This window comes from Proteus sp. G2300, from assembly GCF_009915965.1.
In the GTDB taxonomy this organism is placed as follows: domain Bacteria; phylum Pseudomonadota; class Gammaproteobacteria; order Enterobacterales; family Enterobacteriaceae; genus Proteus; species Proteus vulgaris.
Genome location: NZ_JAABNK010000024.1, coordinates 169,002 through 226,672, shown reverse-complemented (window position 1 = coordinate 226,672; position 57,671 = coordinate 169,002). Strand labels below are relative to the sequence as shown.

Here is a 57,671-nt window from a genome sequence, read left to right as displayed (position 1 = left end):
TTTAAGTGAAAAAGGTATTCTTGTGTGTGAAGTGGGCAATAGCATGGTTCATCTTGTCGAACAATTCCCAGAAGTGCCGTTTACATGGCTTGAATTTGACAATGGTGGGATTGGAGTCTTTATGTTGACTCGAGAACAGCTTGTTGAACATTCACACTGTTTTTCTAGTGATAATCGTTGATGTAACAGCAATGAGACGGTAGATTGTTATTCATTACAAATAACATATTGATAACATCACACAGTAAAAAAATAGGAATAAAGGGATGGCAGGAAACAGTATCGGACAATTATTCAGAGTGACGACTTTCGGTGAGTCTCATGGTGTTGCATTAGGTTGCATTGTTGATGGTGTACCTCCTGGATTGTCTTTAACAGAAGCTGATTTACAAGTTGATTTAGATAGACGTAGGCCTGGAACTTCACGTTATACCACGCAACGTCGTGAGCCTGATCAAGTGCGTATTTTATCGGGTGTATTTAATGGCGTGACAACGGGTACAAGTATCGGCTTGTTGATTGAAAATACCGACCAACGTTCTCAAGATTACAGTGAAATTAAAGATGTTTTCCGCCCAGGGCATGCTGATTATACCTATGAACAAAAATATGGTTTGCGTGATTATCGTGGTGGTGGACGTTCTTCGGCTCGTGAAACGGCAATGCGTGTCGCCGCAGGTGCGATTGCTAAAAAATATCTAAAAGAGAAATTAGGCATCGAAGTTCGAGGATATCTTTCTCAGCTAGGACCTATTACATGTGATCTTGTTGATTGGTCTATTGTTGAAAGCAATCCATTTTTCTGTCCTGATCCTTCACGTTTAGATGCGCTTGATGAATACATGCGTGCACTTAAAAAAGAAGGTAATTCTATTGGTGCAAAAGTCACTGTGGTTGCACAGGGTGTACCTGCTGGATTTGGTGAACCTGTCTTTGATCGATTAGATGCTGATTTAGCGCATGCTTTGATGAGTATCAATGCTGTCAAAGGTATAGAAATTGGTGATGGATTTGGTGTTGTAACATTAAAAGGTACAGAAAACCGAGATGAAATCACTAAAAAGGGATTTACCAGTAATCATGCGGGGGGAATTTTAGGTGGCATTAGCAGTGGTCAGCCTATTGTTGCGCATATCGCATTAAAACCGACCTCCAGTATTACTGTTGCAGGTAAAACGATTAATCGTGATGGTGAAGAAGTTGATATGATAACCAAAGGTCGTCATGATCCTTGTGTCGGTATCCGAGCCATTCCTATCGCAGAAGCGATGATGGCAATTGTATTACTCGATCATGCATTGCGTCAGCGTGGTCAATGTGGTGATGTTGTACCACCCTTAATGCAATGGTAATCATTCTACATCAATAACGTGGTTGATAAGCTGTAGTAAGTTTGATGTTAGCTTTAAAGGTGTGAGCGCCTAATTTTATTATGCTCAGATCGTGTTGCTGTTACTCTCTTCAAAATAAATAAACGAAAGAAACAGCAATACGTCCTTTCATTTCTGATAACTCGGATAGATAAATGGATTGGCTCTTTTCAGATGGCATCTACCTTCTTCTCTTCTTTGTTGCTTTAATCGCGGGTTTTATTGATTCCATAGCAGGTGGAGGCGGATTAATTACTATTCCTGCTTTACTTTCAGTTGGTATTTCGCCAGTACAAGCGCTTGCAACTAATAAACTGCAATCTGTTGGTGGCTCATTTTCAGCAACACTCTATTTTATACGCCGTCGGGTTATTGATTTAAAATCACAACGATTTGCGATTTTTATGACATTTATTGGTGCAGTTTCTGGTGCCATGTTGGTGCAATTTATTAATCCTGACATCCTTAAACAAGCACTTCCCATTCTCACTATTGCTATTGGTCTCTATTTTCTTCTTACTCCGTCAATTGGTGCTCAAGATAGTAAGCAACGTATTGGTTACTATACATTCGGTGCAATATTAGGCGGAGGTGTGGGTTTTTATGATGGCATTTTTGGTCCGGGCACAGGCTCTTTCTTCGCTTTAGGTTATGTTACTTGGGTATAACCTATCAAAAGCGACAGCTCACGCTAAATTACTCAACTTCACTTCTAATTTTGGATCACTACTATTTTTTATTATTGGTGGACAAGTTATTTGGACTATTGGTTTAGTGATGCTTTGTGGGCAATTTATTGGTGCTCGCTTAGGTGCAAGTCTCGTTTTAACGAAAGGGCAAAAATTAATAAGACCTATGTTGGTCATTATCTCCTTTTTGATGAGTATCAAACTGATTAATGACAATCATGGCGATACTATTGCACTTTGGTTCTCTGCACTTTTTAATTAGGAATAGATGGTTTTTTAAATGTCAGCACATCATTATCAACAGTTAATTGATATCTTTAATCAATGTTTTAGCGAAAGTTTTCAAACCCGTTTAGTCAAAGGGGATGATGAGCCGATTTATTTACCTGCAAATGAAGAAATACCTTATCACCAAATTATTTTTGCTCATGGCTTTTATGCAAGTGCATTACATGAAATTTCACATTGGTGTATTGCGGGTGAAGCTCGCCGTCAACAAGTTGATTATGGTTACTGGTATTGCCCCGATGGACGGGACGAAACGACACAAGGGCAGTTTGAGAAAGTCGAAATTAAACCTCAAGCGCTAGATTGGTTATTTTGCCAAGCTGCTGGTTATCCTTTCAATGTCAGTTGTGACAATTTAGAAGGTAACTTTGAGCCCGACCGCTATGCGTTTAGAAATAAGGTCAGAGAACAAGTTCTTGCTTATTTACGTGATAAAAACACGCCACTTCGTGCTCAGCTATTTATTAATGCGTTACATTTGTTTTACAATACCCCAGAGCTAACGGAAGAGATGTTTCCTTATCAGGAAAACCCTTTAGTTAATTAAGGATTGCGAGAATAACTATCGCCTATCCACTGTGAAGGTTTTACCCGATAGGGTGGAGTCTGATGTAGTAAGGTTGCTGTATCACACGTTTTTATGTATTGATAATGCAGTGCTGATGGCGAGTACAGCAACATTATATATTGAGGATAAATAATGCTTTCTGAGTATGAAACGTACTTGTTAGATAGAATTGATAGCCGTGTTGAACATGCCACTGACGATGAATTATTTGCAGGTGGATATTTGCAAGGTCATATTACACTGGCTATTGCTGAGCTTGAGCAAGAAAACAACACACAATTAGAAGCACTAAGAACACGTGTGGAAGAGAGCATTCAAAAGGCAATAAAAGCAGGCGAGCTGTCACCACCAGATCAAGCATTAGTATTATCGACGTGGCATGATTTAGTTAACTCAATTAATTAAATTGCATATGCCTATCTAAGAGAACAACCGGTACTAATCGGTTGTTTTTTCTTTTTTAATATTTCATTAAAATAATGACTCTTAAGTTATATTTAGGATATTTGATGTTGAAAAAGGTGAGTTTTTAGACAAAGATTAATCCTCACTATTTATCAATTGTTTTTATTTGATTTTTCAAAGTCGATGTATCTCTCATTGATTAAGCATAATAGTGCTATCTTTTGTAATACCTTGCCATTTCTGTAAAATTACTTTTAAATGTTTTTTAGGAATGTTTCTCGGGATGCAAATGATTTGCATAGAATATTTATGATAAGGATAACGATACGATGAAAAATTTCTTTAAAATAGGCCTATTCACGAGTGCCGTTTTATTTTTATCTGCTTGTGATCAACTTGATTTAGATAATAAAAAAAATAAATTTTATTACAGTAACCCAAGCGAAAAAATGATCAGCTTTAGTGTTGATGGTAAAGAATATCAGGTTGAACCAGGTAAAAATGGTTACATAACGCTATCACCTGGTGAGCATAATTTAAAAGACAGTGCCGGAAATGATGCCAAATTTATGGTTTATGACAATAATAATGGTGGCATATTAAATCCTGATAATTTTATGTATTACACCCTTTCTGAAGTGTATGCCGTAAAGGGAAAAACAGATCAATTTAAACCTGTTGATTACCCTGTGATTATCAATGGCTACGAATTTGAACTTCCCGTACGTAGCACTAATGCCACGTTAATTGATGGTAATAACTTTCAGTGCACTTATGCTTTAGGCGAGCCATTTCCTAATGAAATTCGTACTCGCAACAAAAATAATGATGGTGGCATAAAAAATAAATGCTTTGATAAACCTGAATTTATTAAATATATTTCAGCAGAATACAATAAAGATTTAGAACCATTTACACAAGAAGATGAATATAACGATTCTGTTAATCTTAATTTAGACTATATGTTACCGACAGCAGAATTTACTGATCCTGATATTCAAGCTGAAGCAGAAGAACTTGTATCACTATTAAATCAAATTCAAAAAAGTGAAGATCCAAAGATCCATAATATATTAAAAGATAAGCTTTATAAGGCGACACTTGCTGTTTCACGTGCGAATAGTAACCGAGCTGTGAAAGATTCAGTGGAAGACAATAAATACTATAATCGTTTTATTGAAGAGAGTAGAAAGTTTCAATCTTATGGTATTTTACCGAAAGATTAAAATAGCCGAAAAAGAAGTTATCAATTTAATGTTAATGTAAGCCATCCAATAGGATGGCTTTTTAATAAGTTTAACTATCAAAGTATTAAAGTACAGAACTGGAAATAGATATGACAATCACACAAAATAAAATAAAAAATAACGCTATTACACTTCGTCAAACTCAAATTGATGATGCCATTAAATTACCTGTCATTGAGCAATCAGCAGGGCAACTTTTTAGCACATTAGAAGACTTAAAGTGGATCAGTGAAAGTGATGTCCAAGGGGTTGAAACACATCTAGAATTTATTAACCAACATGATCATTGGGTCGCGGTTAATCATGACAATGAACCTGTGGGATTTATTATGACGCAAACATTGCCTGATAGTTTATTTATTCATGAACTTTCTGTCAGTCAAGATTGGCAAAATAACGGAATTGGTAAATTACTTATTCAGAAAGTAAAAGATGAAGCAAAAGCACGTAAATTTGATGCTGTTACACTGACAACGTTTCGTCATGTTCCTTGGAATGCACCGTATTATCAACGCTTAGGTTTTTCTATTTTACCAGAGAACGAAGTTCCACACTCTTTGCAAGAAATTTTAGATCATGAAGTCGATAAAGGGGGGGTTGTGAAAGAAACTCGCTGTGCAATGAAATGTAAGATTTATTAGGTTATAACATTAAAAATAATAACGTTAAAAAAAGTAAGCTAAGCAACCTAGAATGGTTGCTTAGACGCCAACTGGATATGCTACTTTTTGACTTCAATTGCTTTTCCACGTAGTAATGGCCTTACCCAAAAACGATTAGGGTGTAAGGCATTCAACACACTATCTTCAACCGGAAAGGGTTCATCAAAAATTTGGCTTGCGAGAATTTCGGCTGATAACGGTGCTGAACATAATCCACGAGAGCCTAATGCGCTGAGAATATAAAGTTGATGATAAGCTGGCGCTAAAACGGGTATTTGTCTTCTACGCTTAAACCTATCTAAATGAGTGTACGCTAGTAGCAAGTTTTCAAAGTCAGGAACTTCACCTAATAGTGGCAGATGATCGCGTATCGTACAACGAATACCTACTCGTGCATTGTTTTGGCTAAAATCAACATCAAAGCACCAAGGTGTTTTGGCTAAACAGTGAGTAAGATGGTATTGATTGTCTTCTTGCTCCTCACTGGAAACCGTCAGGTCTAACCTATCTCGGCGAAAGCTTGCGCCAACACAATGCAAATTATCTTGATGATCAACAGGTGTAAAATAGCCATCATAACAAAGTACGGTTTTTAGCTTTGATAATGTCTTTGTTGTTGGTATATGGCTAACTTGGCCTCTGACAGCGCTAATAGGTAACTTAGCACTTTGAGAAAAGTCAGTAATTCGATGCCCATTCGCCAATATAACGCAATCATGTTGTGATTGAACTTGTGTGACTTGATTTTCATTCTGATGAACGATATCTAAGCACCAAAATGCACCTTGTACATTTATTTGTGTGACTTGATGATTAAATTGCAGTATTAACCCTAATTGCTGAGCATATTTTAGTGCTTGAGTGGTTAATTCAGTGGGAGAAAGCCAACCTGCTTGCGGATAAAAAAGCCCCTCGTAATTAATATCTAATCCGCACAGGGTGTTTATCTCATCTTGAGAACAGTAACGAGCTATTTCGTGAAAAGATACAGAATGATTAATGATCCGTTCTGCCTTTTTTCGCACTCTATCATTATAAATAAGCTGAGCAACACCCGACCATTGATGAGAAAACATAATGCCAGCTTGACGTAGATTGTCATAAGTACGTCGAGCAAATAAGAATGCGGTTGTAAAAAATTGCTCTATTTCGTCTGACTTACCATTTAACAAAGGATATAACACCCCTTGTCGATTACCTGATGCATTTGTTGCGGGCTGTTTATCTTCACAATATAAGGTGACTTTAGCGCCTCTTCTTAAGCAAGAAAGTGCGATAAAGGTACTGGCAATACCGCCGCCTATAATAGCGATATCTTGTGCTTGTGTTGCATGAGGCCGTGCATAATAAGGTAGATATTCGGGAGAGGGAGAATGAGGGAATACACCTGTCAGCATCTCTCTTTTTTGCCCAAATCCTTTGATCTTTTTTATTTCAAATCCAACACGTTGCAAGCCTCTCTTTACAATGCCAGCTGCAGTAAATGTCGAAAATGTCCCATTTTCTCTCATTGAATCTGCCATGGATTGAAAGAGCGTTTCACTCCACATTTGTGGATTTTTAGAAGGGGCAAAGCCATCGAGAAACCATGCATCTACTTTATTGTGCAGTGCTTGGCGAGTTTGTGGTAATAATGTATTGATATCACCGAACCATAAGTCTAGTGTAATTGCCCCATCTGCGAGAATAATGCGGTGACAGCCTGCGAGAGGTAACGGCCATTGAGCACAAAGTGCTTTTGAATATTTTTCAAGTTCAGGCCAATTGCAATGTGCGGATTGTAAATCATTTTTTGTGAGAGGGAATTTTTCAAAGCTGACATAGTGAAGACGCTTTAAACGCGCGTTGGGTGATGTTTGCTTAAATTGTTCAAATGCTTGCCACAGGGTTAAAAAATTAAGCCCAGTACCAAACCCTGTTTCTGCAATAACACATTCAGAGCGTACATGTGTACCAAAACGTAATGGAAAGTGATTTCCATGTAAGAATACGTGTCGCGTTTCTTCTAGACCATCTTGGTTTGAAAAGTAAATATCGCCAAATTGTTCTGAGATAGGGGTGCCAAGTTCATTCCAACTTAAAGATGCGGTATTTATTGGGCTATTATTCACGGAACTGCCTGTATTTCTGTAAAAAATTATCTAATATCTTAGCGCTGTTAGGAAGGTTGTGCCAGCCTTTAAGGGGAAAGTGTTTTATCAGCTTATCTGCATTTTTGTAAAAAAGATCCTGATCGGACTTGTTCGGCGTACAACTGTACGCTAAAGTGCTACTCAGAAATCCCGCAGCTACAACAATTATTGTAAAGAGGTATGAATGAAGCGCGCAGTGATCACGGGTCTGGGTATTGTTTCGAGCATTGGTAATAACCAGAAAGAAGTGCTGGATTCTTTAAAGGAAGGCCGTTCCGGGATAACTTTCTCAGAAGAATTTAAAGAGATGGGGCTTCGTAGCCACATTTGGGGCAACGTTAAGCTTGATACTGAAGGTCTTATTGACCGTAAAATCCGCCGTTTTATGAGCGACGCATCGGTTTATGCCTATTTATCTATGCAAGAAGCGATAGCTGATTCAGGTCTGAGTGAAGACCAAGTTTCTAATATTCGTTCTGGTTTAGTCGTAGGATCTGGTGGTGGTTCCCCACGTAATCAGGTTCAAGGTTCTGATGGTATGAGAGCAAAAGGTCTACGTGGTGTAGGTCCTTATATGGTAACTCGAGCAATGGCATCAGGTGTTTCAGCGTGTTTAGCCACACCGTTTAAAATTAAAGGCGTTAACTACTCAATCAGTTCTGCTTGTTCTACATCAGCACACTGTATTGGCCACGCTGTTGAGCTTATCCAATTAGGCAAACAAGACGTTGTATTTGCTGGTGGTGGCGAAGAATTAAGTTGGGAAATGACCTGCGAATTTGACGCAATGGGCGCACTTTCAACGAAATATAACGAAACACCAAGTAAAGCTTCCCGTACTTACGATAAAAACCGTGATGGTTTTGTTATCGCTGGTGGTGGTGGCATTGTGGTTGTTGAAGAATTAGAACATGCATTAGCGCGTGGCGCACATATTTATGCTGAAATTGTGGGCTATGGTGCCACTTCTGATGGTGCAGATATGGTTGCACCTTCCGGTGAAGGGGCTGTGCGTTGTATGCAAATGGCAATGCAAGATGTTGAGAAAGTTGATTACATCAATACACATGGTACTTCAACGCCAGTGGGTGATTTAAAAGAACTTGAAGCTATCACTGAAGTATTTGGCACACACACTCCTGCCATTTCAGCAACGAAGGCCATGACTGGTCACTCATTAGGTGCTGCTGGTGTACATGAAGCAATTTATAGTCTATTAATGCTAGAACACGGTTTTATTGCACCAAGTATTAATATTGAAGAATTAGACGATAAAGCACTGGGTATGAATATTATTACTCAGCCAACAGAACAAAAGTTAAACACAGTTATGTCAAATAGCTTTGGTTTTGGTGGTACGAATGCATCATTAGTAATGAGTAAATATAAAAACTAGTTACTAATACTTATTTTCTTATATAAAAAAGGCAGGCTTCATTTTAATGGAGACTGCTTTTTATTTTAAATCCAATATATAAAATAAATTATTATTCTAATAAAGATATCTTTCGAATAAAAAATATTTAAAAAAGATTATATAAATAATTTTTTAAAATACCTATCTTAATAGTTACTGATTTTATTATTCTAATAAAATAGACGGTTTTTTATAACTAATTGTTTTTATTATAAAGTAAATTCAAGTGTGTTTTATTTCAATCGTTTAATTTAATTGTAACTAAAATCATTAAATGTTTTGTTTTATATAGAGTTAGGTTAATAGAAAGGGCCAATAGGACAAAAAGAGCGGTAAAAAATTGATCTGGATTATTTTATTACAAATAAGTAGGAGCTATTTAATATAAAAGTTGGTAATGTTTGTCACGGATACTTGTATTACTTTATATTTTATACTTTGATTTCTTATGTTAGTTTTATTCATTAAATCTAATATCATGAATGTGACCGGCTAAAAGTTTAGCCGGCATTTTTTTATTATCGTCTTTTGGACATTGACTCACATCTCCTGATGACAATCTGCTTTTTTCGTTGCAGATTGACGTCGGAAATTCAGCGGTGTTCTAAGTTGTTGAACTAAAAGCACACCCAGTAACACAATACCACCACCGACTAAATGATAGCTGTGCATTTCTTCACCAAGAAGTGCGATGGCAATCATTGCGGTAAATAATGGCATCAAGTTCATAAAAATAGAGGTTGTATTCGCACCTAATTTCATCACACCTAAGATCCACAAATAAGGTGCAAGAATAGAAGCGCCAATACCTGCAAAAATGACTAACCCAACATTATCTTTCGATAATGCTACGCTTTCGGCAAGAAAGAAGTTTGGTAATAATAACAGAACACCAAACCCAATTTGAACATAAAGTGATTGCCAATTAGGTAGCGTGATTGACCATCGTTTTGTTAAAACGCCATAGAGTGCGTATGATGCTGATGCAATAAACATCATTAGCTCGCCATAGCCCAATCCTTGAGAGAGTAGATGAGAGGGTTCGCCACGGCTAATTAGCCAGACCAGACCACTAATTGAAAGTACTGTACCTAGCACTATCCCAACAGTAGGCACTACTCGTAAAACAAAAATACTGATAATTACAGTCAGTAATGGGATCAGCGAATTTAAAATACCCATAAATGTGGCGCTAACATAATGTGCAGCATAATAAGCTAGACTTTGGTACATCACCATTCCTAATGCACCAAGAATAAATAATTTCCACCAGTATTGTTTGACGATTTTACGATGATGCCAAACCGGCATGATCAAAAAAGGCGTCATGATTAAAAAGGCGAGAAACCAACGATAAAAAGAGATAGCCGCAGGATCGATAACAGACGCAGCAGCTTTATTGACGACGGCATTAATGGACCAGATCAGTACCGCTAAGAGCGGAAAAATTGCATTCTTCATTGTTCTCATATCTATTTTTAAACCAGATCGCTATTGTAAGCCTGTCTGATTAGATATATATAATGAAAACCAGACAACAGATAGGTCAATAAAGACAACATGACATGAGAACAACATAAAGATGACAATTGAACAACAAAAAATACAAGGGTTATTGTCTGATCCAGATACGGTTCGATTTCGTGATGAGCAATTATTAGCAGAAACGGAGTTTGTTTATCATCAACATGATTTTGGTCAGTTACTTTATGTGATTTCAGGTGTTATGGATTTAGAAGCGGGAGGACAGCGATTCTTAGCACCCCCTGAATTTAGTGTGTGGATCCCTAAAAATGTAGGGCATGCTAGTTATAATAAAAAAACACTTTCTTTTAAAGTCCTAGATATTGCACCTAATTGGTGTGAAGGATTGTTGGATAAACCGTGTTTAATTCAATTAAGTGCTATTTTTTCAACTATATTTTCTGATTTTTTTTATCGCGGTATCTGTAAACCCCAAACAGAAGAAGATTTTCGATTAGCACAAGTGTTAATTGATCAACTTAAAGTGTCGCCGATCCATCACACTTATTTACCTTCATCTAAAGATAAATTATTGGCGCCTATATTATCTATTTTAGAACAAAATCCAGCTGATAATACATCATTAGAGCAATGGGCTAAAAAACGTTATACCTCAGAAAGAACACTATCCCGACGTTGTCAGCAAGAATTAGGTATGTCTTTTAGCGAATGGCGTAAGCGCTTGCGCTTTTTACATGCGATTTCTTTATTAGAACAAGGGAAAAGTGTGAATGAAATTGCCTTCGATGTGGGTTATAGCTCTTCGTCTTCATTTATTGCAATGTTTCAACAATTTGCGGGTACGACGCCAGAGCGTTTTCGTCGATTACCTAGTTGTTAAATCTTCTTTTCATATATTTACTTAAAATCTAGGCAGATTTTACTGTCAATAATAGGCTTTGTTGTTAATAAGTGGCAAAATAGACCGCTTAATTTTATTTTTCGATAGATTGTTGACACACATAAATACCAAATCAGTGAGATAACACAGTGAAAATTCTGGTTGATGAAAACATGCCTTATGCGGAACAGCTTTTCCGCCAATTAGGTGAGGTAAAAGCGGTTTCTGGTCGTCCTTTACCTATTGATGAACTTAATGATTCTGATGCCTTAATGGTGAGATCAATTACTAAAGTCAATGAGTCCTTATTATCAGGCAAGCCAGTGAAATTTGTTGGAACGGCAACGGCAGGTTTTGATCATGTGGATATTGCATGGCTGGAGCAACAACAAATTGGTTTTTCATCAGCGCCAGGTTGTAATGCTATTGCTGTTGTTGAGTATGTTTTTTCTGCACTCATGATGTTTGCAGAGCAAGACGGCTTTCAATTAACTGATAAAGTCGTTGGTATTGTGGGGGTGGGAAATGTAGGCGGGCGGTTAGCAACACGCTTACGTGCATTGGGGGTGGCTGTGTTACTTTGCGATCCACCTAGAGCAGATAATGGTGATAATGAAGAATTCCATTCATTGGAAACGCTACTAGAAAAAGCAGATATTCTGACTTTTCATACACCTCTTAATAAATCAGGTCCATACAAAAGTTATCATTTAATTAACGAGAGCAACCTTAAAGAATTACCAGAAGGGCGTATTTTAATTAATGCAAGCCGTGGTGAAGTGGTTGATAATAAAGCATTATTATCAATTCTTGACAAAGGTAAATCCTTACGTGTGGTTTTAGATGTCTGGGAGCCAGAGCCTGATCTTTCTATTGAATTATTAAATAAAGTCGATATAGGCACTCCACATATTGCGGGTTATACCTTAGAGGGTAAAGCACGTGGTACAACACAAGTATTTGAAGCTTATTGTGGTTTTATTGGACAGCCTCAACAAGTTGAATTATCAACTTTGTTGCCAGCGCCGACTATCTCAACCATTTCAGTGCAAGGTGAGCTAACACAAACGTTATTAAAACAACTCATCCACCTTGTTTATGATGTGCGTCGTGATGATGCATCATTACGAAAAGTGGCAGGCGTAAAAGGAGAGTTTGATAAATTACGCAAACTTTATCCTGTACGCCGAGAATGGTCTTCACTGCATGTGATTTGTGATAACCAAACCACAGCCAATACATTAAATGCGATTGGTTTTAGTGCGACACACAAATAAAGCACAACATTATTTTAAAAATTTTACGGTATTGGAGGATATCTTATGGGAGAAGGTTGGAATATTGCTGTTGTGGGTGCAACAGGCGCTGTTGGTGAGGCAATTTTAGAGCTGTTACAAGAGCGTGAATTTCCCATTGGCGAACTGACGGCAATTGCGAGTGAAGACAGCATTGGAAAATCTGTGCGTGTAAACAGCAAAAGTGTTGCTGTTCAAGGTATTCACAATATCGATTGGGCAGATATTCAATTAGCTTTCTTTGCTGCCCCTACTGAAATTAGTGCGCAATATGCACAACAAGCCGCAGATGCAGGCTGTATTATTATTGATTGTAGTGGCATTTTTGCAATGGATTGGGATGTACCGTTGGTTGTTCCTGGTGTGAACAGCGCAATGCTAGCAGAATATCGCACCCGTAATATTGTCTCCATTGCAGATAGCATGGTCAGCCAATTGTTACGAGCGATTAATCCATTAACAGAAGCTGCTGGTTTGACACGTCTTAGTGTGACTAATTTAATGTCTGTCTCCCGTTTAGGAAAACAAGCTGTTGATGAACTTGCTGGACAAAGTGCTCGTTTGCTTAATGGGATCCCACCTGAATTAGGTCGTTTTAATAAGCAACTGGCTTTTAATATTTTACCTCTCATGGTTGATGACGAAGGTTCAGTACAAGAAGAGCGTCGTATGGTTGACCAAATTCGTAAGATTTTACAAGACGAAGGCCTTCCAATTTCTGTGACAACATTACAGGCGCCTGTTTTCTATGGTAATGCACAATCAGTGCAATTAGAAACATCACGCCCAATGGGCAGTGATGAAGCGCGTGAAACATTACAAGAAAATGAAGATCTGAGCATTAGTGAAGAAAATGATTTCCCAACACAAGTCACCGATGCTTCGGGGAATGTGAACCTAAATTTAGGTTGCTTCCGCAATGATTATGGTATGCCAGAAGCATTACAATTTTGGTCAGTAGCAGATAATGTACGCTTTGGTGGAGCATTAATGGCTGTTGAAGTAGCAGAACAATTAATGCAGGAGCAGTTTTACTAATGAATGCGTCAGTGAGTGCTGAAGTTGCAGAACAATCCTTGACTGAGTCAACGGTTCTTTCTGGAAGCACAACAATCAAAATCGCGTTAGGCGTTGAATATGATGGTAGCCACTATTATGGCTGGCAACGCCAAAATGAAGTACGTAGTGTACAAGAACGATTAGAAAAAGCGCTTTCACAGGTGGCTAATGAACCTATATCGGTTTTTTGTGCAGGAAGAACTGATGCTGGTGTACATGCGACAGGGCAAGTTGTTCATTTTGAAACAACGGCACACCGCAAAGATCCGGCATGGACAATGGGCGTTAATACGCATTTACCTGCGGATATTGCAGTCCGTTGGGTAAAAACGGTGTCTGATGATTTTCATGCGCGTTTTAGTGCAACGGCAAGGCGTTATCGTTATGTGATTTTTAATCATCGTTACCGTCCTGCTATTTTGTCATCTGGAGTGACACATTTTCATTACCCTTTAGATGCTGAACGTATGCATCAAGCCGCGCAATGTTTATTGGGTGAAAATGACTTTACCTCTTTTAGAGCCGTTCAATGTCAATCACGAACGCCATGGCGTAACGTTATGCATGTTAACGTTTCTCGATATGGTGATTATGTTGTGGTGGATATTAAAGCGAATGCTTTTGTACACCATATGGTGCGAAATATTGTCGGTAGCCTTTTAGAAATAGGGTGTGGCAACCAGGATATTACTTGGATGGCTGAACTATTAGCCTTAAAAGACAGAACCAAAGCTGCGGCAACAGCGAAAGCGAATGGTTTGTATTTGGTGTCCGTAGATTATCCTGAACATTTTGAATTACCAAAACCTGCAATGGGCCCACTATTTTTAGCGGATAACCCTATTGAGATATCTCAATCATAAAAACACCCAGTACTCTGAGGATTTATGGAAATATTAACGCAATTTGTTGATTTAATAAAATTTCTAATTGATTTCATTTTACATATTGATGCACATTTAGCAGAGCTTGTTGCTCAATATGGTACGTGGGTCTATGCCATTTTGTTTCTGATTGTTTTTTGTGAAACGGGGCTGGTGGTAACGCCATTTTTACCTGGTGATTCGTTGCTGTTTGTTGCAGGTGCTTTGGCTGCTTTAGATACCAATGATGTGAATGTCCATATTATGGTTTTACTGTTGCTTTGTGCTGCGATTTTAGGTGATGCAGTAAATTATTCTATTGGACGACTTTTTGGCGAAAAGCTATTTAGTAAACCGAATTCACGTATTTTCCGCCGTGAATATCTGGATAAAACCCATGCTTTTTATGAAAAACATGGTGGTAAAGCGATTATTTTGGCAAGATTTGTGCCGATTATCCGAACTTTTGCGCCATTCGTTGCAGGAATGGGAAAAATGTCATATCGTCATTTTGCCTTTTATAATGTAACTGGGGCAATTGCATGGGTACTGCTATTTACTTATGCTGGCTACTTTTTTGGTGACTTAGATATAGTTCAAAAGAACTTAAAATTGCTAATTGTTGCCATTATTGTTATTTCTATTTTACCGGGCGTCATTGAGATCATGCGCCATCGTAGAGCGAGCGCAAAAGCGAAGAAAGAAAGTGATAACAAAGAGGTTTGAGCAGTTATCATCGGTTTTTGCCGTAGAATAGCCATAATAAAGAGATGCGCTGAAATTCAGTAAGCGGTATCATCATAAACTTTGCTAACCACACAGCCAGTGCATTGTGGTTGATACGCTCACAATAATTTTACTGGCGAAGGTCAGATTCAGACGAAAAGGTCCGTTAATGAGCTGGATTGAAAAAATTCTAAATAAAAGCACTATCACAAGTTCACGTAAAGCCAATATCCCAGAAGGGGTTTGGACTAAATGTGATAGCTGTGGACAGGTACTCTATCGCGCAGAATTGGAGCGCAATTTAGAGGTTTGTCCTAAATGTGATCACCATATGCGCATTTCAGCGCGCCGTCGCCTTGAGACGTTCCTTGATTCAGGAAGTACGATAGAATTAGGTAGTGAATTAGAACCTAAAGATATTCTGAAATTCCGCGACTCCAAAAAATATAAAGACAGAATTAGCGCTGCTCAAAAACAAACTCAAGAAAAAGACGCATTAATCGTCATGAAAGGAACATTGAAAAAGATGCCCGTTGTTGCAGCTTCTTTTGAGTTCGCGTTTATGGGCGGTTCTATGGCTTCTGTTGTGGGAGCACGTTTTGTCCGTGCGGTTGAACAAGCGTTAGAAGATAATTGTCCTCTGGTTTGTTTTTCTGCAAGTGGCGGTGCTCGTATGCAAGAAGCGCTGATGTCATTAATGCAAATGGCGAAAACCAGTGCAGCATTAGCAAAAATGCAAGAGCGTGGTTTGCCTTACATTTCAGTCATGACTGACCCTACAATGGGGGGAGTTTCTGCAAGTTTAGCCATGCTAGGTGATATTAACGTTGCGGAGCCTAAAGCACTGATTGGTTTTGCGGGTCCTCGCGTTATTGAGCAAACTGTTCGTGAAAAACTGCCAGCAGGTTTTCAGCGCAGTGAGTTTTTGTTAGAAAAAGGGGCGATTGATATGATTGTACGTCGTCCAGAAATGCGTGATGAGCTGGCTGAATTACTGGCTAAGCTGACTCAATATGATTTAGTCGAAGATGAAGATGAAATCATTAGCGAAGAAATGATTGCTGATGAAATCGAATCTACTGATAACGAGCCAGAAATTAACATCGAAACGAACAAAAAAGAAGATGTCTAATATCATAACCGCTCCTAAAGCCACATCGCCTCTGTCGGTGTGGCTTTCTTATCTTGAACATTTGCATTCAAGCGCCATTGATATGGGGTTAGAACGTGTGGGTAAGGTAGGAAAATTATTAAATGTGTTACGTCCTGCGCCTAAAGTCATTACTGTTTCAGGTACAAATGGAAAAGGCACAACCTGTCATATGCTAGAGTCAATCTTGATGGCATCAGGATTGAAAGTCGGCGTTTATAGCTCCCCTCATCTTGTTCGTTACACTGAGCGTGTCCGCATTCAAGGCAATGAACTCTCTGAAAACGCTTTTTGTGAAGTTTTTGCGGAAATTGAACAAGCTAGAGGCGATATCTCGCTTACTTTTTTTGAATATGGCACGCTTGCAGCACTGAAACTATTTCAGCAAGCACAACTTGATGTTGTGATCCTTGAAGTAGGATTAGGGGGACGATTAGATGCCACCAATATCGTTGATGCTGATGTTGCCACTATCACGAGTATTGCGCTTGATCATACGGATTGGTTAGGGGCCGATAGAGAACATATTGGTCATGAGAAAGCGGGTATCTTCCGCACTGATCACTATGCTGTTGTGGGTGAGCCTGATATGCCTCATTCTATAGCGCTTGTGGCAAATGAAAAACAGGCTAAACTTTTTCGTCGTGGGGTTGATTGGTCTTTTGTTATTGAAGGTGATCATTGGCATTGGCATTGTGCTGATTGTGAATTTGATGCGTTGCCAATCCCTAATATTCCCTTAGCTAATGCAGCTACTGCCATGGGTGTTATTCGTTGCTTGCTCAAATCTGATGATAAAGTTAGTCAAGCAATTACACATCAAAGTATTATTGAAGGCATGTCTCGTGCGCAATTACCGGGGCGCTTTCAGATCATTTCACAACACCCTCTGGTTATCTTTGATGTGGCGCATAATCCTCATGCGGCGGGATATTTAGCTGAAAAATTATCACAATTACCGCGTCAGTCTGATACCCAAGTGCGCATTGTTGTTGGTATGCTAGGTGATAAAGATATTGCGGGAACATTAGCGTGCTTAATACCATTGGCTGATAGTTGGTATGTTGCTCCACTTAATGAATTTCGTGGCGCCTCAGCGCACGTGCTTGCTCAGCATCTTGAAAATCCATCGGTATTTGAGAGTGTAGAGACGGCATGGAAACAAGCTATGTCTGATGCTAATCCTGATGATATCATCGTGGTTTGTGGCTCATTTCATACAGTCGCGCATGTGATGGAACTTTTGGAAAAGGAGAGTATGGGTGGCGAGTAAATTTCAAAATCGTTTAGTCGGAGCCGTGGTATTAGTGGCTGTCGGGGTTATTTTTTTACCTGCGTTGCTTGACGGCGATAAGAAATATAACGAAGACCAATTTGCCGCTATTCCTTTAGTACCCAAACCAGGCGATGAGCAAGAAATTGAATCTATCGCACCTATAGAGCAAACGACAACACCGTCAACGCCATCTGAAGGTGCTTCTGAAGCTATGCTTTCTGAAGCAGTAACCGGTGTTGAACAACCTACGGCAACACCACCACAATCGCCAAACGTTGTTCCTGTTACACCATTAGAACAACCGACACCTACACCACCAGAACAACCCAAACCTGTGCCACCAGTGGTCACGCCACCTGTACAACCATCAGTACCTCCAGTACAAGAAACGAAACCACCAAAAGGCGAAGCGTGGGTTGTTCAACTGGGTGCATTGAAAAATGCGGCGAAGGTAGAAGAAATTATTGCGAAAATGCATTTCTCAGGTTATCCAGTATATACCGTTCCTGCGCGTCCTGTTGCGGGACAAATGACTCGAATTTACATTGGGCCAAGTGCTTCTAAGTCTGAATTACAGGACATTTTACCGCATTTAAAAGAGCTTACAGGCTTGCAAGGTGAGGTAAGGGCATATAAGCCTTAATTTTTCTAAACGTGTCATCTGATGAGTGATGTAACAAAGCGTTAACTGATTGCGGCGATTATGATTTTTCATATCGCCGTAAATTATTTTGAAATTAGCGAAAATTAGCATTACGCAAACGTTTTCGTTTTCTGTTAGAATGCTTCCGTATTAATGCGGAGCATCGTTATTGGATAAAGAATTTATGGTCTGGATAGATTACGCCATCATTGCCATTATTGGTTTTTCCGCATTAGTCAGCCTGATCCGTGGCTTTGTTCGTGAAGCACTGTCACTCATCACCTGGGGTTGTGGTTTTTTTGTTGCTAGTCAGTTTTATCCTTATCTTGCCGTCTATTTTACTCGGTTTGAAGATGAGCTGGTTCGTAACGGGATAGCAATAGTCACTTTGTTTATTGCGACACTGATTGTCGGTGCCGTTGTTAATTATGTGATTAGCTCTCTTGTTCAACGCACAGGGTTATCAGGTACAGATCGAGTTTTGGGGGTCTGTTTCGGAGCATTAAGAGGTGTGCTGATCGTGTCGGCATTATTGTTTGTTCTAGGGGCATTTACGCCTATGGCAGATAGCGCTGATTGGCAACGTTCTGAACTTATTCCTCAATTCAACCATATTATTAGGTGGTTCTTTGACTACCTGCAAAATGCGTCAAGTTTCGTGTCGGAGAGAATATAACCTCTCCGTCTGGCTGATGAGGATCTATTCATGTGCGGTATTGTCGGTATCGCTGGAGCGAATCCAGTAAACCAATCAATTTATGATGCGTTAACGGTGTTACAACACCGAGGTCAAGATGCAGCTGGCATTGCAACGATAGACGGTAACAACGGTTTCCGTCTTCGCAAGGCTAACGGACTGGTTAAAGATGTGTTTGAAACCCGTCATATGTTGCGTTTAAAAGGTACTATCGGGATAGGGCATGTCCGTTATCCAACAGCGGGTAGTTCTAGTGCATCAGAAGCGCAACCTTTTTATGTGAATTCACCTTTTGGTATTACGTTGGCACATAATGGTAATTTAACCAATGCGCATTTATTACGTCGCCAATTATTTGAAACAGCGCGTCGCCATATCAATACCACCTCTGATTCAGAAATCCTGCTCAATGTATTGGCATATGAATTAGACCGTTTTGACCATTTCCCTCTAGAGCCTGATAATATCTTTGCTGCCGTCGCGGCAATGCATAAAAAATTACGTGGTGCTTATGCTTGTGTTGCGTTGATCATTGGTCACGGTTTATTAGCTTTTCGTGATCCTTTTGGTATTCGTCCTTTAGTGTTAGGTAAACGTACATTAGAAGATGGTAGCCATGAATATATGGTCGCATCTGAAAGCGTTGCTCTTGATACTTTGGGTTTTGAATTTTTGCGTGATGTTGCACCAGGAGAAGCGGTTTATATCACAGAACAAGGCCAACTCTTTACCCGCCAATGTGCTGAAAATCCACAATTAATGCCATGTCTATTTGAATACGTTTATTTTGCTCGCCCAGATTCCTTTATAGATAAAATTTCGGTTTACAATGCGCGTTTGCGTATGGGGCAAAAATTAGGCGCTAAAATTGCGAAAGAGTGGGAAGATTTACAGATTGATGTGGTGATCCCTATTCCTGAAACCTCTTGTGATATCGCATTAGAAATCGCTCATATTCTTAATAAACCGTATCGCCAAGGTTTTGTAAAAAATCGCTATGTGGGGCGTACTTTTATTATGCCCGGTCAGCAAGAACGTCGTAAATCAGTAAGACGTAAATTGAATGCAAATCGTGCAGAGTTTCGCGATAAAAATGTTTTATTGATTGATGACTCCATTGTTCGAGGCACAACGTCAGAGCAAATCGTCGAGTTAGCAAGAGAAGCTGGTGCGAAGAAAGTTTATTTTGCTTCAGCAGCACCGGAAGTTCGCTTCCCTAATGTGTATGGTATTGACATGCCAAATGCCAATGAGCTTATTGCTCATGGACGCGAAGTGGATGAAATCCGTAAATTAATTGGTGCGGATGGCCTTATCTTCCAAGATCTCTCTGATTTAATTGCCGCCGTACAAGAAGAAAACCCTGATATTAGTCAGTTTGAATGTTCCGTGTTTGATGGTGTTTATATCACGAAAGATATTGACCAAGATTATCTAGATTATTTGGAAAATCTTCGTCGTGATGATGAACACAAGATCAGAGATCAAAATGAAATAGAAAACTTGGAAATCTATAACGAAGGTTAGTTTTCCGGTAGAATAGTTCCCTTATAAAGCGTCGATGCCAGTGTGTTCTGCATCGGCGCTTGTTTTTTGAGGGTTTATCATCATAATGATTTATGTTGATATATATTCTGAGGATTATAATGAAAAAGCTGATAGTTGGGCTAACTGGTGCCAGTGGTGCAATTTACGGTATACGCTTATTAGAAATTCTGAAATCTGTGCCGTCAGTTGAAACCCATTTAGTGATTAGCCAAGCTGCGCGCCGTACGATTTCATTAGAAACGGATTATTCGCTAAAAGATATCCATGCGTTAGCAGATGTGATTTATGACGATCGTGATATTGGTGCGTCAATTTCTTCAGGATCATTTCGTGTTAATGGGATGGTAATTTTACCTTGCTCAATTAAAAGTTTATCAGGCATTGTTCATAGTTATACCGATACTTTAGTCACTCGTGCTGCAGATGTTGTGCTGAAAGAAGGGCGAAAATTAGTGTTATGTGTGCGCGAAACGCCTCTGCACTTAGGCCATTTGCGCTTGATGACACAAGCGTCTGAATTAGGTGTAGTGATTATGCCACCTGTCCCAGCTTTCTATTTTCAGCCTAAAACCATTGATGATATTGTTAATCAAACGGTTAATCGTGTACTCGATCAGTTTGAGATTGATTTGCCTGATGATTTATTTCAAAGGTGGGAAGGCGATAAACCTGCTCGCTAAGTATACTCGTCATACTTCAAGTTGTAGCGTTGTTGACTGCGTTCATTCGCACTAGTCACATACTATTGTATGCTCCTAGCGACTCATTTACTTGTCGCCTAGCTACACCTTGAATTATTTAGAGTATTTACACGCTATCCTTTAAGTTGTAGCATTGTTGACTGCGTTCATTCGTACTAGCCACATATATAGTATGCGCTTAGAGACTCATTCACTTGTCGCCTAGCTACAGCTTGAATTATTTAGAGTATTTATTCGGTAGAATATTTATACCGAATTAAAAGAGATTATTTTCCTGTGGTTATAATATCTTTTAATGCCTCTTCCAAATGTGGGTGACGAAATTCAAAACCAGCATTAAGTAATTTTTCAGGGATGGCTTGTTGCCCGCCTAACACTAATGTTGCACTTTCTCCCATCACTAGACGTAATACACTTTCAGGAACGGTCATTAAGGCTGGGCGATTAAAAGCTTTACCTAATAGGCGAGTAAATTCTTTATTTTGTATAGGGTTAGGCGCTGTTAAGTTAAAAGCACCTTTAGCATCTTGAGTCTTAAGCAAGAAAATAATCGCATTGACCATATCATCAATATGGATCCACGGCATATACTGTTTCCCATTTCCTAGTTTACCGCCTAATCCGAGCTTAAAGGGTTTGCTCATTTTAGGGAGTGCGCCACCGAGTGTTGAAAGCACAATACCAGTACGCAATAAGCAAACGCGAGTTAAAGGGGTTTGTGCTTCAAGTGCGATACGTTCCCATTTGGCACAAAGTTCATGGGTAAATTCAGGGTTTGCCGGTGTTTCTTCAGTGACACGATTATCACCTTGATCACCATAAAATCCCACCGCAGAGCCAGAAATAAACACAGTAGGGGGAGAATCGCTAGCTTTAATTAACTCAACCAACTTTTGGGTTAAATCACAACGACTATCCACGAGTTTCTGTTTTTGAGAGGGAGTCCAACGGTTATCAGCAATAGGCTCTCCAGCAAGATTAATAACGGCATCAAACTCATTCAGATTTTGTTTATCACTGAGTTGGGTCCAACAGGCGATTTCATTACAAAAATGCGAATAGACTTTTTGAGGTGAACGAGAAAGCACCGTAATATCATTATTAGATAGTGCAAGTTCGCACACTAATGCTTTGCCAATTAATCCTGTACCACCTGTAATAAGTATTTTCATCACCATCCTCCTGATCATCTTGCCTAATAAAGAATAAATATCATCCTGATATATGAATTGCGTTTATTCACCAAAGAGTTTTTTCGCAGCTGGGCGTTGGGTAATGTTGTTTTGCCATTTTTCTACCGCAGGGTAATTTGCCAAATCAATGTTATGATGTTCGTGCCGACGAACCCATGTATATGTGGCGATATCCGCGATGCTGTACTCTTTTCCACCAAGGTAAGGTGATTGTGTTAACCTTTTTTCTAATACGTCATATAAACGCTGTGTTTCTTCAGTATAACGTTTAATTGCGTATGGAACTTTTTCGGTCGCATAACGAGTAAAATGATGATTTTGTCCTAACATTGGGCCAAAACCCCCCACTTGCCAAAACAGCCATTGCAGTTGTGTTGTTTTTTCTCTCATGTTTGTGCTCAGTAATTTGCCACTTTTTTCAGCGAGATAGATAAGAATAGCACCTGATTCAAAAATAGAGATTGGCTCACCGCCATCAGCAGGTGATTTATCAACAATAGCGGGAATTTTATTATTGGGTGAGATAGCTAAAAATTCCGGTTTAAATTGATCGCCTTTACTAATATCAATGTGATGTACCTGATAAGGTAGACCCACTTCTTCAAGGAAAAGCGTTATTTTATGGCCATTTGGGGTATCTGCATAATATAAATCAATCATTGAAAGCTCCAAAGTAAAGTAGGCACGAAATACTTAGTATATCCACAGTCTGCCTTCTAACATCATAAAAAGCAAAAAAGTGCAAGATGCATAAAACAAGTCACGTATGATTATTGTAGTGGTGAAAAATAGTGATTTTGGTATATTCAGGATAAAAATTACGATCGTTTAGTATCGGTTAAAAAAGGTTTGTTGAGGATGGAACAAGAAAAGACGGCATTGGTTGAGTGGGTTGATATTGTTGATGATAAAAATGAAGTGGTTGCACAAGCAACACGTCAACAAATGCGAGCTGAAAACCTACGACATAGAGCAACGTATATTGTTGTTCATGATGGAATGGGTAAAATTTTGGCGCAACGTAGAACAGAAACAAAAGATTTTTATCCTGGTTGGTTAGATGCCACTGCTGGGGGGGTTGTCCAACAAGGTGAAAATTTACTAGAAAGTGCGCGTCGTGAAGCAGAAGAAGAATTAGGTATTGCGGGCGTTCCTTTCGCTGAACATGGTCAATTTTATTATGATGATAAAAGTTGCCGTGTCTGGGGAAGCCTATTTAGTTGTGTTTCTCATGGGCCTTTTGCTCTGCAAGCAGAAGAAATTGAGGAAGTGTGTTGGTTAACTCCCTCTGAAATTACAGAGCGCTGTGATGAATTTACACCAGATTCATTAAAAGCACTTTCTCTTTGGTTAACGCGTAATAACAGTACACGTTTAGAATCCCGAGAAACTGCCGACTAAGGGGTACTTTGCCCTATTTCAAAGCGATAAGCATAGTTGATAACGGTATCTTCGAATATAGCGTTATCATCTTCGTCTTTTAAGCGTTGTAAAAGGGCGATAAGCTGTTTTCCCGCCTCTTTACCTATTTTGTGATAATCAAAACGAATTGAAGTAAGAGAAGGGGATATCTGATCACTATTATCAGATCCTTCCAAACAAGCAATTGCCAGATCTTGTGGAATTTTAATTAATCGTCTTTGGCACTCAAAAATCATTCCTAATGCAATACTCTCATGACTACAAATAACAGCATCTAATTCAGGTTGGCGCAATAAAATCTCGGTTAAAGCTTGTCTACCATAAGCCATCGAAGCGGGATCGGGCGTTGTAACGCTCTGCTCTGCATTTAAATAATGTTTGAGTAAGGCTCGAGACCAACCTGTAATTTGCTGGTGATGTAAACGCTGGCCTTGTAAAGCGCCAATATAGCCTATACAACGTTTGCCCTGAGTGACTAAATAGTTTGTTAAATCGTATGCTGCTTGTTCATAAGAACAATCAATACTAATGGCAGCTTGTTCATCAGATTGACTCGCGACACTAACTACCGGCACATTGGCATTACTAATATGTAAAAAGTGAGTAGGGCTGAGTTGTGAACCAAAGACAACCAATGCCGCGGGGTTACTTTGTAATAGCATATTGATTACATCGCTGGCTTTATGCGGTTGATGTTCATAACAACCGACTAAAATTTGATAATGATGACGATTTAATATTTGCTGTAAAGATTGCATAAAATCGGCACTGGCTTTATCTGTGAAAGACGGCAATAGTACTGCAATAATATGGCTTTGAGCCGAAGCTAAAGCACCGGCTGAGGCATTAGGAATATAGCCAAGTTCCTCTATAGCTTGATTAACCTTCTCTCTTAATTTATCAGAAACCAATTCAGGCGTTCGTAATGCACGCGAGACGGTCATTGAACCAACTCCTGCGTGTTTAGCGACATCTTGTAATGTGACGCGACCTGTATTTCGGCGCTTACGTGTTTTGATCATGTGTGATTATGCTTGCTTAGCCTATTTTATTAACCGCAGATCCTACCTGAAATCTTCCTATTATGCTGAAACAATACAGTGTCAATTGTTGGCATTTTCTGCAATTAACATTTCATTAAAATGATAGCGCTATCACAATTACGAATGATCTATCTAGATAGCGCTACCATTAATGATTACTATCCTTAATAACGAAGCTCAAAGAGAGTCTTATTGAGGTTACAAAGATGCTTAAAACGTTATTAACGCCCGATGTGGTGCAAGTGGTTCCAAGCGTTAGCGATTGGAAAGATGCAGTCAAAGTGGCATGTCAGCCATTAATTGATAAAGGGTGCATTGAACCTCGTTACATCGATGCGATTTATAAGTCACATGAAAAAATAGGGCCATATTATGTCTTAGGCCCAGGTATTGCGATGCCTCATGCTCGTCCTGAAGATGGTGTTAATCAACTTTCTCTTGCATTAACGATTGTTGAGCAAGGTGTGGAGTTTGGAGCCGATGAAAATGATCCCGTGAAATTACTGATTGTTTTGGCCGCAACAGATAACGATAGCCATATTAATGCCATTATGAAATTAGCTGAACTTTTTGATAACGATAAAGATATTCAAATGCTATTTAATGCGAAAAGCAAAGCGGATGTATTCGCCGTTATCAACAACTATTAATGACAATTTAACATTACCAAGGGGAATACCATGAAAATTACAGTTGTGTGTGGAAATGGTTTAGGCAGTAGCTTAATGATGGAAATGAGTATCAAAAGTATTTTAAAAGATCTCGCTGTCAATGCAGACGTGGATCACGTTGATTTGGGTTCGGCAAAAGGTACGCCAAGTGATATCTATGTCGGGACTCGTGATATTGCAGAACAACTGAATTCACAAGCCGTAAATGGAAAAGTGGTTTCATTGGATAATATGATTGATAAAGTCGCGATGAAAGAAAAACTTTCTGTCGCATTACGTGAATTAGGCGCGTTATAAGGAGCCTATCATGGACTTTTTCCGCTTTCTAATGAGTGATGTGCTTTCAGAGCCTGCTATTTTAGTGGGTTTGATCGCATTGATTGGTTTAATCGCCCAGAAAAAACCTGTAACAGAATGTATTAAAGGCACGGTAAAAACCATTATGGGTTTTGTGATTTTAGGTGCTGGTGCAGGTCTTGTTATTAACTCACTGGGTGATTTCTCAACGATTTTCCAACATGCATTTGGCATTCAAGGTGTTGTGCCTAATAACGAGGCAATTGTCTCTATTGCACAAAAAAGCTTTGGTAAAGAGATGGCTCTGATTATGTTCTTTGCCATGTTGATTAATATCTTAATTGCTCGCTTAACGCCGTGGAAATTTATTTTCTTAACGGGTCATCATACATTGTTTATGTCAATGATGGTGGCAGTTATTCTGGCAACAGCAGGCTTAGAAGGTGCTGTATTAGTAGCGGTAGGTTCATTAGTTGTTGGGGTTTCAATGGTATTTTTTCCAGCCATTGCACATCCTTATATGAAAAAAATTACCGGTTCTGATGATGTGGCATTAGGGCATTTCTCAACGATTTCTTATGTCGTTGCGGGCTTTATCGGCAGTAAATTTGGTAATAAAGAGCATTCAACTGAAGAGATGAATGTGCCTAAAAGTTTACTCTTTTTACGTGATACACCCGTTGCTATAGCTTTCACTATGGGCATTATCTTTATCATTACCTGTTTATTTGCGGGCGATACCTTTGTTCGTGAAGTCAGTGGTGGTAAAAACTGGTTTATGTTTTCATTAATGCAATCCATTACTTTTGCCGCTGGTGTTTATATTATCCTGCAAGGTGTGCGTATGGTTATTGCTGAGATTGTTCCTGCCTTTAAAGGTATTTCAGATAAGTTAGTGCCTAATGCCAAACCTGCTTTAGACTGCCCAGTTGTATTTCCTTATGCACCCAATGCGGTATTAGTTGGCTTTTTAAGTAGTTTTGCTGCGGGTGTTATTGGCATGTTCATTCTGTATGCTTTAGATTGGACAGTAATAATTCCTGGTGTGGTTCCTCACTTCTTCGTGGGTGCAACAGCAGGGGTATTTGGTAATGCAACCGGTGGACGTCGTGGTGCGATTTTTGGGGCATTCGTTCAAGGTTTATTAATTACTTTCTTGCCTGTATTCCTATTACCAGTACTTGGAGATATCGGTATTGCTAACACCACATTTAGTGATGCAGACTTCGGTGTTATCGGTATTCTATTAGGTATTATTGTTCGTTGATAATATTTGTTTATTGAATATTAATAGATGCCCGACTTTCTAATCAGTCGGGCATTTTTTTGGTTAGAAATAATGTACTTAAATGTCTCTATATATTCAATATATTATGATTAAAGTGTTTCCAGTATGCACGGTGATAGACTGGCGTTTCCTACTGGGATCACACCTATAATTTTCTTTCCCTTTTCTATTCATCTTCGTCATTGATCTGATACATATATCATTTTGAATTAATATGTTTATTTTATGAATAATAATGCTATTATCCTGAGTGAATATTCACGATGTGTATATTTTCGTACCTAATTAATTATAAAAATAGGTTTAACATCATAATCACTAAGGAAAAAGAAGATGTCTTTTGGTATTCGATATCTTGCGTTGTTACCACTTTTTGTTATCACTGCTTGCCAACAACCGGTTAATCACAATCCACCAACGACTCAAACAGCTCAGGTTCAACCTGCAATTGTGAATAACTCATGGATTGAAATCTCACGTAGTGCGCTCGATTTTAATGTGAAAAAAGTCCAATCACTTTTAGGTGATAAATCCTCGCTTTGTGCTGTTTTAAAAGGCGATGCATATGGACATGATTTATCATTAGTTGCACCTGTTATGATTGAAAATAATGTGCAATGTATTGGTGTAACGAATAACCAGGAGCTAAAAGAAGTTCGTGATCTAGGATTTCAAGGTCGTTTAATGCGTGTACGTAATGCCACTGAGCAAGAAATGGCTCAGGCGACAAGCTATAACGTGGAAGAATTGATTGGTAACTTAGATATGGCTAAGAAATTAGATGCCATTGCTAAACAACAAAATAAAGTGATCCCTATTCATCTTGCCTTAAACTCAGGTGGAATGTCTCGTAATGGATTAGAAGTTAATAACAATGTGGGGCTCGAAGAGGCGAAGCAAATTACTCAATTAGCTAACCTTAAAGTGGTTGGCATTATGTCTCATTATCCTGAAGAAGATGCGGATAAAGTAAGAGAAGATCTCGCTCGTTTTAAACAGCAATCACAAAAGGTATTGGATGTTACTGGGCTAAATCATAAAGACGTTACTCTGCATATGGCAAATACTTTTGCCACAATTACCGTCCCTGAATCATGGCTAGATATGGTGCGTGTAGGCGGGATTTTTTATGGTGATACCATCGCAAGTACAGATTACAAACGTGTTATGACTTTTAAATCCAATATTGCCTCAATCAATTATTATCCTAAAGGCAATACTGTTGGTTATGATCGCACTTACACACTAAAACGTGACTCAGTGTTAGCTAATATTCCTGTCGGTTATGCAGATGGTTATCGTCGAGTCTTTAGTAATGCAGGACATGCTTTAATTGGTGGTCAACGTGTTCCTGTTTTAGGTAAAACATCAATGAATACAGTGATTGTTGATATTACCGATCTTAAAAATATCAAATCAGGGGATGAAGTCGTGTTCTTTGGTAAGCAAGGTAATGCAGAGATCACTGCTGAAGAGGTTGAAGATATTAGTGGTGCATTATTTACAGAGATGTCGATTTTGTGGGGTGCGACCAATCAGCGTGTGCTAGTGGATTAAAGTAGGGTGCTTGTGATCACCAATATCAACAACTTTTGAGAGAAATTGTGAGGGAATTTCCCCTACAAAACTATTTATCGCAAGATAAAATAGCTTGAACTACGGTGTCGCTACTACTGATATTAAAAGAACATAATCTTTCATGTTTCAGTAAAGCAAAACACAAAACTGTAATACATACAGTAATCAGCCCTAAGAGGGCAAGCTTAGTCATTTCTCTTGACTCTCCTTTATAAAGGAGACAGAAACAAGTTGTCTGGTTTTGAGACTGCCTCGGATTTTAGTCAAATAAGAAATCTGTAGAATAAAAAAACGCCAGATGATTGATTTCATCTGGCGTTTTTTTATTTAAAGCGAACTTCAATAATTATGCGTTTTCTTGTTGGCTTGCTTGAATAGCTGTCAACGCAACGGTGTAGACGATATCGTCTACTAATGCACCACGAGAAAGGTCATTCACTGGTTTACGCATACCTTGTAACATTGGTCCGATTGAAACCAAGTCAGCTGAACGTTGTACCGCTTTATAAGTGGTATTACCGGTGTTCAGATCAGGGAAGATAAACACAGTCGCTTTACCTGCAACGGGTGAGTTTGGTGCTTTAGATTTAGCAACATCAGCCATAACAGCTGCGTCGTATTGTAAAGGACCATCAATCATCAGATCAGGGCGTTTTTCTTGTGCTAAACGTGTTGCTTCACGAACTTTCTCTACATCGCTACCTGCACCAGAGTTACCAGTAGAATAAGAGATCATCGCAACGCGTGGGTCGATACCGAATGCAATTGCAGAGTCTGCAGATTGGATTGCGATTTCAGCCAGCTGTTCTGCTGTTGGATCTGGGTTAATTGCACAGTCACCATAAACATAAACTTGTTCTGGTAACAGCATAAAGAACACAGAAGACACTAATGAGCTACCTGGTGCAGTTTTGATTAACTGTAATGGTGGGCGAATAGTGTTAGCAGTTGTATGAACAGCACCAGAAACTAGGCCGTCTACTTCGCCTTTTTCTAGCATTAATGTGCCGAGAACAACGTTATCTTCTAGTTGTTCACGAGCAACAACTTCTGTCATACCTTTATTTTTGCGTAGTTCAACTAAGCGAGGTACATAGATTTCACGCACTTCTTTAGGATTGACTAACTCAATACCTGTGCCTAATTCAACACCTTGTGCAGTTGCTACACGACGAATTTCTTCAGGATCGCCTAACAGTACGCAAGTTGCGATACCACGATCAGCACAAATTGCTGCTGCTTTAACTGTACGAGGTTCATCACCTTCTGGTAAAACGATACGCTTTTTCGCTTTACGCGCTAATTCTGTTAATTGATAACGGAACGCTGGTGGTGATAAACGGTTAGGACGTTCAGAGTTAGCGGTCAGTGAATCAATCCATTGTGTATTGATATGTTGAGCAACGTAGTTCTGAATTTTTTCAATACGCTCATGGTCATCAGCAGGTACTTCTAAGCTAAAGCTTTGCAGATTTAAAGAGGTCTGCCAAGTGTTCGCATTAACCATAAAGATTGGTAAGCCAGTTTCGAATGCACGTTCACAAAGTTGTTTGATAGGAGCATCGATTTGGTAACCACCCGTTAGTAGGATAGCACCAATTTCAACGCCATTCATTGCAGCAAGGCACGCTGAAACTAATACATCAGGACGATCCGCAGAGGTGACTAAAAGTGAACCTGGGCGGAAATGCTCTAACATGTGTGGGATACTACGTGCACAGAAAGTAACCGATTTAATACGACGGGTTTCAATATCGCCTTTATTGACGACAGTCGCATTTAAGTGTTTTGCCATATCTGTTGCACGGGTAGCGATTAAATCGAAGTTCCATGGAATGCAACCCAGTAAAGGCAGTGGGCTATTTTTTTCAATGGTTTTTAAATCGACATTAGAGATAATCGCTTTACTTGAATCATCAAAGATTTCAGATAAGTCAGGGCGAGTACGGCCTTGATCATCAACAGGTGCATTTAGTTTGTTAACAATAACACCGGTGATATTTTGGTTTTTTACACCACCGAATTCAGCACGTGCAAATTCGATACGCTCTTTTAGCTGTTCAACCGTGTTGTTACCTAATGCAGTAACGAAAACAATTTCAGCACCTAATGTTTTTGCAATTTCATAGTTTAATGATTGTGCAAAAGGGTGCTTACGCATCGGCACTAGACCTTCGATGAGAATAACTTCAGCATCAGCGGTATTTTCATGGTATCTAGCAACAATTTCTTCCATCAGAACATCTTTTTGGTTTGAGCTGAGCAGAGACTCAACATAATCCATGTTTAAAGGTTCTGATGATTGAATAGTGGAGTGAGAGCGGATAATCGCAGTTGTCTGATCTAATGCACCTTTTACGCGAGGTTGTGCAATAGGTTTGAACACGCTAAGGCGAACGCCTTTTTGTTCCATAGAACGGATAACACCCAAGCTGACGCTGGTTAAACCCACGCGTGTATCAGTTGGGACTAGCATAATTGTACGGGACACGGAAACCTCTTTAAATATCGGTTGCTCGTTATGTAAAACAGTACTGCCAGCATGACACTGGCAGTACATCAAAGAACTTAAGCGGTCAGGCGACTTGCATCCTGAGCGATAACTAATTCTTCATTAGTTGGGATAACAACAGCGAGACGGCTGTTATCGGTAGTGATAGTGCCTGATTTACCGAAACGTGCATCTAAGTTACGTTGATGATCGACTTCAAAGCCTAACAGAGCTAGTTTTTTCAGTGATAATTCACGTACCATTGCTGCGTTTTCACCGATACCACCAGTAAAGATAATAGCATCTAAACGACCTTCCATCAGTGCGCAGTAAGAACCGATGTATTTCGCTAAACGATGGCAGTAAACGTCCATTGCACGTTTAGCATCAGCTTTAGTGTCGTAGTTATCTTCAACATAACGGCAGTCACTAGTGACTTCTGTTAAACCTAATAGACCAGATTCTTTAGTTAGTAGTTTATTGATATCTTCAACGCTCATACCTAACGTGTCATGTAAATGGAACACGATAGCAGGGTCGATATCACCACTACGTGTACCCATCACTAAACCTTCTAATGGAGTCAAACCCATAGAAGTATCAACACATTTACCGTTAACGATAGCAGAAACAGAACCACCATTGCCTAAGTGGCAAGTGATTACATTCAGTTCATCAACAGGTTTGTTTAACATTTTAGCGGCTTCACGGGAAACAAAGAAATGGCTAGTTCCGTGAGCACCGTAACGACGGATGCTGTGATCTTTATATAAGCTGTATGGTAGTGCATACAGATAAGCTTCTTCTGGCATTGTTTGGTGGAATGCAGTGTCAAATACCGCAACCATTTTCTCAATTAAATGAGGGAATGCTTTACGCGCTTCTTCAATACCAATAAGGTGAGCTGGGTTATGTAATGGAGCAAATGGGATAGCAGCTTCAATACCTTTGATAACTTCGTCAGTGATCACGACAGATTTAGTGAACTTCTCACCACCGTGAACAATACGGTGACCAATTGAAGCAATTTGAGCAGACAGTTCTGGTTTTTCAGCCAGAATAGTATTTACGATAAAGTTTAATGCTTCGCTATGAGCAGCACCTGCGCCTAACGCAGCTTCATGTTTTTGGCCATCCATTTTCCACTTCAGGCGGGCTTCAGGAAGGTTGAAGCATTCAGCCAAACCTGAAAGGAATTCTTCACCATTTTCTGGGTTGATAATTGCAAATTTAAGAGAAGAACTACCGCAGTTCAGTACCAGCACCAGCTTACTTGACATGGAATTACCTATTTATCTTGTTGTCGTAGTGTCTTTTATATTATAAAGACGGTGGTTAATAAAACGTCAATCATAAAAGCCTATCGCATTACTATGATGACATTAATGACGCGCATCATGCTTAAAGTAAAAAACTTGATGCTAATTATAGTTGCCAATCATTAATTGGACGATTTTTATTCACCCATTAACTTTTCGCGTTAAAATCGGCGAAAAGGGTTGAAAATCACGCCGGCAAACAAAATATAGCGCTTTATTGCCACAAACCTTTAGAATGGGCACAGGATACAGAGTAAAGGCAACAAAGACAAAATATACTTAATTCTACTAAAAGATTTTTATTCTTTATAGATATTTTTTAAAAGTTACAGAAGAAATTGATTGAGGTCATTATGAGCGAACCGACAGTGACTCCTCCCGGCTTTTTTAAGAAGCTTCGTTTGGGTAATGAGTATTTAAAAACCTGGCCGGTTGAAAAGCAGTTAGCGCCTGTTTTCCCTGAAAACCGTATTGTCAAGGCAACACGATTTGGCATTCGCTATATGCCACCCATCGCCATTTTTACCATGACATGGCAGATTGCATTGGGCGGAAATTTAGGTCCCGCAATTACCACAGCGCTCTTTGCTTGTAGCTTACCAATGCAAGGATTATGGTGGTTGGGCAAGCGTGCATCAACGCCACTTCCTGCGGCATTATTACGCTGGTTTTATGAAATTCGCGCTAAATTTGAAGAAGCGGGCATTGCTTTAGCACCGGTAGAACAAACACCGACTTACCTTTCTCTAGCACATTTATTAAAACGTGCTTTTAAGCAACTTGATCGCTCTTTTCTTGATGATGTGTAGAACATTTGTTCTACCTTCGTCATTTGTCATTATTGTCCTTAGAATTACCCCGTTGAGATCAAAAAACGCGTCGTTAACACTACTCAATACTTTTGATTAATGTCATGCTCTCCTCAATGATTTCTTTGGAGAATTAATGATGGAAATGACACATGCACAACGCTTGATCCTCTCTAATCAATATAAAATGATGATGATGATGGATCCTGATAACGCTGAACGTTATCGTCGTTATCAGACAATCATTGAACGCGGTTACGGATTACAATTACGTGAACTAGACCGTGATTTTGATGAAATGTCTGAGGAGACTTGCCGTACCATTATTAACGTCATGGAAATGTACCATGCACTGCAAGTTTCTCGTGATAATTTAAAAGAACAAGAAATGCCTGATGCACGTCGAGTCGCATTTATCGGCTTTGATGCGGCGACAGAATCCCGCTATCTTAGTTATGTGCGTTTTATGGTGAATACAGAAGGGCGCTATACACATTTTGATAGTGGCAGTCATGGTTTCAACTCACAAACACCGATGTGGGAAAAATACCAAAGAATGCTGGCTGTTTGGTTAGCCTGCCCTCGTCAATATCACCTTAGCGCCGTTGAAATCCAACAAATTCTTAATGCGTAATAATAAGTAACGCATCATTCTAAGGTAGGCATAAATTATGGCGATCACATGTAAAGGTTTTCTGTTTGATTTAGATGGAACATTAGTTGATTCATTACCTGTCGTTGAATATTGTTGGGCGCTATTTGGTGAGCGCGTTGGCGTATCAACACAAGAGATTAATGACTATATCCATGGAAAGCCTGCCATTGAGTCGATTCGCCATTTTATGCCTAATGCTACTGAGCAAGAGGTAACAGAAACTTTTCGTTGGTTAGAAAAGTTAGAATCAACCCAAACAGAGGGCTTAGCACCTCTTCCGGGGGCCATTGAGCTAATTAACCACCTTAATGAATTAGATATTCCTTGGGCAATAGTGACTTCAGGTACCGTACCAATCGCATCAACGCGTCAATCTGTTACAGGTATTCCTGAACCCAAATATTGGGTTACAGCTGAATGTATTAGTAAAGGCAAGCCTGATCCTGAACCTTATCTTCTAGGCGCAAAAAAATTAGGTTTATTGCCACAAGAATGTGTGGTTTTTGAGGATGCAGCCGCAGGTATTTACTCGGGTTTAGATGCTGGATGTCAAGTGGTTGCTGTTCATGCCCCTCTCTCCCTCCCTCGTCGTAATGAGATTCATTTAATTATTGATTCTTTGAATGATATTCAAATCGAGAAGCAAGCTGAAAAAGTGATAATAACGCACAAAAGAGAGTCTTTTCTTTGATCATACTAGAAGATTTATTGATGTAAAAATGGTCTACTTATCAATGTAGTGAATTGATGTCTTAACCTGTTTTCACTTATTGCTGATCGAGGCCATTTTGAATAGCGAATTATTATGGGTTTTAAGCCTGCTATTGATAGCTATTGTCCTTTTTACGACCAACAAAATCCGCATGGATGTGGTCGCTTTACTTGTCATCATCGCATTCGTTCTTAGCGGTACACTTACTTTAAATGAAGCCACGGTAGGGTTTAGCGATCCTAACGTATTACTGATTGCAGCTCTTTTTGTTATTGGCGAAGGGCTAGTAAGAACCGGTGTCGCTTATCAAATGGGGGATTGGTTAGTTCGTGTTGCGGGTAGCAGTGAAGTTAAAATGCTGGTGCTATTAATGATATGTGTTGCAAGTTTAGGTGCATTTATGAGTTCGACAGGCGTTGTTGCCATCTTTATTCCTGTTGTACTGAGTGTTGCTGCTCGCATGAAAACATCACCAGGTCGTTTAATGATGCCTCTAGGTTTTGCGGGGCTTATCAGTGGATTGATGACCTTAGTGGCAACGCCACCTAATATGGTTGTTAACAGTGAATTAGTCAGAGAAGGTTTACCCAGCTTTCAATTTTTCTCCATTACGCCTATTGGTATCGCCGTATTATTAGCGGGCATTTTATATATGCTGGTAGTACGCCGTTGGTTAGGAAATAATGATAATGGCAAACATAAAGAGGCTTATCGTCGTACATTCCGTGATCTTATTCGTGATTATCAATTAGCAGGACGTGCTCGTCGTTTAGCGATTCGTAAAGGCTCTCCACTTATAGGGCATTCACTTGATGAGTTACACCTACGTTCTCGTTATGGTGCAAACGTTGTTGGCATCGAACGCTGGAGGCGGTTTCGGCGCGTGATGGTCAGCGCAACAGGGGGGACTGAATTAAGAGAGCGCGATGTTTTGTTAGTCGATATGTCAGCTAGTGATGTCGATTTACGCGAGTTTTGTCGTGAGCAGATGTTAGAGCCCATGGTATTGCGTGGAGAATATTTTTCTGAGCAATCCCGTGATGTAGGGCTGGCTGAAGTATCAATGAACCCTGATTCAGAGTTATTAGGAAAATCATTAAGAGAAATTAAATTTCGTACTCGCTATGGATTAAATGTTGTTGCTATTCGTCGAGAAGGTAATGCGTTGCCGGGTAAAATTGTCGATGAACCATTACGCCTTGGTGATGTGTTATTGGTGATTGGTGATTGGAAACTTATTCGAATTTTATCAACTAAACCGCGTAATTTTATCGTATTAAATTTAGCCGCAGAAATTGAAACGGTTGCTCCAGCTTCATCTCAAGCACCTCATGCATTATTTTCGTTAGCATTAATGGTGGCATTAATGGTGACAAATGAAGTGCCTAATTTTATTGCGGCACTTATTGCTTGTTTATTAATGGGTAAATTCCGGTGCATTGATATGGAGAGTGCTTATCGTTCCATCCATTGGCCAAGCATTATTTTGATTGTAGGTATGATGCCTTTTGCTGCTGCATTACAAAAAACAGGTGGTATTGAGCTTATTGTAAACGGTTTAATGGATGTTGCGGGTAGTGCGGGTCCACAAGTGATGCTGGTATGTTTATTTATACTTTGCGCGTCAATCGGGTTGTTTATTTCGAATACGGCAACCGCGGTATTAATGGCGCCAATTGCTATTGCAGCGGCAAATCAAATGAATGTTTCACCACTCCCTTTTGCCATGGTGATTGGTGTTGCTGCCTCTGCTGCATTTATGACACCAGTTTCATCACCAGTAAATACGCTTATTCTTGAGCCCGGTGGTTATAAGTTTGCTGATTTTATGAAAATAGGCGTGCCATTTACGATTATTGTGATGGCAATAAGTGTATTTCTTATCCCACTATTATTTCCATTCTAAATATCAATATTTTTACTTTGCTGAAACGTCGTTTATTAATTAATAAACGACGTTTTTTATTTATTGACTGATGATTTTTTATGTGTTGCATATGTAATGCTGATGGATGTGTGTTTTTTTAAAATCTTTCTTAGAAAAAAAAGTATAGTCATATTATTGAGTTGAATATAATTTAATAAGAGAGATATATAATGGACATAAAGCCAGTAACTGCCCAAAAAAGCATTTCGATTTCAAATGATAAACATAGTCAAGGTGATAGGCGTATAAGTACCATATTAAACAGTAGTATAGACTTTAAAGCTAATGGAAATAATCGTACCTCAGAAGAAAGTAATAAAGTATTAAGTGGTAAAATAAAAGAGTTAATAATAGAAAAAATATTCAGGGTAAATCAACAACAAGAGTGAATAATAAAAACAGTGTTTTTTCTAATGAGCACAATAAAAATATGACTCAAAGTGTTAGCGATGATTTAAAACAGATAAAACAGGCTATTTCTACACGTCATACTGTTTTTAAAGGATTGATTGCGAATAGTTTGATTAATAATAATAAAGAAAGTGTGGGGAATGAAATATTATCAAAATATAATAATTTCACCTCATTAGCACCTGAGTTTCATAATAAATCATCAAAAGCAATGAGTGATTTTTCTATTTCATTAGAATTAAAATATGCTGATGAGGCAATAATATTTTCTATATTAGAAAATAATAATAAGAATGATTCTGTTGAGTATGTAAAGGATTATTTAAATGAGAAATACCAAGGATATATAGATGCTAGAAAAAATAAATTAAACATCACTAACAGAGCGAAGAATATATTAAAAACAATGGGGTCAAATAAGTTTGATAAAAAAATAGAAAACCTTTTTGAACTTGTTAATGATTTTAAAAATAAAAATATCGTTAGAAATAAAAGTGATTTAAATACACATGATATCTTCCAAGGAATAACTCAAAATTATCTTAATGATAATAATATTCATGTTAATTTAGAACAAGCTGAAAATATTATTGAGAAAATGATAAAAGATAAAGGTCTAGAGTTTGCTGCTACATTGAACTCAGAAAAGCGATTGGAAACAGTTAATTCGGCAATTGACCAAGCATTAGATTATATGGAAGCACTAAAACTTTATGAAAATAAAAATGATATAATAAAGCTTGCTATGGGAAAAACAAAAAGTATCAATAGAAGTAATATGTTTATGCGAGGTGTGAAAGGAATAAGAAATTTAGTTATTGGTAAAGATAATAGCAAAATCGATAGACTAAATAAATTAACAGAAGGTTTGATCGTAAGTTTTGAATCCAATACATTGAAGCTTTTAGCAGAAAATATAAGGGAAATGGAAAATATAAAAAATATAAGTGATAATGATATTAATCCTGATAAAGACAGAGTGAAAAATGAAGATTGATTCATATCATTAAATCAATAAAAATTAAATTACAGCCTCAAATTTTAAGGTGAGTGATTATTGTTATCACTCACCTTTTTATAAAAATGTTTTACTTAATTACTCACTAATCTCATCTAGAGATAAACTAAAGCCTGGCACAAAAACGCTCATAAAATAGTCCATTTCAGGGCTATTTCTCTCCGCTAAGGTTTTTTCTAAGCGATTTTTAGCTAAATTAAATTCGCTATTGCCCGCAGCTAATTCTTCAAGGCATTTTAAATAAGCACATAAGCTATCGGCTTGTTTTACAATAAAGGTTTCTTCCTCACTATGTCGTTGCTCATCGATAAGAGGACGAAAATCGTCTTGTAACTCTTCGGGTAACATTTCAATCAATTTTTGCTGTGCGTATTTTTCTATTTTTTTATATTCATGAGCAATTTGTGGATTATGGTACTTAATCGGTGTTGGCATATCACCGGTGATCACTTCGCTGGCATCATGATACATCGCCTGTAATGCGATACGTTCTGCATTGACATTACCGTCAAACAACCGATTTTTAATTATGGCTAAGGCATGGGCAACGAAAGCGACCTGTAAACTGTGTTCAGAAACGTTTTCTTGGCGAATATTACGCATTAAAGGCCAACGAGTAATGAGTTTTAAGCGAGAAAGGTGGGCAAAAAAGTAACTCATAATATCTCCCAATTGCGTGATTGAAGGCATTATTGTGAGTGGATAGCCATCAGATGTAAACGCCAATAAAAAAAGAAAATAAAAAACGCAATATAACGGATTGTTATACTGCGTTTTGTTCTAATAAAAGATAATTTTATTGGTGATAACCCACAATAAAACGACCAAATTTTTGAATTGCCATATCTAAATCATCTTCACGAGGAAGGGTGACAATACGGAAATGGTCTGGGTATGGCCAGTTAAACGCTGTACCTTGCACTAATAGCACTTTTTCTTGCAGTAATAAATCAAGGATCATTTTCTGATCGTCTTTAATACTGTAGCGATGTAAGTCAATTTTAGGGAACATATACAATGCACCCATTGGTTTAACACAAGATACACCTGGTATTTGATTGATGAGTTCCCAAGCGCGATTACGTTGTTCGTATAAACGGCCACCTGGCAGAATAAATTCACTAATACTTTGATAGCCACCTAATGCTGTTTGAATGGCATGTTGCATCGGGACATTGGCGCATAAACGCATAGAAGCTAGCATATTTAAGCCTTCAATATAACTTTTAGCATGCTTTTTAGGGCCGTTTAATACCATCCAACCTTGACGAAAACCAGCAACCCGATAGGTTTTTGATAAACCATTAAAAGTGACTGTTAATAAATCAGGCGCCATCGCTGCAATAGAGTGGTGCTCTGCATCATCATAGAGAATTTTATCGTAGATTTCGTCGGCAAAGATAATAAGGTTATGTTGACGGGCTATTTCAACGATTTCCAGTAAAATATCTTTACTATATACCGCACCTGTTGGATTGTTTGGATTGATAATCACAATACCACGGGTGTTTTTTGTAATTTTACTGCGAATATCATCGAGATCAGGGAACCAACCTTGTTGTTCATCACACATATAATGAACCGCATTTCCCCCAGAGAGAGAAACAGCAGCCGTCCATAAAGGATAATCAGGGGCTGGTACAAGCATTTCATCACCATTATTTAATAAGGCTTGCATTGCTTGTACGATTAATTCAGAAACACCATTACCAATATAGATGTCTTCAACAGTGACATCACGCATATCACGAGCTTGATAATGCTGCATGATAGCTTTACGCGCAGAGAACAGCCCTTTCGAATCACTATAGCCCTGTGAACTTGGTAGATTACGAATAACATCTACTAAGATCTCATCAGGTGCTTCAAAGCCAAAAGGTGCCGGGTTACCAATATTGAGTTTTAAAACTTTGTTACCTTCTTCTTCCAGACGTTTTGCTTCTTGCAAAACCGGACCTCTAATGTCGTAACAGACATGTTCGAGTTTATTTGATTTTTTAATTTGATTCATAGCGCGTTTACCTAATAGGGTCTGACGTGTATCTCCGCTGTGGCGACTTAACGACATTTATCGCCAATGACTATTCATATAGAAAGATACGAATAAAAAGGCTGTCCCAGCAAATAACTGTTCTATCACTGTACTCTTACGTTACAAACTTTTGAAGATGCTAGGTAATTTTTGGTGTAAAAGGTCAGTTTATTCTTAGAATACTATTTTGATAACTGATTGTATCGCTTATGTTGGTGTTATGTTTTACTTTTAAATTTAAACCCAGACTATTATTCCGAAGAGAGGGGGCTTTTTAGTGTGGTGATCAGAGATAAGTTGATGTGGTAGGCAGGTAGACGAAATGTTGCATAATCAATTATTGAATAATTTTATCGGGTTTGTATTATCTGACTTAATATATTAAATTTTCAAATAATATGGTTAAATCTACTTTATTCTATAGCAATCAATCAGTTTAAGTATAAATTAAATTTAAATCTTAAATTTAATTTATAGGGGAAGATACTTAAATTGGAGTGCATAGTTAAGGTAATTTAAATTATTTTCAAAATGTTAAAAATTATGCATGAGAAAGCAATATAGTATGATCCATGTCTAACTTGTGATGATGGTATACAGTTCTTTCTTGTGAATGCTTAAAATGATAATAAAATTTAATTTGTTACAAAAATATGCAATTCCTTTCTATCTAGGAGGTGTAAACGATAAGAAACAAATGTAAAGTAATCTGTATGTCTTTGCTCTCTTTTTCAGAGTAGAGTACTGTCTAAATCTGAAGTCTTTTTTAGACTTTTGATAAAAAACACCAGGTATATGTAATTTAAAAATCAAAAATAAGTGAAGAATAAACAATGATTAATGCAAATCGTCCGATAATGAATCTCGACCTCGATCTGCTTAGAACGTTTGTCGCTGTAGCAGATTTAAACACGTTTGCAGCTGCAGCTGCAGCGGTATGTCGAACCCAGTCTGCTGTTAGCCAGCAGATGCAACGTTTAGAGCAATTGGTGGGCAGAGAGCTTTTCGCCCGTCATGGTCGTAATAAATTACTTACAGAGCATGGCCTTCAATTATTAGGTTATGCGCGTCAAATTTTACGTGCAAACGATGATGCAACTGCGTCATTAACGTATAGCGATGCGGAAGGAGAGCTACGTATTGGTGCTTCTGACGACTCTGTTGATACGTTATTACCTTTTTTATTAAACCGTATCGCATCAGTGTATCCACGTTTAGCGGTTGATGTCCGTATTAAGCGTTCTCAATATATTGAAACAATGTTAGATAATCATGAAATTGATTTAGCATTAACAACGGCACGGATTGGGCATCATCCACGTACAGCATTACGTACAGCACCCGTGTTATGGCACTGTGCGCCTGATTTCCAAGTACAAATGAATGAACCTATCCCTTTAGTTGTCATGGATGAAACGAATCCGTTTCGTCAATTAGCAACGAATACACTCGATGATGCGGGTATTCAATGGCGTATTGCTTATGAAGCAGCCTCTTTATCTGCTGTTCGTGCTGCTGTAAATGCAGAAGTGGGTATTACAGCGCGTCCACTTGAAATGCAAAATGCCGATTTACGTATTTTAGGTGAAAGCGAAGGTTTACCGCGTTTACCTGAAACACAATATTGGTTATATCGTAACTTTGATGAACAAAATGAAGCGGTGTTAACTGTATTCAATGCAATTGAAAACAAGAAAACACCTTATACTGTCACTGCTCCTGAAGATATCAACTCTACGGAACTGGAATAATCATATTAATAATTGTGTAAATATTGTGTGTTAGAACACAAAAATTAAAGATTAAAAAAACAGTCAAATAAGACTGAGTAGTGATAAATAATGATAAACGGGAATAGATGCAATTAAACGCATTTACTCCCGTTTTTTTATTATCATTTTGGTGGATAGTAACATTATGTTAATATTTATGTTGATTTATGTATTCATCTTTGTGACATTTCATTCCATAACCCTCTCAACCACGTGTTAAAAAAATGTTTACCTTTCCCCCTGGTTAATCAGTTGTAGGATTTGTTAACAAATAAAAAGATTGTCTAGGTTTTAAGAGAATAAAAACACAAATCAAAATGGATATTTGACCTCCTCCACAATATTGGAAAGTTAATTTGTTAAAATTTGGATAAATTTTAAACTGATTAAGTATTTTTTCGACTATTTTGTGAGTTTGATCAAAAAAATAAGGCACATTTGCCTGTATTGAGTCAGGTTTTTCCTGAGATACTGGTGTAGTAAAATCGAATTATCGGTTAGACTAAGCGTGTTAGCAGAAAATTTGTAGGTTGACTGACACGTTTTAGCATTAGCCAGTAATTGTATGTTAAAAACGAGTGTTAAATTTGTTAAATCGCGATGGAAAACTGAGTGATTTGTCGCAAAGTTTTCCAAAAAAGAAGAAAGGTATAAATAGACTGTTATTATTTCTTTAATTAGCAAGTCTGTTTAATTCGCCTTTTTTTTCGTAATTAGAAATGTGGTGTAAACCGCCGGATAAGAGTTGGTTAATTGACACCACCTTTGATGAGTAAGCAATGAGTATGTCTACAACCACCGAAGTTATCGCCCATCACTGGGCATTTGCTGTCTTCCTCATAGGCGCATTGGGGTTATGTTCGCTCATGTTGTTGGGTGCCCGCTATTTAGGCGGACGCGCACAAGCAAGGGCAAAACATGTTCCTTATGAATCAGGTCTTGATTCTGTTGGCAGCGCTCGTCTGCGCATGTCGGCTAAATTCTATTTAGTTGCCATGTTCTTCGTTATTTTCGATGTTGAAGCACTGTTTCTTTATGCCTGGGCTGTTTCCGTTCGTGAAGTCGGCTGGTTAGGCTTTATTGAAGCATCAGTCTTCATCGCTATTTTATTAGCTGGATTATTCTATTTGGTTCGCATAGGCGCATTAGATTGGACGCCTGTCCGTTCTCGCCGTGAAACTGCGAGTAAAAGCCATGTTCGATTAACCAGCGGCAAACATCCGCAGCAGTAATAAGCGAGGCATTAGAAATGGATTATACACTCACCCGCATCGATCCGAACGGTGAGAATGACCGTTATCCCCTGCAATCACAGGAAATCGTCAGTGACCCATTAGATGCTCACGTTCATCGCAGCGTGTATATGGGAAAACTGGAACATGCGTTGCATGACGTTGTGAACTGGGGACGGAAAAACTCTTTATGGCCATATAACTTTGGTCTTTCTTGTTGTTACGTTGAAATGGTGACGTCATTTACGGCTGTGCATGACGTAGCACGTTTTGGTTCAGAAGTATTACGTGCATCCCCTCGTCAAGCTGACTTTATGGTGGTTGCGGGGACTTGCTTTACGAAAATGGCACCTGTTATTCAACGTTTATACGATCAGATGTTGGAGCCTAAATGGGTTATCTCTATGGGGGCATGTGCTAACTCTGGTGGTATGTACGACATCTATTCTGTAGTGCAAGGTGTGGATAAGTTTATCCCTGTTGATGTGTATATTCCTGGATGCCCGCCACGCCCTGAAGCTTATATGCAAGCATTAATGTTATTACAAGAGTCCATTGGAAAAGAACGTCGCCCATTATCATGGGTTGTCGGCGACCAAGGCGTTTACCGTGCCAATATGCAATCAGAACGAGAAAGAAAACACGGTGAGCGTATCGCAGTTAAAAATCTGCGTACTCCTGACGAAATTTAAAGGCTTTTGCCTAAGACGTAACCAGAGCAATGTGTTGCGATCATAGTAACCCTGATCAACGTTGTGGTGAATAGAAATGACCGATCAGATAGCGCAAAAAGGCGCTCGGCCAGCGTGGGAAACGACCGATCATATTGATGATCAGGTGGTTAATGAACTGCGTCAGAAATTTGGGCCAGATGCGTTTACGTTCCAGCCTACTCGTACTGGCATGCCAGTTGTTTGGGTTAAGCGGGAACAACTCATTGAGGTAATGCTATACCTCAAATCTTTACCAAAACCTTATGTCATGCTGTTTGATATGCATGGCTTTGATGAGCGTCTTCGTACACACCGTCAAGGCTTACCAGCAGCAGACTTTTCCGTTTTCTATCATCTGATATCAATCGATCGTAATAAAGATATTATGTTGAAAGTCGCATTAAGTGAAAATGATCTTAATGTTCCGACTATCACATCTCTCTTTCCTAACGCGAATTGGTATGAGCGTGAAGTCTGGGATATGTTTGGGATTGTCTTTAATGGGCACCCAAATTTACGCCGTATAATGATGCTTCCTGATTGGGAAGGTCATCCACTGCGTAAAGATTATCCTGCGCGTGCGACAGAGTTCGATCCTTATGTGCTGACAAAGCAGAAGCAGGATCTGGAAATGGAATCGCTGACATTTAAACCTGAAGAGTGGGGGATGAAGCGCGGTACGGAGAATGAGGACTTTATGTTCTTAAACCTCGGCCCTAACCATCCATCCTCTCACGGTGCATTCCGTATTATTCTTCAGCTTGATGGCGAGGAAATCGTCGACTGTGTACCTGATGTGGGTTACCACCACCGTGGTGCTGAAAAAATGGGTGAGCGCCAATCTTGGCACAGCTATATCCCATATACAGACCGAATCGAATACCTTGGCGGATGCGTGAACGAAATGCCTTATGTACTTGCAGTGGAAAAACTTGCCGGTATTGAAGTGCCTGAACGCGTTAAAGTCATTCGTGTCATGCTATCTGAGCTATTTCGTATTAATAGTCACTTATTGTATATCAGTACTTTTATCCAAGACGTTGGCGCCATGACGCCAGTGTTCTTCGCCTTTACTGATCGTCAGAAAGTTTACAACATTGTTGAAGCGATTACCGGATTCCGTATGCACCCAGCATGGTTCCGTATTGGCGGTGTTGCTCATGACTTACCTCGCGGTTGGGAACGCTTATTACGTGAATTTTTAGATTGGATGCCAAAACGTCTAGATTCTTACGTAAAAGCAGCACTGCAAAATAGCATCTTGAAAGGCCGCACTATCGGTGTTGCCTCCTATAACTCGAAAGAAGCGTTAGAGTGGGGTGTTACAGGTGCGGGTCTTCGTGCAACAGGAGTGGAGTTTGACGTACGTAAATGGCGTCCATATTCAGGTTATGAAAACTTTGAATTTGAAATCCCTGTCGCAAGTAATGGTGACTGTTACGATCGTGTAATGCTAAAAGTAGAGGAGTTACGCCAAAGCTTACGCATCTTGGAACAGTGCTATAAAAATATGCCAGAAGGGCCATTTAAAGCAGACCATCCACTGACAACGCCTCCACCTAAAGAGCGCACATTACAGCATATCGAAACGATGATTAACCATTTCTTACAGGTTTCATGGGGCCCGGTTATGCCTGCTAATGAATCATTCCAGATGGTTGAAGCCACTAAAGGGATCAACAGCTATTACTTAACCAGTGATGGCAGCACAATGAGCTACCGTACACGTATTCGTACGCCTAGCTTTGCTCATTTACAACAAATCCCAGCGGTTATCCGCGGTAGCTTGGTTTCTGACTTGATTGTGTATCTGGGAAGTATTGATTTTGTAATGTCGGATGTGGATCGTTAATCATGCAAAATGAATTAAACCAAAAAGATGATGCTGTGCAGATTGAAATTGTTGATGTCACGCACTCAAAGAAAGCGACGTTTGTATTAACTGAAGAAGAACGCGCTGAAATTGAACAAGAAAAACATCACTACGAAGATCCGCGAGCCGCATCTATTGAAGCACTGAAAATTGTGCAAAAGAACCGTGGATGGGTCGAAGATGGCGCAATTTATGCGATTGCGGATGTTCTTGGGATCCCTGCTAGCGATGTTGAAGGCGTTGCTACGTTCTATAGCCAAATTTTCCGTCAACCCGTTGGTCGTCACATTATTCGTTTTTGTGACAGCGTGGTTTGTCATATTACAGGTTATCAAGGCATTCAAGCAGCAATTGAAAAGCATCTTAATATCATTCCAGGTCAAACAACACCAGATGGTCGCTTTACATTACTGCCAACCTGCTGTTTAGGTAATTGTGATAAAGGTCCTACTATGATGGTAGATGACGATACTCACAGCTTTGTTAAACCTGAAGAGATTGAAACGTTACTGGAGCAGTATCCATGACAGCAATTTCGGGAGCAAAACCGATTATTCGTAGCGCAGAAACGCACCCGCTAACGTGGCGCTTACGCGATGATCGTCAGCCTGTATGGTTGGATGAATACCGTGCTAAAAACGGTTATAAAGCGGCAGAAAAAGCATTAAAAGGTATGTCACCGACGGAAGTGACCACTGAAGTTAAAGATGCTGGTCTAAAAGGTCGTGGTGGTGCTGGATTCTCAACAGGCTTGAAATGGAGCCTGATGCCAAAAGATGAAAGCATGAATATCCGTTACATCCTTTGTAACGCAGATGAAATGGAGCCGGGAACATATAAAGACCGTCTCTTAATGGAAGAACTTCCTCATCTGTTAATTGAAGGGATGATTATCGGTGCTCACGCACTAAAAGCTTATCGTGGTTATATTTTCCTTCGAGGTGAATATGTTGAAGCCGCTAAGCATTTACGTCACGCAATCGAGGAAGCAAAAGCAGCAGGCTTTCTTGGTAAAAACATCTTTGGTTCAGGTATTGATTTTGAATTGTTTGTTCATACAGGCGCAGGTCGTTACATCTGTGGTGAGGAAACAGCCTTAATCAACTCATTAGAAGGTCGTCGTGCGAACCCGCGATCTAAACCTCCATTCCCCGCAACATCAGGCGCATGGGGTAAACCAACTTGTGTCAATAACGTCGAAACACTGTGTAACGTGCCTGCGATTATTGAACACGGTAAAGATTGGTATATCGGCTTAAGTGAAGGCAAAAGCCCAGATGCGGGGACTAAATTAATGGGATTCTCAGGTCGCGTGAAATTTCCGGGCTTATGGGAATTACCCTTTGGTACAACAGCGCGTGAGATCCTTGAAGATTACGCAGGCGGTATGCGTGATGGCCTTAAATTGAAAGCATGGCAACCAGGGGGGGCAGGTACTGACTTTCTCACTGAAGATCACCTCGACCTCCCAATGGATTTTGGCACGATTGCCAAAGCAGGTAGCCGTTTAGGCACAGCGCTTGCGATGGCGGTAGATAATGAAATTAATATGGTTTCATTAACGCGCAACTTAGAAGAATTCTTTGCGCGCGAATCTTGTGGCTGGTGTACACCTTGTCGTGATGGCTTGCCATGGAGTGTCGAAATCTTACGTGCGATAGAAAACGGTAAAGGTCGTCCTGGTGATATTGAAACCCTTGAGCATTTATGTCGTTCTTTAAGTCCAGGACACACATTCTGTGCTCACGCACCGGGTGCAGTAGAACCTTTACAAAGCGCCATTAAATATTTCCGTGAAGAATTTGAAGCGGGCATTATTCAAGAAGATTATACCAATGCCAACTTGATCAGAGGTATTCAGCCTAACTTGCTGAAAAGCCGCTGGTAATTTTTCACGACACATTCTAGGTTTAACGCCTGCTGTGCAGGCCTTTGGGAAGCATGCTGACTATGGCTACGATTCATGTAGACGGCAAAGAATATGAAGTTAACGGGGCTGATAACCTGTTAGAAGCCTGTCTTAATTTAGGCTTAGATATTCCTTATTTTTGCTGGCACCCAGCGCTGGGAAGCGTTGGCGCTTGCCGCCAGTGTGCGGTTAAGCAGTATCAAAATGCTGAGGATACCCGCGGTCGTTTAGTGATGTCTTGTATGACACCCGCGACTGATGGCACGTTTATTTCTATTGATGACGAAGAAGCGAAGAAATTCCGTGAAAGCGTTGTTGAATGGTATATGACAAACCATCCTCATGACTGTCCAGTTTGTGAAGAAGGAGGCAACTGCCACCTTCAAGATATGACGGTAATGACAGGTCACACTATGCGTCGCTATCGCTTTACAAAGCGTACACATAGAAACCAAGATCTGGGACCGTTTATTTCTCATGAAATGAACCGTTGTATTGCTTGTTATCGCTGTGTTCGTTATTACAAAGACTATGCTGATGGTACTGATTTAGGTGTTTTTGGTGCGCATAACAACGTTTTCTTTGGTCGTGTTGAAGATGGCACATTAGAGAGCGAATTTTCGGGTAACTTAGTTGAAATTTGTCCGACAGGTGTATTTACTGATAAAACTCATTCATCGCGTTATAACCGTAAGTGGGATATGCAGTTTGCACCAAGTATTTGCCAAGGCTGTAGCATGGGCTGTAATACAAGCCCAGGTGAGCGTTATGGCGAACTACGTCGTATTGAAAACCGTTATAACGGGACAGTGAACCGCTATTTCCTCTGTGACCGTGGTCGTTTTGGCTATGGTTATGTGAATTTAGCAAGTCGACCTCGCCAACCTAAAAAACGTTTAGGAAGTAACTGGTTAGAGATCAATGCTGTACAAGCAACTCAAGCTGCCGCGGATATGCTGAAGAAAAGCCAGCGTATTATCGGCATTGGCTCACCACGTGCAAGTATCGAAAGTAACTTTGCATTACGTGAAGTTGTGGGGGCTGAAAACTTCTATAGCGGTATTTCTGCATCAGAGCAGAAACGTTTGACATTAATGCTAGAGATTTTACAGAAAGGTGGTGTTCATACGCCATCTCTGCGTGAAATTGAAGATTACGATGCGGTTTTAGTGTTAGGTGAAGATTTAACGCAAACCGGTGCTCGTATGGCATTGTCTGTACGCCAAGCAGTGAAAGGTAAAGCACGCGAAATGGCTGCCGCTCAAAAAGTTGCTGACTGGCAAATTGCTGCGATTATGAATATCGGGCAACGTGCGAAATATCCTCTGTTTGTGACTCATGTTGATGAAACTCGTCTTGATGATGTTGCTGCGTGGAGTTATCGCGCCCCGGTTGTTGATCAAGCACGCTTAGGTTTTGCAATTGCCAATAACATTAATGGTGAAGCACCTGCGGTTGATGGCATTGATGAAGCGCTGAATAAACATATCGAGATGGTTGTTCAAGCACTTTCTCAAGCGAAAAAACCACTAATTATCAGTGGTAGTCATGCAGGTAGCGAAGACGTTATTAAAGCTGCTGCCAACATTGCGTTTGCATTAAAAGCAAAAGGTAATGAAGTAGGGCTTTCGTTTGTTGCTGATGATGCAAACAGCATGGGGCTTGCCATGATTAATGCGCAACCTATTGATAATGCTTTAAAAATTATGCGCAGTGGTCAAGCTGACACCGTTGTTGTTATGGAAAATGACTTATATCGCCATTACGATGCCGACATGATTGATGATGCGATTGCGAAAGTTGATAACTTAATTGTTATTGACCACCAGCAAACAGAAATTATGGCGAAAGCACATCTGGTTCTTCCTGCATCTTCGTTTGCTGAAAGCGACGGAACAATGGTGAGTCAAGAGGGTAGAGCACAACGTTACTTCCAAGTTTTCGAACCTTCTTTCTATAACAAAGAAGTGGTGATGCATGAAAGTTGGCGTTGGTTAAGTGCAGTTGATTCACAATGGCATGAAAGAACGTTAGATTGGACTCAGTTAGACGATGTGATTGAGCATTGTGCAACAAGTCTTCCTCAGTTTGCAGGCATTGTTGATGCAGCCCCGAATGCGTCATTCCGTATACGTGGTCAAAAACTAGCGCGTGAGCCACATCGTTACAGTGGTCGTACTTCCATGTTGGCAAATGTATCTGTTCATGAACAACGCCAACCAAAAGATATCGATACGCCATTTGCATTCTCAATGGAAGGTAATAACAGCCCAACAGCACCTCGCCAACAAATTCCATTTGCATGGGCTCCGGGTTGGAACTCACCTCAAGCATGGAACAAATTCCAAGCAGAAGTGGGTGGGAGCTTACGCTTTGGCGATCCGGGTGTACGCTTAATCGAAAGTGGTGATAATACACTTGACTACTTCACAGATATTCCTGCGCCATTTAATGCCCAGAAAAATCAATGGATTGTCGCACCTTACTACCGTTTATTTGGGAGTGAAGAGTTATCGCAACGCGCGGAAGTTATCCAATCTCGTATGGAAACCGCTTATTTGACATTGAGCGAATCTGATGCACAAGCATTAGCGTTAACTCAAGGTCAGCAAGCGATGTTTACTTATGAAGGTCGTGAATTCACCTTACCTGTGAAAATTAGTGCTCACCTGACTCAAGGTCAAATCGGCTTGCCGTTAGGTATGGCAGGTATTTCTCCATCGCTGGTGGGTGTATCGGTTCGTCAACTGCGGGGTATTGCATAATGAGCTGGTTATCTCCTGAAGTTACAGAGATTTTACTCACTGTTCTAAAAGCCGTGGTGATCTTGCTTGTCGTGGTCACCTGTGGTGCTTTTATGAGTATGGGGGAACGCCGATTACTGGGGTTATTCCAAAATCGTTATGGGCCTAACCGTGTAGGTTATGCAGGTTCAGCACAGCTAATCGCGGATATGATCAAAATGTTCTTTAAAGAGGACTGGATCCCAAAATTTGCTGACCGCTTTATCTTCACCATAGCACCAGTAATTGCGTTTTCATCTTTATTGCTGTCATTTGCCATTGTACCGGTTAGTTCAACATGGGTTGTTGCTGACTTAAACATTGGTATTTTATTCTTCTTGATGGTTGCGGGTATCGCGGTTTATGCCGTGTTATTTGCAGGTTGGTCAAGTAATAATAAATATTCATTGTTAGGTGCAATGCGTGCGTCAGCACAAACCGTAAGTTATGAGGTGTTCTTAGGACTCTCAATCTTAGGGGTTGTTGCTCAAGCAGGTTCTTTTAACTTGACAGATATTGTGAATTCACAAGCGAATATGTGGAATGTTATTCCACAATTCTTTGGTTTTATTACGTTTGCGATTGCCGGTGTTGCTGTTTGTCACCGTCATCCATTTGACCAACCAGAAGCAGAGCAAGAGCTTGCGGATGGTTATCACATTGAATATTCCGGTATGAAATTCGGTTTGTTCTTTGTCGGTGAATATATCGGGATCGTTGCGGTATCAGGTCTTATCGTGACGTTATTCTTTGGTGGTTGGCAAGGTCCTTTCTTACCGTCATTCATTTGGTTTGCACTGAAAACAGGATTCTTCATGATGATGTTTATTCTTATTCGTGCTTCGTTACCGCGTCCGCGTTACGACCAAGTGATGTCTTTTGGTTGGAAAATTTGCTTACCGTTAACGCTTATCAATCTGCTGGTAACTGCTGCAGTGATACTTTACAACGCTCAATAAGGGGTGATTGAACCATGACTTTAAAAGAGTTATTGACTGGTTTCGGCACCCAGGTACGAAGCATTTGGATGATTGGCTTACACGCTTTCGCCAAACGTGAAACACAGATGTACCCGGAAGAACCTGTCAATGTTGCACCACGCTATCGTGGACGTATTGTATTGACGCGTGATCCCGATGGTGAAGAGCGCTGTGTTGCTTGTAACTTGTGTGCAGCAGTCTGTCCAGTTGGCTGTATTTCATTACAGAAAGCAGAACATGAAGATGGCCGTTGGTATCCGGAATTTTTCCGTATCAACTTTTCTCGCTGTATTTTCTGCGGTTTATGTGAAGAAGCTTGCCCAACAACGGCGTTGCAATTAACGCCGGATTTCGAAATGGGTGAGTTTAAACGTCAGGATCTGGTTTATGAAAAAGACGATCTGTTGATTTCTGGACCCGGCAAATATCCTGAATATAACTTTTACCGTAAAACAGGTATGGCGATTAATGGCAAAGACAAAGGTGAAGCAGATGATGAAGCTAAACCTATCGATGTCAAAAGCCTGTTACCGTAAGGAGCGATATTCATGGAATTTGCATTTTACATCGCGGGGCTGATTGCCATCCTTGCAACATTGAGAGTTATCACTCATACCAATCCAGTACACGCACTGTTGTACTTGGTGATTTCCTTGATTGCACTCTCTGTGGTTTTCTTCTCGTTAGGTGCCTATTTTGCAGGAGCATTAGAAATCATTGTTTACGCTGGCGCCATTATGGTGTTGTTCGTTTTCGTGGTAATGATGCTCAACTTAGGTAAATCTGTCGTTGATCAAGAGAGAAAGTGGCTACAACCGAAGTTTTGGATTGGACCTGCACTTTTATCTTTGGCGCTATTAGCGGTGTTAATTTATGCCATTAGTAGTGTCACTCACGGCGAAATTGCTGGAGAAGTGATTGGCGCGAAAGAGGTCGGTATTAGCTTATTTGGGCCGTATATTCTGGCTGTTGAGTTAGCATCTGTTCTCTTATTGTCTGGATTGATTGTTGCTTATCACATTGGTCGTGATCAGAGCCATGACGATCTCGTTGAAAACGAAAACGCAGGGGAGCAAAAATGATACCTCTTCAACATGGTTTGATCTTGGCTGCGGTACTGTTTGTGTTAGGTTTTACCTGCTTAGTACTTCGCCGCAACCTGTTGTTTATGTTGATCGGACTAGAAATTATGATTAATGCAGCTGCACTGGCGTTTGTTGTCGGGGGTAGCTTTTGGGGTCAAACAGATGGTCAGATAATGTATATTCTGGCAATCAGCTTGGCAGCGGCAGAGGCAAGTATTGGTTTGGCATTGTTGTTACAGCTTCATAGACATCGCCAAAACATCAATATTGATACAGTTAGTGAGATGCGCGGATGAATATACTCTATTTAACCATTCTGCTACCACTGCTGGGATTTTTACTGCTTGCTTTCTCACGTGGTCGTTGGTCTGAAAACGTATCTGCATGGATTGGTACTGGCTCGGTTGGTTTATCGGCGTTAGTGACACTTTGGGTGGGGATGGATTTTTTTGCCAATGGGCAAGAAACTTCTGTTCTGACTTTATGGAACTGGATGTCAGCAGGGAATTTTAATATTCCGTTCACGCTGGTTCTTGACGGCCTTTCATTAACCATGCTGGGTGTTATTACCGGTGTTGGCTTCCTTATTCATATGTATGCATCGTGGTATATGCGTGGCGAAGAAGGCTATTCTCGTTTCTTTGCTTATACCAACTTATTTATCGCAAGTATGGTTGTTTTAGTACTGGCTGATAACATGATGTTGATGTATATGGGGTGGGAAGGGGTTGGTCTATGTAGCTACCTGTTAATTGGTTTCTATTATAGCAATCCTGCTAATGGCGCAGCGGCGATGAAAGCGTTTATTGTAACGCGTATCGGTGATGTATTCTTAGCGATTGGTATGTTTATCCTGTTTGACCAATTAGGGACATTGAGCTTCCGTGAAATGGCAGTGCTTGCTCCTGAACAATTAGCAGTAGGCTCAAGTGTCATTAACTGGGCAATGTTAATGGTATTAGGCGGTGCCGTAGGTAAATCTGCACAGCTTCCATTACAAACTTGGTTAGCGGATGCTATGGCAGGCCCAACACCGGTATCTGCATTAATTCACGCTGCAACCATGGTTACAGCGGGTGTGTACTTAGTGGCACGTAGCAATGCGCTATTCTTAATGGCTCCAGATGTGCTGGAATTAGTTGGTATTATCGGTGCAATCACATTAGTTTTAGCGGGTTTTGCTGCGTTAGTACAAACAGATATCAAACGTATTCTTGCCTATTCAACCATGAGCCAAATTGGTTATATGTTCTTGGCTTTAGGCGCCCAAGCTTGGGATGCGGCAATTTTCCACTTAATGACTCACGCTTTCTTTAAAGCATTACTGTTCTTATCAGCAGGCTCTGTGATTATCGCCTGCCACCATGAACAGAATATCTTTAAGATGGGCGGGTTACGTAAGAAGATCCCATTTGTTTATGCTTGTTTCTTAATTGGTGGTGGCGCATTAGCCGCATTACCATTGTTAACAGCAGGGTTCTTCAGTAAAGATGAAATCTTATGGGGTGCGTACTCAAACGGGCATTTTAACTTAATGCTAGCGGGGCTAGTTGGCGCATTATTTACGTCACTTTATACCTTCCGTTTGATTTTCATCGTATTCCATGGTGAAACCAAAACCGAAGCACACCAAGTGAAAGGTTTTACACATACTTTCCCATTAGCAGTATTAGCACTGTTATCAACGTTTATCGGTGCGTTAATTACTCAACCGTTAGGTGCTGTTTTCCCTGAAGGAAACGCATCGCATGATGGTAAGTATGTGTTAGAAATACTTTCTGGTGTGGTAGCGATTGTAGGCGTTGCCATTGCAGCATGGTTATACCTGAAACAGCGTCAATGTGTTTCTAAGGTTGCCAATACTCGTACAGGTCGTTTCTTCTCAACATGGTGGTTCCATGCTTGGGGATTCGATGCACTGTATGAAGTGCTGTTTGTCAAACCTTATAAAGGGGCAGCGTGGCTTATCCAAAATGATCCTGTTAACCAATTCTTTAATCTGTTCGGTTATCTGCTTAAAGGTACCAATAAAGGATTAAGTTTCAGTGAAAATGGATTAGCTCGTTGGTATGCGGCTTCTCTCGGTTTAGGTGCAGTGCTGGTTATCGCTCTGCTGCTTCTGGTTTAATTAAGGGACACATTGCGCCATGTTATTACCCTGGCTAATACTTATTCCCTTCATCGGTGGCCTGCTAAGTTGGCAGGCTGAACGAATCGGCTCGCAAGTTCCTCGCTGGGTTGCGTTGCTGACGATGGGATTAACACTCGTTATTTCTGTGCAACTATGGTTGCAGGGCGATTATCAACTACTTAGTGCCGATGGAGCACCACGCTGGACAGAGTATTACTTTGTACCGTGGATCCCTGCGTTAGGGATCAACATTCAATTTGCACTTGATGGTATGTCATTGCTGATGACTGTTTTAACCGCGATTTTAGGTATTTTAGCGGTGCTCTCTTCGTGGGGTGAAAACCAGCCATCACAAGGTGCTTTCCATTTTAACCTGCTGTGGATCTTAGCGGGTGTAATGGGGGTATTTTTAGCGACGGACTTGTTCTTATTCTTCTTCTTTTGGGAAATGATGTTGATCCCAATGTATTTCCTGATTTCTTTATGGGGACACAAAGGAAGTAGCGATAAAGCACATGTTAGTGCAGCAACAAAATTCTTTATTTATACACAGGCAAGTGGCCTGTTAATGTTGCTGGCCATTATCGGTTTAGCGGTCGCTTTCTATAGCAAAACAGGTATTTGGACGTTTAGCTATGACACCTTATTGCAAGCACACACAGTATTAGGTGCTGAACTGCAATTTATTTTGATGTTAGGTTTCTTTGCTGCATTTGCGGTAAAAATGCCAATCGTCCCTGTTCATGGTTGGTTAGCAGATGCACATGCAGAAGCACCAACAGCAGGCTCTGTTGACTTATCCGGTATTTTGCTAAAAACAGCGGCTTACGGTTTATTGCGTTTTAATTTGCCATTATTCCCAGAAGCATCAGCGTTGCTTGCTCCTGTGGCAATGTGGTTAGGTTTAATTACCGTATTTTATGCTGCACTGTTAGCATTTCGTCAGACAGATATTAAACGTCTTGCGGCTTACAGTAGTATTTCTCACATGGGCTTTATCGTGATTGCGATTTATGCTGGCTCTGTATTGGCTTATCAAGGTGCCATCATTCAGATGATCACTAACGGTTTGTCAGCTGCAGGTCTATTTATCATGTGTGGCATGCTGTATGAACGCTTAGGTACGCGTGATATGAATCAAATGGGTGGATTGTGGAAAAGCATTCGTTTCTTACCTGCGTTTTCACTGTTCTTTGCGGTAGCTTCTTTAGGGATGCCAGGAACAGGTAATTTCGTCGGCGAGTTTATGATCCTGTTTGGTACTTATGGCAACTTTAAGCTGATCACCATTATTTCGGTCTTTGGTTTAGTCTTCGCATCTGTTTACGCGTTGTGGATGATGCAACAGGCTTACTACGGTTCACCGAAAACAGCTGAAAGAACCTATAAAGGGTTGGATCTGAGAGAATTCTTTATTCTGATCACGTTGGTGGTTTTACTGGTTATTTTAGGCTTCTTCCCACAACCAGTGTTAGACACCTCAGCATCAGCGATGGAAAATCTCCAGACTTGGTATTCCGCTTCTATTTCAACAGTAAGGCCGTAATTCGCCATGACAATAACTCTTGAACAATTGATCGCAATGCTACCGCTATTAATCGTCGGATTGACGGTGGTGGTTGTAATGCTGTCCATTGCGTGGCGACGCGATCATTTCACCATTGCCACTTTGACAGCAACGGGTTTCATCATTGCGCTGGGATCACTCTATTACGTTAATGCATTAGGTGTAGTGGATGTGACCACGCTTTACCATGTTGATGGATACTCTAGCTTCTTTACTGCACTTGTTATTCTTTCTGGTCTTGGAACTATCGCTTTTGCTTATCCTTGGTTAGAAGGTTATCAAGATAACAAAGAAGAATTTTATTTGCTGATTGCGATTGCCGTAATCGGAGGGATTTTACTCTCTTCAGCTCACCATTTCGCATCGATGTTTATTGGTATCGAATTACTGACATTGCCACTATTTGGTCTTATCGGTTATGCGTTCCAACAACGTCCATCACTGGAAGCGGGTATCAAATACATGCTGCTTTCAGCGGCAGCATCTTCCTTCTTACTGTTTGGTATGGCTCTTCTCTATGCAGAAGCAGGAAACCTCTCCTTTACTGCTATGGGACAAAGCTTAAGTGATAGCAATATCCATAAACCATTAGTGCTTGCAGGCTTAGGCATGATGTTGGTGGGAATTGGGTTTAAATTATCTTTATTCCCATTCCAGTTATGGACACCTGATGTTTATCAAGGTGCACCAGCACCAACAGGGGCATTCTTAGCCACTGCAAGTAAAATTGGTATTTTTGCAGTTGTGATGCGTTTATTCCTAGAAGCGCCAGCGGCGGATAGTGAAACCTTGCGTATGATCTTAGGTTTCATGGCGATTGCCTCTATCTTGTTTGGTAATATTATGGCGTTAACGCAAAAAAGTGTGAAACGTTTACTAGGCTACTCTTCTGTATCCCATCTCGGTTATCTGCTAGTGGCATTAATTGTATTGCAATATAGCCCTATCTTAGCTCAAGAAACGGCTGAGATTTATTTAGCCGGTTACTTGTTTGCAAGTTTAGGGGCATTTGGAGCCATTGCGGTAGCTTCAAGTCCATACCGCGAGCGTGAGATGGATTCATTAGAAGATTACCGTGGATTATTCTGGCGCCGTCCTGCGGTTGCTGTGGTTATGTCACTGATGATGTTATCACTGGCAGGTGTACCAATTACTTTAGGTTTCATTGGTAAACTGTATGTGATTATTGCAGGTATTAACTCAAGCTTATGGTGGTTAACAGGTATGGTCGTGTTAGGTAGTGCGATCGGGTTATTCTACTATTTGCGTGCCGCTGCTATTGTCTTCTTACGTAAACCAGACAATGACAATACGCCTGCAATTGCCACAACATCACAAAATATGGCGACATTTGTTGCATTAATCTGTGCAATTGTTGTTGTCGCATTAGGTGTATGGCCACAACCGCTTATTGAATTGACAAATTTTGCGATTATTGCGCCCGTCGTAAATTAATCGTAATTATAGAAAATTCAAATAATAAAACGGCTCTTTTTATAGAGCCGTTTTTTATGGATTAAATTTCAGTGTTTTTGATTTGACCTTTATTGCCATAATATAAAGTAAAATCATCTAGGAATGGAAAAATAGGGGTAAGAATTTTTTCTGTTAATAATATATTACTTTTTAATTTTGTAAGTTGCGAGTTGATCATTTCCC

Annotated in this window: 54 protein-coding genes and 1 pseudogene (2 of these 55 cut by a window edge); 44 read left to right on the top strand and 11 right to left on the bottom strand. The window is 39.8% G+C overall.

Features of this window, described 5'->3' with window-relative positions; genetic code table 11:
• The 7 genes and pseudogenes from prmB to GWI97_RS15460 all read left to right on the top strand — a co-directional run.
• Positions 1-181, top strand: the final stretch of a protein-coding gene (prmB, locus tag GWI97_RS15490; protein ID WP_036935499.1) for a 50S ribosomal protein L3 N(5)-glutamine methyltransferase. The gene continues 752 nt to the left of window position 1, outside the view; the window shows 181 of its 933 coding nt (coding positions 753-933); the start codon falls outside the window, past its left edge; it ends in the stop codon at positions 179-181.
• 85 nt (positions 182-266) lie between these two features.
• The gene (aroC, locus tag GWI97_RS15485) at positions 267-1,352 is read left to right on the top strand and encodes a chorismate synthase (protein WP_036935501.1); all 1,086 of its coding nucleotides are present in this window, start codon (positions 267-269) and stop codon (positions 1,350-1,352) included.
• Positions 1,353-1,525: 173 nt separating this feature from the next.
• A pseudogene (locus tag GWI97_RS15480) lies at positions 1,526-2,321 on the top strand (sulfite exporter TauE/SafE family protein).
• Between the two features lie 18 nt (positions 2,322-2,339).
• Positions 2,340-2,894 carry an elongation factor P hydroxylase gene (locus GWI97_RS15475; protein WP_036935505.1) on the top strand — a complete coding sequence of 185 codons (555 nt, stop codon included), beginning with the start codon at positions 2,340-2,342 and terminating at the stop codon, positions 2,892-2,894.
• 153 nt (positions 2,895-3,047) lie between these two features.
• Positions 3,048-3,320, top strand: coding sequence for a YfcL family protein (locus GWI97_RS15470; RefSeq protein ID WP_036935508.1), 273 nt, complete (start codon positions 3,048-3,050; stop codon positions 3,318-3,320).
• Between the two features lie 329 nt (positions 3,321-3,649).
• A complete protein-coding gene (locus GWI97_RS15465; protein WP_087802110.1) occupies positions 3,650-4,546 on the top strand; it encodes a hypothetical protein in 897 nt (298 codons plus the stop codon).
• A 110-nt stretch (positions 4,547-4,656) separates the two neighbouring features.
• A complete protein-coding gene (locus GWI97_RS15460) occupies positions 4,657-5,208 on the top strand; it encodes a GNAT family N-acetyltransferase (RefSeq protein ID WP_161752131.1) in 552 nt (183 codons plus the stop codon).
• Positions 5,209-5,288: 80 nt separating this feature from the next.
• Here the strand turns inward: GWI97_RS15460 and mnmC are convergent, their stop codons facing one another.
• Complete coding sequence (mnmC, locus tag GWI97_RS15455; protein ID WP_036935513.1) at positions 5,289-7,340, bottom strand: bifunctional tRNA (5-methylaminomethyl-2-thiouridine)(34)-methyltransferase MnmD/FAD-dependent 5-carboxymethylaminomethyl-2-thiouridine(34) oxidoreductase MnmC; 2,052 nt, start codon at positions 7,338-7,340, stop codon at positions 5,289-5,291.
• 205 nt (positions 7,341-7,545) lie between these two features.
• On the opposite strand from mnmC, the gene fabB reads away from it, so the two are divergent.
• On the top strand, positions 7,546-8,757 hold the full coding sequence (fabB, locus tag GWI97_RS15450; protein WP_036935515.1) for a beta-ketoacyl-ACP synthase I: 1,212 nt from the start codon (positions 7,546-7,548) through the stop codon (positions 8,755-8,757).
• Between the two features lie 561 nt (positions 8,758-9,318).
• Here the strand turns inward: fabB and GWI97_RS15445 are convergent.
• A complete protein-coding gene (locus tag GWI97_RS15445) occupies positions 9,319-10,239 on the bottom strand; it encodes a DMT family transporter (RefSeq protein ID WP_087802111.1) in 921 nt (306 codons plus the stop codon).
• Between the two features lie 121 nt (positions 10,240-10,360).
• Here GWI97_RS15445 and GWI97_RS15440 point away from each other — a divergent pair, with 121 nt between their 5' ends.
• From GWI97_RS15440 to GWI97_RS15390, 11 genes are all read left to right on the top strand, one after another.
• Positions 10,361-11,143: an AraC family transcriptional regulator gene (locus GWI97_RS15440; protein WP_087802112.1), complete on the top strand. Its 783-nt coding sequence runs from the start codon at positions 10,361-10,363 to the stop codon at positions 11,141-11,143.
• A 149-nt stretch (positions 11,144-11,292) separates the two neighbouring features.
• Positions 11,293-12,420, top strand: coding sequence for a 4-phosphoerythronate dehydrogenase PdxB (gene pdxB, locus GWI97_RS15435; RefSeq protein ID WP_036935519.1), 1,128 nt, complete (start codon positions 11,293-11,295; stop codon positions 12,418-12,420).
• Between the two features lie 45 nt (positions 12,421-12,465).
• Complete coding sequence (locus tag GWI97_RS15430; protein ID WP_036935521.1) at positions 12,466-13,476, top strand: aspartate-semialdehyde dehydrogenase; 1,011 nt, start codon at positions 12,466-12,468, stop codon at positions 13,474-13,476.
• Complete coding sequence (truA, locus tag GWI97_RS15425; RefSeq protein ID WP_036935523.1) at positions 13,476-14,360, top strand: tRNA pseudouridine(38-40) synthase TruA; 885 nt, start codon at positions 13,476-13,478, stop codon at positions 14,358-14,360. Before GWI97_RS15430 ends, truA begins: the two co-directional genes overlap by 1 nt.
• Positions 14,361-14,384: 24 nt before the next feature.
• The gene (locus GWI97_RS15420) at positions 14,385-15,086 is read left to right on the top strand and encodes a DedA family protein (RefSeq protein ID WP_036935525.1); all 702 of its coding nucleotides are present in this window, start codon (positions 14,385-14,387) and stop codon (positions 15,084-15,086) included.
• Positions 15,087-15,255: 169 nt separating this feature from the next.
• Positions 15,256-16,218: an acetyl-CoA carboxylase, carboxyltransferase subunit beta gene (accD, locus tag GWI97_RS15415; RefSeq protein WP_036935527.1), complete on the top strand. Its 963-nt coding sequence runs from the start codon at positions 15,256-15,258 to the stop codon at positions 16,216-16,218.
• On the top strand, positions 16,211-17,509 hold the full coding sequence (gene folC, locus GWI97_RS15410; protein ID WP_036935529.1) for a bifunctional tetrahydrofolate synthase/dihydrofolate synthase: 1,299 nt from the start codon (positions 16,211-16,213) through the stop codon (positions 17,507-17,509). Before accD ends, folC begins: the two co-directional genes overlap by 8 nt.
• Complete coding sequence (dedD, locus tag GWI97_RS15405; protein ID WP_036935531.1) at positions 17,499-18,155, top strand: cell division protein DedD; 657 nt, start codon at positions 17,499-17,501, stop codon at positions 18,153-18,155. Before folC ends, dedD begins: the two co-directional genes overlap by 11 nt.
• A 184-nt stretch (positions 18,156-18,339) precedes the next feature.
• On the top strand, positions 18,340-18,831 hold the full coding sequence (cvpA, locus tag GWI97_RS15400; protein WP_023581692.1) for a colicin V production protein: 492 nt from the start codon (positions 18,340-18,342) through the stop codon (positions 18,829-18,831).
• Between the two features lie 30 nt (positions 18,832-18,861).
• A complete protein-coding gene (gene purF / locus GWI97_RS15395; RefSeq protein WP_036935533.1) occupies positions 18,862-20,379 on the top strand; it encodes an amidophosphoribosyltransferase in 1,518 nt (505 codons plus the stop codon).
• Between the two features lie 119 nt (positions 20,380-20,498).
• Positions 20,499-21,080 carry a UbiX family flavin prenyltransferase gene (locus tag GWI97_RS15390; protein ID WP_036935535.1) on the top strand — a complete coding sequence of 194 codons (582 nt, stop codon included), beginning with the start codon at positions 20,499-20,501 and terminating at the stop codon, positions 21,078-21,080.
• A 287-nt stretch (positions 21,081-21,367) separates the two neighbouring features.
• Here the strand turns inward: GWI97_RS15390 and GWI97_RS15385 are convergent, their stop codons facing one another.
• Together GWI97_RS15385 and GWI97_RS15380 are read right to left on the bottom strand one after the other, a co-directional pair.
• Entirely contained in the window at positions 21,368-22,273 is a 906-nt protein-coding gene (locus GWI97_RS15385; protein ID WP_036935537.1) for a TIGR01777 family oxidoreductase, read from the bottom strand.
• A gap of 63 nt (positions 22,274-22,336) precedes the next feature.
• Positions 22,337-22,954, bottom strand: a complete 618-nt coding sequence (locus GWI97_RS15380) for a glutathione binding-like protein (protein ID WP_036935539.1) — start codon at positions 22,952-22,954, stop codon at positions 22,337-22,339.
• A gap of 198 nt (positions 22,955-23,152) precedes the next feature.
• Here GWI97_RS15380 and yfcD point away from each other — a divergent pair, with 198 nt between their 5' ends.
• Positions 23,153-23,695: an NUDIX hydrolase YfcD gene (gene yfcD, locus GWI97_RS15375; protein ID WP_036935541.1), complete on the top strand. Its 543-nt coding sequence runs from the start codon at positions 23,153-23,155 to the stop codon at positions 23,693-23,695.
• On the opposite strand, the gene GWI97_RS15370 is transcribed toward yfcD, so the two are convergent.
• Positions 23,692-24,738, bottom strand: coding sequence for a LacI family DNA-binding transcriptional regulator (locus GWI97_RS15370; protein WP_036935543.1), 1,047 nt, complete (start codon positions 24,736-24,738; stop codon positions 23,692-23,694). The genes yfcD and GWI97_RS15370 overlap by 4 nt on opposite strands.
• Positions 24,739-24,965: 227 nt before the next feature.
• Here GWI97_RS15370 and GWI97_RS15365 point away from each other — a divergent pair, with 227 nt between their 5' ends.
• From GWI97_RS15365 to alr, 4 genes are all read left to right on the top strand, one after another.
• Complete coding sequence (locus GWI97_RS15365; protein ID WP_036935545.1) at positions 24,966-25,409, top strand: PTS sugar transporter subunit IIA; 444 nt, start codon at positions 24,966-24,968, stop codon at positions 25,407-25,409.
• Positions 25,410-25,439: 30 nt separating this feature from the next.
• Complete coding sequence (locus GWI97_RS15360) at positions 25,440-25,727, top strand: PTS sugar transporter subunit IIB (RefSeq protein ID WP_036935547.1); 288 nt, start codon at positions 25,440-25,442, stop codon at positions 25,725-25,727.
• A gap of 10 nt (positions 25,728-25,737) precedes the next feature.
• Positions 25,738-26,994 (top strand): PTS ascorbate transporter subunit IIC, encoded by a 1,257-nt coding sequence (locus GWI97_RS15355; protein ID WP_036935549.1) that lies wholly within the window; start codon positions 25,738-25,740, stop codon positions 26,992-26,994.
• Between the two features lie 354 nt (positions 26,995-27,348).
• Positions 27,349-28,572 (top strand): alanine racemase, encoded by a 1,224-nt coding sequence (gene alr, locus GWI97_RS15350; protein ID WP_087802114.1) that lies wholly within the window; start codon positions 27,349-27,351, stop codon positions 28,570-28,572.
• A gap of 70 nt (positions 28,573-28,642) precedes the next feature.
• Here the strand turns inward: alr and GWI97_RS15345 are convergent, their stop codons facing one another.
• The 3 genes from GWI97_RS15345 to ackA all read right to left on the bottom strand — a co-directional run bounded on the left by GWI97_RS15345 (position 28,643) and on the right by ackA (position 32,364).
• Positions 28,643-28,786 (bottom strand): Hok/Gef family protein, encoded by a 144-nt coding sequence (locus GWI97_RS15345; RefSeq protein WP_072024199.1) that lies wholly within the window; start codon positions 28,784-28,786, stop codon positions 28,643-28,645.
• Positions 28,787-28,939: 153 nt separating this feature from the next.
• Positions 28,940-31,084 (bottom strand): phosphate acetyltransferase, encoded by a 2,145-nt coding sequence (gene pta / locus GWI97_RS15340; protein ID WP_036935553.1) that lies wholly within the window; start codon positions 31,082-31,084, stop codon positions 28,940-28,942.
• Between the two features lie 77 nt (positions 31,085-31,161).
• On the bottom strand, positions 31,162-32,364 hold the full coding sequence (ackA, locus tag GWI97_RS15335; protein WP_036935555.1) for an acetate kinase: 1,203 nt from the start codon (positions 32,362-32,364) through the stop codon (positions 31,162-31,164).
• A 392-nt stretch (positions 32,365-32,756) separates the two neighbouring features.
• On the opposite strand from ackA, the gene yfbV reads away from it, so the two are divergent.
• The 6 genes from yfbV to GWI97_RS15305 all read left to right on the top strand — a co-directional run bounded on the left by yfbV (position 32,757) and on the right by GWI97_RS15305 (position 37,914).
• A complete protein-coding gene (yfbV, locus tag GWI97_RS15330) occupies positions 32,757-33,212 on the top strand; it encodes a terminus macrodomain insulation protein YfbV (protein ID WP_036935557.1) in 456 nt (151 codons plus the stop codon).
• Positions 33,213-33,351: 139 nt separating this feature from the next.
• A complete protein-coding gene (locus GWI97_RS15325) occupies positions 33,352-33,846 on the top strand; it encodes a YfbU family protein (protein WP_087802569.1) in 495 nt (164 codons plus the stop codon).
• Positions 33,847-33,883: 37 nt separating this feature from the next.
• A complete protein-coding gene (locus GWI97_RS15320; protein WP_036935559.1) occupies positions 33,884-34,558 on the top strand; it encodes a sugar phosphatase in 675 nt (224 codons plus the stop codon).
• 97 nt (positions 34,559-34,655) lie between these two features.
• Positions 34,656-36,485, top strand: a complete 1,830-nt coding sequence (locus GWI97_RS15315; protein ID WP_036935561.1) for an SLC13 family permease — start codon at positions 34,656-34,658, stop codon at positions 36,483-36,485.
• A gap of 191 nt (positions 36,486-36,676) precedes the next feature.
• On the top strand, positions 36,677-36,895 hold the full coding sequence (locus GWI97_RS15310) for a hypothetical protein (RefSeq protein ID WP_161752130.1): 219 nt from the start codon (positions 36,677-36,679) through the stop codon (positions 36,893-36,895).
• Positions 36,892-37,914: a hypothetical protein gene (locus GWI97_RS15305; protein WP_161710109.1), complete on the top strand. Its 1,023-nt coding sequence runs from the start codon at positions 36,892-36,894 to the stop codon at positions 37,912-37,914. Before GWI97_RS15310 ends, GWI97_RS15305 begins: the two co-directional genes overlap by 4 nt.
• A gap of 99 nt (positions 37,915-38,013) precedes the next feature.
• Here the strand turns inward: GWI97_RS15305 and yfbR are convergent, their stop codons facing one another.
• Both yfbR and GWI97_RS15295 read right to left on the bottom strand, forming a co-directional pair.
• The gene (yfbR, locus tag GWI97_RS15300) at positions 38,014-38,595 is read right to left on the bottom strand and encodes a 5'-deoxynucleotidase (protein ID WP_036935565.1); all 582 of its coding nucleotides are present in this window, start codon (positions 38,593-38,595) and stop codon (positions 38,014-38,016) included.
• Between the two features lie 136 nt (positions 38,596-38,731).
• Positions 38,732-39,946 (bottom strand): pyridoxal phosphate-dependent aminotransferase, encoded by a 1,215-nt coding sequence (locus GWI97_RS15295; protein WP_036938933.1) that lies wholly within the window; start codon positions 39,944-39,946, stop codon positions 38,732-38,734.
• Positions 39,947-40,800: 854 nt separating this feature from the next.
• Between GWI97_RS15295 and hexA the strand changes: the two genes are divergently transcribed.
• The 14 genes from hexA (at position 40,801) to nuoN (ending at position 57,467) form a co-directional block, all read left to right on the top strand.
• On the top strand, positions 40,801-41,718 hold the full coding sequence (gene hexA, locus GWI97_RS15290) for a transcriptional regulator HexA (RefSeq protein ID WP_036935567.1): 918 nt from the start codon (positions 40,801-40,803) through the stop codon (positions 41,716-41,718).
• 800 nt (positions 41,719-42,518) lie between these two features.
• Positions 42,519-42,971 carry an NADH-quinone oxidoreductase subunit A gene (locus tag GWI97_RS15285; protein ID WP_036912633.1) on the top strand — a complete coding sequence of 151 codons (453 nt, stop codon included), beginning with the start codon at positions 42,519-42,521 and terminating at the stop codon, positions 42,969-42,971.
• Between the two features lie 17 nt (positions 42,972-42,988).
• Positions 42,989-43,663 (top strand): NuoB/complex I 20 kDa subunit family protein, encoded by a 675-nt coding sequence (locus GWI97_RS15280; protein ID WP_004243697.1) that lies wholly within the window; start codon positions 42,989-42,991, stop codon positions 43,661-43,663.
• A 76-nt stretch (positions 43,664-43,739) separates the two neighbouring features.
• Positions 43,740-45,536: an NADH-quinone oxidoreductase subunit C/D gene (gene nuoC, locus GWI97_RS15275; protein ID WP_036935570.1), complete on the top strand. Its 1,797-nt coding sequence runs from the start codon at positions 43,740-43,742 to the stop codon at positions 45,534-45,536.
• 2 nt (positions 45,537-45,538) lie between these two features.
• Positions 45,539-46,084: an NADH-quinone oxidoreductase subunit NuoE gene (nuoE, locus tag GWI97_RS15270; RefSeq protein WP_006533305.1), complete on the top strand. Its 546-nt coding sequence runs from the start codon at positions 45,539-45,541 to the stop codon at positions 46,082-46,084.
• The gene (gene nuoF / locus GWI97_RS15265) at positions 46,081-47,445 is read left to right on the top strand and encodes an NADH-quinone oxidoreductase subunit NuoF (RefSeq protein WP_036935572.1); all 1,365 of its coding nucleotides are present in this window, start codon (positions 46,081-46,083) and stop codon (positions 47,443-47,445) included. The genes nuoE and nuoF overlap by 4 nt, the downstream gene beginning before the upstream one ends.
• A 53-nt stretch (positions 47,446-47,498) precedes the next feature.
• Positions 47,499-50,231: an NADH-quinone oxidoreductase subunit NuoG gene (gene nuoG, locus GWI97_RS15260; protein WP_072024200.1), complete on the top strand. Its 2,733-nt coding sequence runs from the start codon at positions 47,499-47,501 to the stop codon at positions 50,229-50,231.
• Positions 50,231-51,208 (top strand): NADH-quinone oxidoreductase subunit NuoH, encoded by a 978-nt coding sequence (gene nuoH / locus GWI97_RS15255; protein WP_006533300.1) that lies wholly within the window; start codon positions 50,231-50,233, stop codon positions 51,206-51,208. Before nuoG ends, nuoH begins: the two co-directional genes overlap by 1 nt.
• 14 nt (positions 51,209-51,222) lie before the next feature.
• The gene (nuoI, locus tag GWI97_RS15250) at positions 51,223-51,765 is read left to right on the top strand and encodes an NADH-quinone oxidoreductase subunit NuoI (protein ID WP_036935576.1); all 543 of its coding nucleotides are present in this window, start codon (positions 51,223-51,225) and stop codon (positions 51,763-51,765) included.
• Positions 51,766-51,777: 12 nt separating this feature from the next.
• Positions 51,778-52,311, top strand: a complete 534-nt coding sequence (gene nuoJ / locus GWI97_RS15245; RefSeq protein ID WP_036935578.1) for an NADH-quinone oxidoreductase subunit J — start codon at positions 51,778-51,780, stop codon at positions 52,309-52,311.
• Complete coding sequence (nuoK, locus tag GWI97_RS15240) at positions 52,308-52,610, top strand: NADH-quinone oxidoreductase subunit NuoK (RefSeq protein ID WP_023581731.1); 303 nt, start codon at positions 52,308-52,310, stop codon at positions 52,608-52,610. Before nuoJ ends, nuoK begins: the two co-directional genes overlap by 4 nt.
• On the top strand, positions 52,607-54,442 hold the full coding sequence (gene nuoL, locus GWI97_RS15235; RefSeq protein ID WP_036935580.1) for an NADH-quinone oxidoreductase subunit L: 1,836 nt from the start codon (positions 52,607-52,609) through the stop codon (positions 54,440-54,442). The genes nuoK and nuoL overlap by 4 nt, the downstream gene beginning before the upstream one ends.
• Before the next feature lie 19 nt (positions 54,443-54,461).
• Positions 54,462-55,991 carry an NADH-quinone oxidoreductase subunit M gene (gene nuoM, locus GWI97_RS15230; protein ID WP_036935582.1) on the top strand — a complete coding sequence of 510 codons (1,530 nt, stop codon included), beginning with the start codon at positions 54,462-54,464 and terminating at the stop codon, positions 55,989-55,991.
• A 6-nt stretch (positions 55,992-55,997) separates the two neighbouring features.
• Positions 55,998-57,467, top strand: coding sequence for an NADH-quinone oxidoreductase subunit NuoN (gene nuoN, locus GWI97_RS15225; RefSeq protein WP_036935585.1), 1,470 nt, complete (start codon positions 55,998-56,000; stop codon positions 57,465-57,467).
• Between the two features lie 61 nt (positions 57,468-57,528).
• Here the strand turns inward: nuoN and GWI97_RS15220 are convergent, their stop codons facing one another.
• On the bottom strand, positions 57,529-57,671 hold the 3' portion of the coding sequence (locus tag GWI97_RS15220; RefSeq protein ID WP_036935587.1) for an alpha-xenorhabdolysin family binary toxin subunit B. It continues 904 nt past the right edge of the window; 143 of the gene's 1,047 nt are visible here — the last part of the coding sequence; its start codon lies off the right edge, out of view; it ends in the stop codon at positions 57,529-57,531.

Bases quoted from the DNA above. Each gene is read 5' to 3' on its own strand.
- aroC (WP_036935501.1), top strand. From the start codon at position 267: ATGGCAGGAAACAGTATCGGACAATTATTCAGAGTGACGACTTTCGGT.
- GWI97_RS15475 (WP_036935505.1), top strand. From the start codon at position 2,340: ATGTCAGCACATCATTATCAACAGTTAATTGATATCTTTAATCAATGT.
- GWI97_RS15470 (WP_036935508.1), top strand. From the start codon at position 3,048: ATGCTTTCTGAGTATGAAACGTACTTGTTAGATAGAATTGATAGCCGT.
- GWI97_RS15465 (WP_087802110.1), top strand. From the start codon at position 3,650: ATGAAAAATTTCTTTAAAATAGGCCTATTCACGAGTGCCGTTTTATTT.
- GWI97_RS15460 (WP_161752131.1), top strand. From the start codon at position 4,657: ATGACAATCACACAAAATAAAATAAAAAATAACGCTATTACACTTCGT.
- fabB (WP_036935515.1), top strand. From the start codon at position 7,546: ATGAAGCGCGCAGTGATCACGGGTCTGGGTATTGTTTCGAGCATTGGT.
- GWI97_RS15445 (WP_087802111.1), bottom strand. From the start codon at position 10,239: ATGAAGAATGCAATTTTTCCGCTCTTAGCGGTACTGATCTGGTCCATT.
- GWI97_RS15440 (WP_087802112.1), top strand. From the start codon at position 10,361: ATGACAATTGAACAACAAAAAATACAAGGGTTATTGTCTGATCCAGAT.
- GWI97_RS15430 (WP_036935521.1), top strand. From the start codon at position 12,466: ATGGGAGAAGGTTGGAATATTGCTGTTGTGGGTGCAACAGGCGCTGTT.
- truA (WP_036935523.1), top strand. From the start codon at position 13,476: ATGAATGCGTCAGTGAGTGCTGAAGTTGCAGAACAATCCTTGACTGAG.
- GWI97_RS15420 (WP_036935525.1), top strand. From the start codon at position 14,385: ATGGAAATATTAACGCAATTTGTTGATTTAATAAAATTTCTAATTGAT.
- accD (WP_036935527.1), top strand. From the start codon at position 15,256: ATGAGCTGGATTGAAAAAATTCTAAATAAAAGCACTATCACAAGTTCA.
- folC (WP_036935529.1), top strand. From the start codon at position 16,211: ATGTCTAATATCATAACCGCTCCTAAAGCCACATCGCCTCTGTCGGTG.
- cvpA (WP_023581692.1), top strand. From the start codon at position 18,340: ATGGTCTGGATAGATTACGCCATCATTGCCATTATTGGTTTTTCCGCA.
- purF (WP_036935533.1), top strand. From the start codon at position 18,862: ATGTGCGGTATTGTCGGTATCGCTGGAGCGAATCCAGTAAACCAATCA.
- GWI97_RS15390 (WP_036935535.1), top strand. From the start codon at position 20,499: ATGAAAAAGCTGATAGTTGGGCTAACTGGTGCCAGTGGTGCAATTTAC.
- GWI97_RS15385 (WP_036935537.1), bottom strand. From the start codon at position 22,273: ATGAAAATACTTATTACAGGTGGTACAGGATTAATTGGCAAAGCATTA.
- GWI97_RS15380 (WP_036935539.1), bottom strand. From the start codon at position 22,954: ATGATTGATTTATATTATGCAGATACCCCAAATGGCCATAAAATAACG.
- yfcD (WP_036935541.1), top strand. From the start codon at position 23,153: ATGGAACAAGAAAAGACGGCATTGGTTGAGTGGGTTGATATTGTTGAT.
- GWI97_RS15370 (WP_036935543.1), bottom strand. From the start codon at position 24,738: ATGATCAAAACACGTAAGCGCCGAAATACAGGTCGCGTCACATTACAA.
- GWI97_RS15365 (WP_036935545.1), top strand. From the start codon at position 24,966: ATGCTTAAAACGTTATTAACGCCCGATGTGGTGCAAGTGGTTCCAAGC.
- GWI97_RS15360 (WP_036935547.1), top strand. From the start codon at position 25,440: ATGAAAATTACAGTTGTGTGTGGAAATGGTTTAGGCAGTAGCTTAATG.
- GWI97_RS15355 (WP_036935549.1), top strand. From the start codon at position 25,738: ATGGACTTTTTCCGCTTTCTAATGAGTGATGTGCTTTCAGAGCCTGCT.
- alr (WP_087802114.1), top strand. From the start codon at position 27,349: ATGTCTTTTGGTATTCGATATCTTGCGTTGTTACCACTTTTTGTTATC.
- GWI97_RS15345 (WP_072024199.1), bottom strand. From the start codon at position 28,786: ATGACTAAGCTTGCCCTCTTAGGGCTGATTACTGTATGTATTACAGTT.
- ackA (WP_036935555.1), bottom strand. From the start codon at position 32,364: ATGTCAAGTAAGCTGGTGCTGGTACTGAACTGCGGTAGTTCTTCTCTT.
- yfbV (WP_036935557.1), top strand. From the start codon at position 32,757: ATGAGCGAACCGACAGTGACTCCTCCCGGCTTTTTTAAGAAGCTTCGT.
- GWI97_RS15325 (WP_087802569.1), top strand. From the start codon at position 33,352: ATGGAAATGACACATGCACAACGCTTGATCCTCTCTAATCAATATAAA.
- GWI97_RS15320 (WP_036935559.1), top strand. From the start codon at position 33,884: ATGGCGATCACATGTAAAGGTTTTCTGTTTGATTTAGATGGAACATTA.
- GWI97_RS15310 (WP_161752130.1), top strand. From the start codon at position 36,677: ATGGACATAAAGCCAGTAACTGCCCAAAAAAGCATTTCGATTTCAAAT.
- yfbR (WP_036935565.1), bottom strand. From the start codon at position 38,595: ATGAGTTACTTTTTTGCCCACCTTTCTCGCTTAAAACTCATTACTCGT.
- GWI97_RS15295 (WP_036938933.1), bottom strand. From the start codon at position 39,946: ATGAATCAAATTAAAAAATCAAATAAACTCGAACATGTCTGTTACGAC.
- hexA (WP_036935567.1), top strand. From the start codon at position 40,801: ATGATTAATGCAAATCGTCCGATAATGAATCTCGACCTCGATCTGCTT.
- GWI97_RS15285 (WP_036912633.1), top strand. From the start codon at position 42,519: ATGAGTATGTCTACAACCACCGAAGTTATCGCCCATCACTGGGCATTT.
- GWI97_RS15280 (WP_004243697.1), top strand. From the start codon at position 42,989: ATGGATTATACACTCACCCGCATCGATCCGAACGGTGAGAATGACCGT.
- nuoC (WP_036935570.1), top strand. From the start codon at position 43,740: ATGACCGATCAGATAGCGCAAAAAGGCGCTCGGCCAGCGTGGGAAACG.
- nuoE (WP_006533305.1), top strand. From the start codon at position 45,539: ATGCAAAATGAATTAAACCAAAAAGATGATGCTGTGCAGATTGAAATT.
- nuoF (WP_036935572.1), top strand. From the start codon at position 46,081: ATGACAGCAATTTCGGGAGCAAAACCGATTATTCGTAGCGCAGAAACG.
- nuoG (WP_072024200.1), top strand. From the start codon at position 47,499: ATGCTGACTATGGCTACGATTCATGTAGACGGCAAAGAATATGAAGTT.
- nuoH (WP_006533300.1), top strand. From the start codon at position 50,231: ATGAGCTGGTTATCTCCTGAAGTTACAGAGATTTTACTCACTGTTCTA.
- nuoI (WP_036935576.1), top strand. From the start codon at position 51,223: ATGACTTTAAAAGAGTTATTGACTGGTTTCGGCACCCAGGTACGAAGC.
- nuoJ (WP_036935578.1), top strand. From the start codon at position 51,778: ATGGAATTTGCATTTTACATCGCGGGGCTGATTGCCATCCTTGCAACA.
- nuoK (WP_023581731.1), top strand. From the start codon at position 52,308: ATGATACCTCTTCAACATGGTTTGATCTTGGCTGCGGTACTGTTTGTG.
- nuoL (WP_036935580.1), top strand. From the start codon at position 52,607: ATGAATATACTCTATTTAACCATTCTGCTACCACTGCTGGGATTTTTA.
- nuoM (WP_036935582.1), top strand. From the start codon at position 54,462: ATGTTATTACCCTGGCTAATACTTATTCCCTTCATCGGTGGCCTGCTA.
- nuoN (WP_036935585.1), top strand. From the start codon at position 55,998: ATGACAATAACTCTTGAACAATTGATCGCAATGCTACCGCTATTAATC.